This window comes from Marinobacter sp. MBR-105, assembly GCF_053628895.1.
On the sequence record NZ_JBRJHG010000003.1, the window covers coordinates 226,347 to 281,004 of the forward strand.

The 54,658-nt window shown below is 57.4% G+C and carries 50 protein-coding genes and 1 pseudogene (1 of these 51 running past the window's edge); 22 read left to right on the forward strand and 29 right to left on the reverse strand.

What is annotated here, in order from left to right:
* From ACSSVV_RS05755 to ACSSVV_RS05775, 5 genes are all read right to left on the reverse strand, one after another.
* On the reverse strand, positions 1-1,535 hold the 5' portion of the coding sequence (locus tag ACSSVV_RS05755; RefSeq protein ID WP_370257062.1) for an FGGY-family carbohydrate kinase. Its footprint begins 25 nt before the window's first position; 1,535 of the gene's 1,560 nt are visible here — the first part of the coding sequence; its start codon is at positions 1,533-1,535; its stop codon lies beyond the left edge, outside the window.
* Positions 1,528-3,126 carry a glycerol-3-phosphate dehydrogenase/oxidase gene (locus ACSSVV_RS05760; RefSeq protein ID WP_454105722.1) on the reverse strand — a complete coding sequence of 533 codons (1,599 nt, stop codon included), beginning with the start codon at positions 3,124-3,126 and terminating at the stop codon, positions 1,528-1,530. The genes ACSSVV_RS05755 and ACSSVV_RS05760 overlap by 8 nt, the downstream gene beginning before the upstream one ends.
* A gap of 7 nt (positions 3,127-3,133) precedes the next feature.
* Complete coding sequence (locus tag ACSSVV_RS05765) at positions 3,134-4,738, reverse strand: FAD-binding oxidoreductase (protein WP_022992400.1); 1,605 nt, start codon at positions 4,736-4,738, stop codon at positions 3,134-3,136.
* 123 nt (positions 4,739-4,861) lie between these two features.
* Entirely contained in the window at positions 4,862-5,521 is a 660-nt protein-coding gene (locus ACSSVV_RS05770; RefSeq protein WP_454105723.1) for a transglutaminase-like cysteine peptidase, read from the reverse strand.
* Between the two features lie 8 nt (positions 5,522-5,529).
* Positions 5,530-6,186 (reverse strand): type II secretion system protein N, encoded by a 657-nt coding sequence (locus ACSSVV_RS05775; protein WP_023010222.1) that lies wholly within the window; start codon positions 6,184-6,186, stop codon positions 5,530-5,532.
* A 206-nt stretch (positions 6,187-6,392) separates the two neighbouring features.
* Between ACSSVV_RS05775 and gspE the strand changes: the two genes are divergently transcribed.
* From gspE to gorA, 11 genes are all read left to right on the forward strand, one after another.
* Positions 6,393-7,901 (forward strand): type II secretion system ATPase GspE, encoded by a 1,509-nt coding sequence (gspE, locus tag ACSSVV_RS05780; RefSeq protein WP_023010223.1) that lies wholly within the window; start codon positions 6,393-6,395, stop codon positions 7,899-7,901.
* Positions 7,902-7,904: 3 nt separating this feature from the next.
* Positions 7,905-9,116 carry a type II secretion system inner membrane protein GspF gene (gspF, locus tag ACSSVV_RS05785; protein ID WP_014421648.1) on the forward strand — a complete coding sequence of 404 codons (1,212 nt, stop codon included), beginning with the start codon at positions 7,905-7,907 and terminating at the stop codon, positions 9,114-9,116.
* 88 nt (positions 9,117-9,204) lie between these two features.
* Entirely contained in the window at positions 9,205-9,651 is a 447-nt protein-coding gene (gene gspG, locus ACSSVV_RS05790) for a type II secretion system major pseudopilin GspG (protein ID WP_031210904.1), read from the forward strand.
* Positions 9,652-9,657: 6 nt separating this feature from the next.
* Complete coding sequence (gspH, locus tag ACSSVV_RS05795; RefSeq protein WP_014421646.1) at positions 9,658-10,185, forward strand: type II secretion system minor pseudopilin GspH; 528 nt, start codon at positions 9,658-9,660, stop codon at positions 10,183-10,185.
* Entirely contained in the window at positions 10,182-10,559 is a 378-nt protein-coding gene (gene gspI, locus ACSSVV_RS05800) for a type II secretion system minor pseudopilin GspI (protein WP_011784845.1), read from the forward strand. Before gspH ends, gspI begins: the two co-directional genes overlap by 4 nt.
* Complete coding sequence (gene gspJ, locus ACSSVV_RS05805; RefSeq protein ID WP_014421645.1) at positions 10,559-11,323, forward strand: type II secretion system minor pseudopilin GspJ; 765 nt, start codon at positions 10,559-10,561, stop codon at positions 11,321-11,323. Before gspI ends, gspJ begins: the two co-directional genes overlap by 1 nt.
* Positions 11,316-12,314, forward strand: coding sequence for a type II secretion system minor pseudopilin GspK (gene gspK, locus ACSSVV_RS05810; protein WP_014421644.1), 999 nt, complete (start codon positions 11,316-11,318; stop codon positions 12,312-12,314). Before gspJ ends, gspK begins: the two co-directional genes overlap by 8 nt.
* A gap of 2 nt (positions 12,315-12,316) precedes the next feature.
* Entirely contained in the window at positions 12,317-13,624 is a 1,308-nt protein-coding gene (gspL, locus tag ACSSVV_RS05815) for a type II secretion system protein GspL (protein WP_014421643.1), read from the forward strand.
* Positions 13,625-13,628: 4 nt separating this feature from the next.
* The gene (gspM, locus tag ACSSVV_RS05820; protein WP_011784849.1) at positions 13,629-14,162 is read left to right on the forward strand and encodes a type II secretion system protein GspM; all 534 of its coding nucleotides are present in this window, start codon (positions 13,629-13,631) and stop codon (positions 14,160-14,162) included.
* Between the two features lie 39 nt (positions 14,163-14,201).
* The gene (locus tag ACSSVV_RS05825) at positions 14,202-14,873 is read left to right on the forward strand and encodes a GNAT family N-acetyltransferase (RefSeq protein WP_023010224.1); all 672 of its coding nucleotides are present in this window, start codon (positions 14,202-14,204) and stop codon (positions 14,871-14,873) included.
* A gap of 17 nt (positions 14,874-14,890) precedes the next feature.
* Positions 14,891-16,252, forward strand: a complete 1,362-nt coding sequence (gorA, locus tag ACSSVV_RS05830) for a glutathione-disulfide reductase (RefSeq protein ID WP_023010225.1) — start codon at positions 14,891-14,893, stop codon at positions 16,250-16,252.
* Positions 16,253-16,302: 50 nt separating this feature from the next.
* On the opposite strand, the gene ACSSVV_RS05835 is transcribed toward gorA, so the two are convergent.
* The 3 genes from ACSSVV_RS05835 to ACSSVV_RS05845 form a co-directional block, all read right to left on the reverse strand.
* Complete coding sequence (locus ACSSVV_RS05835; RefSeq protein WP_023010226.1) at positions 16,303-18,237, reverse strand: ATP-binding protein; 1,935 nt, start codon at positions 18,235-18,237, stop codon at positions 16,303-16,305.
* Complete coding sequence (locus ACSSVV_RS05840; protein ID WP_228224704.1) at positions 18,234-19,148, reverse strand: ABC transporter substrate-binding protein; 915 nt, start codon at positions 19,146-19,148, stop codon at positions 18,234-18,236. The genes ACSSVV_RS05835 and ACSSVV_RS05840 overlap by 4 nt, the downstream gene beginning before the upstream one ends.
* A gap of 117 nt (positions 19,149-19,265) precedes the next feature.
* The gene (locus ACSSVV_RS05845; protein WP_023010228.1) at positions 19,266-21,479 is read right to left on the reverse strand and encodes a TonB-dependent receptor plug domain-containing protein; all 2,214 of its coding nucleotides are present in this window, start codon (positions 21,477-21,479) and stop codon (positions 19,266-19,268) included.
* A 123-nt stretch (positions 21,480-21,602) separates the two neighbouring features.
* On the opposite strand from ACSSVV_RS05845, the gene ACSSVV_RS05850 reads away from it, so the two are divergent.
* Entirely contained in the window at positions 21,603-22,295 is a 693-nt protein-coding gene (locus ACSSVV_RS05850) for a J domain-containing protein (RefSeq protein WP_023010229.1), read from the forward strand.
* Here ACSSVV_RS05850 and ACSSVV_RS05855 read toward each other — a convergent pair.
* The 4 genes from ACSSVV_RS05855 to ACSSVV_RS05870 all read right to left on the reverse strand — a co-directional run bounded on the left by ACSSVV_RS05855 (position 22,251) and on the right by ACSSVV_RS05870 (position 26,522).
* Positions 22,251-23,273: a bile acid:sodium symporter family protein gene (locus ACSSVV_RS05855; RefSeq protein WP_023010230.1), complete on the reverse strand. Its 1,023-nt coding sequence runs from the start codon at positions 23,271-23,273 to the stop codon at positions 22,251-22,253. The two genes, ACSSVV_RS05850 and ACSSVV_RS05855, sit on opposite strands and share 45 nt — an antisense overlap.
* A 3-nt stretch (positions 23,274-23,276) precedes the next feature.
* Positions 23,277-23,951 (reverse strand): FadR/GntR family transcriptional regulator, encoded by a 675-nt coding sequence (locus tag ACSSVV_RS05860; protein WP_023010231.1) that lies wholly within the window; start codon positions 23,949-23,951, stop codon positions 23,277-23,279.
* 113 nt (positions 23,952-24,064) lie between these two features.
* The gene (locus tag ACSSVV_RS05865; RefSeq protein ID WP_023010232.1) at positions 24,065-25,546 is read right to left on the reverse strand and encodes a flavin-containing monooxygenase; all 1,482 of its coding nucleotides are present in this window, start codon (positions 25,544-25,546) and stop codon (positions 24,065-24,067) included.
* Between the two features lie 67 nt (positions 25,547-25,613).
* A complete protein-coding gene (locus ACSSVV_RS05870) occupies positions 25,614-26,522 on the reverse strand; it encodes a LysR family transcriptional regulator (RefSeq protein ID WP_011784859.1) in 909 nt (302 codons plus the stop codon).
* Positions 26,523-26,629: 107 nt separating this feature from the next.
* Here ACSSVV_RS05870 and ACSSVV_RS05875 point away from each other — a divergent pair, with 107 nt between their 5' ends.
* Both ACSSVV_RS05875 and ACSSVV_RS05880 read left to right on the forward strand, forming a co-directional pair.
* Positions 26,630-28,243, forward strand: coding sequence for an NADH-quinone oxidoreductase subunit L (locus ACSSVV_RS05875; RefSeq protein WP_023010233.1), 1,614 nt, complete (start codon positions 26,630-26,632; stop codon positions 28,241-28,243).
* On the forward strand, positions 28,240-30,645 hold the full coding sequence (locus tag ACSSVV_RS05880; protein ID WP_023010234.1) for a YbcC family protein: 2,406 nt from the start codon (positions 28,240-28,242) through the stop codon (positions 30,643-30,645). The genes ACSSVV_RS05875 and ACSSVV_RS05880 overlap by 4 nt, the downstream gene beginning before the upstream one ends.
* A gap of 7 nt (positions 30,646-30,652) precedes the next feature.
* Here ACSSVV_RS05880 and ACSSVV_RS05885 read toward each other — a convergent pair whose 3' ends face one another.
* The 6 genes from ACSSVV_RS05885 to ACSSVV_RS05910 all read right to left on the reverse strand — a co-directional run bounded on the left by ACSSVV_RS05885 (position 30,653) and on the right by ACSSVV_RS05910 (position 36,790).
* Positions 30,653-31,774: a sulfate/molybdate ABC transporter ATP-binding protein gene (locus tag ACSSVV_RS05885; RefSeq protein ID WP_023010235.1), complete on the reverse strand. Its 1,122-nt coding sequence runs from the start codon at positions 31,772-31,774 to the stop codon at positions 30,653-30,655.
* 1 nt (position 31,775) lies between these two features.
* Positions 31,776-32,633, reverse strand: a complete 858-nt coding sequence (gene cysW / locus ACSSVV_RS05890) for a sulfate ABC transporter permease subunit CysW (protein ID WP_023010236.1) — start codon at positions 32,631-32,633, stop codon at positions 31,776-31,778.
* Complete coding sequence (gene cysT, locus ACSSVV_RS05895; protein WP_011784864.1) at positions 32,634-33,506, reverse strand: sulfate/thiosulfate ABC transporter permease CysT; 873 nt, start codon at positions 33,504-33,506, stop codon at positions 32,634-32,636. It abuts the gene before it with no gap.
* Between the two features lie 9 nt (positions 33,507-33,515).
* Complete coding sequence (gene cysP, locus ACSSVV_RS05900; protein WP_454105724.1) at positions 33,516-34,520, reverse strand: thiosulfate ABC transporter substrate-binding protein CysP; 1,005 nt, start codon at positions 34,518-34,520, stop codon at positions 33,516-33,518.
* A 117-nt stretch (positions 34,521-34,637) separates the two neighbouring features.
* Positions 34,638-35,606, reverse strand: a complete 969-nt coding sequence (locus ACSSVV_RS05905) for a beta-ketoacyl-ACP synthase III (protein ID WP_454105725.1) — start codon at positions 35,604-35,606, stop codon at positions 34,638-34,640.
* A 128-nt stretch (positions 35,607-35,734) separates the two neighbouring features.
* Entirely contained in the window at positions 35,735-36,790 is a 1,056-nt protein-coding gene (locus tag ACSSVV_RS05910; RefSeq protein ID WP_011784867.1) for an NAD(P)-dependent alcohol dehydrogenase, read from the reverse strand.
* 123 nt (positions 36,791-36,913) lie between these two features.
* Between ACSSVV_RS05910 and ACSSVV_RS05915 the strand changes: the two genes are divergently transcribed.
* Entirely contained in the window at positions 36,914-37,495 is a 582-nt protein-coding gene (locus tag ACSSVV_RS05915; protein WP_454105726.1) for a hypothetical protein, read from the forward strand.
* Positions 37,496-37,517: 22 nt separating this feature from the next.
* Here ACSSVV_RS05915 and ACSSVV_RS05920 read toward each other — a convergent pair whose 3' ends face one another.
* A complete protein-coding gene (locus ACSSVV_RS05920) occupies positions 37,518-38,474 on the reverse strand; it encodes a peptidoglycan-binding protein (protein ID WP_454105727.1) in 957 nt (318 codons plus the stop codon).
* A gap of 208 nt (positions 38,475-38,682) precedes the next feature.
* Between ACSSVV_RS05920 and ACSSVV_RS05925 the strand changes: the two genes are divergently transcribed.
* Positions 38,683-39,672: an XdhC family protein gene (locus ACSSVV_RS05925; protein ID WP_454105728.1), complete on the forward strand. Its 990-nt coding sequence runs from the start codon at positions 38,683-38,685 to the stop codon at positions 39,670-39,672.
* Here ACSSVV_RS05925 and ACSSVV_RS05930 read toward each other — a convergent pair.
* From ACSSVV_RS05930 to ACSSVV_RS05945, 4 genes are read right to left on the reverse strand one after another with little or no spacing between them, the layout of a single operon-like run.
* On the reverse strand, positions 39,665-41,506 hold the full coding sequence (locus ACSSVV_RS05930) for a protein kinase domain-containing protein (protein WP_454105732.1): 1,842 nt from the start codon (positions 41,504-41,506) through the stop codon (positions 39,665-39,667). The two genes, ACSSVV_RS05925 and ACSSVV_RS05930, sit on opposite strands and share 8 nt — an antisense overlap.
* 9 nt (positions 41,507-41,515) lie before the next feature.
* Positions 41,516-43,102 (reverse strand): dihydrolipoyllysine-residue acetyltransferase, encoded by a 1,587-nt coding sequence (locus ACSSVV_RS05935; RefSeq protein ID WP_454105729.1) that lies wholly within the window; start codon positions 43,100-43,102, stop codon positions 41,516-41,518.
* A gap of 26 nt (positions 43,103-43,128) precedes the next feature.
* On the reverse strand, positions 43,129-44,106 hold the full coding sequence (locus ACSSVV_RS05940) for an alpha-ketoacid dehydrogenase subunit beta (RefSeq protein ID WP_022992373.1): 978 nt from the start codon (positions 44,104-44,106) through the stop codon (positions 43,129-43,131).
* A 1-nt stretch (position 44,107) separates the two neighbouring features.
* Positions 44,108-45,292, reverse strand: coding sequence for a thiamine pyrophosphate-dependent dehydrogenase E1 component subunit alpha (locus ACSSVV_RS05945; RefSeq protein WP_454105730.1), 1,185 nt, complete (start codon positions 45,290-45,292; stop codon positions 44,108-44,110).
* A gap of 275 nt (positions 45,293-45,567) precedes the next feature.
* On the opposite strand from ACSSVV_RS05945, the gene ACSSVV_RS05950 reads away from it, so the two are divergent.
* Together ACSSVV_RS05950 and ACSSVV_RS05955 are read left to right on the forward strand one after the other, a co-directional pair.
* The gene (locus tag ACSSVV_RS05950) at positions 45,568-47,034 is read left to right on the forward strand and encodes a malate:quinone oxidoreductase (RefSeq protein ID WP_454105733.1); all 1,467 of its coding nucleotides are present in this window, start codon (positions 45,568-45,570) and stop codon (positions 47,032-47,034) included.
* Between the two features lie 29 nt (positions 47,035-47,063).
* Positions 47,064-47,525: a methyltransferase family protein gene (locus tag ACSSVV_RS05955; RefSeq protein WP_023010243.1), complete on the forward strand. Its 462-nt coding sequence runs from the start codon at positions 47,064-47,066 to the stop codon at positions 47,523-47,525.
* On the opposite strand, the gene ACSSVV_RS05960 is transcribed toward ACSSVV_RS05955, so the two are convergent.
* Complete coding sequence (locus ACSSVV_RS05960; protein ID WP_023010244.1) at positions 47,522-48,436, reverse strand: pirin family protein; 915 nt, start codon at positions 48,434-48,436, stop codon at positions 47,522-47,524. The genes ACSSVV_RS05955 and ACSSVV_RS05960 overlap by 4 nt on opposite strands.
* 126 nt (positions 48,437-48,562) lie before the next feature.
* Complete coding sequence (ycaC, locus tag ACSSVV_RS05965; protein WP_023010245.1) at positions 48,563-49,183, reverse strand: isochorismate family cysteine hydrolase YcaC; 621 nt, start codon at positions 49,181-49,183, stop codon at positions 48,563-48,565.
* Positions 49,184-49,349: 166 nt separating this feature from the next.
* Between ycaC and ACSSVV_RS05970 the strand changes: the two genes are divergently transcribed.
* Together ACSSVV_RS05970 and ACSSVV_RS05975 are read left to right on the forward strand one after the other, a co-directional pair.
* Positions 49,350-50,267, forward strand: coding sequence for a LysR substrate-binding domain-containing protein (locus ACSSVV_RS05970; RefSeq protein WP_023010246.1), 918 nt, complete (start codon positions 49,350-49,352; stop codon positions 50,265-50,267).
* Between the two features lie 178 nt (positions 50,268-50,445).
* Positions 50,446-50,751 carry a hypothetical protein gene (locus ACSSVV_RS05975; protein WP_023010247.1) on the forward strand — a complete coding sequence of 102 codons (306 nt, stop codon included), beginning with the start codon at positions 50,446-50,448 and terminating at the stop codon, positions 50,749-50,751.
* A 27-nt stretch (positions 50,752-50,778) separates the two neighbouring features.
* On the opposite strand, the gene ACSSVV_RS05980 is transcribed toward ACSSVV_RS05975, so the two are convergent.
* A complete protein-coding gene (locus tag ACSSVV_RS05980; RefSeq protein ID WP_264673076.1) occupies positions 50,779-50,910 on the reverse strand; it encodes a hypothetical protein in 132 nt (43 codons plus the stop codon).
* Between the two features lie 432 nt (positions 50,911-51,342).
* Positions 51,343-51,825 (reverse strand): Lrp/AsnC family transcriptional regulator, encoded by a 483-nt coding sequence (locus ACSSVV_RS05985; protein WP_023010248.1) that lies wholly within the window; start codon positions 51,823-51,825, stop codon positions 51,343-51,345.
* Positions 51,826-51,961: 136 nt separating this feature from the next.
* Between ACSSVV_RS05985 and ACSSVV_RS05990 the strand changes: the two genes are divergently transcribed.
* Both ACSSVV_RS05990 and ACSSVV_RS05995 read left to right on the forward strand, forming a co-directional pair.
* Positions 51,962-52,588 carry a LysE family translocator gene (locus ACSSVV_RS05990; protein ID WP_023010249.1) on the forward strand — a complete coding sequence of 209 codons (627 nt, stop codon included), beginning with the start codon at positions 51,962-51,964 and terminating at the stop codon, positions 52,586-52,588.
* A 147-nt stretch (positions 52,589-52,735) separates the two neighbouring features.
* Positions 52,736-53,230: an NUDIX hydrolase gene (locus tag ACSSVV_RS05995; RefSeq protein WP_051995569.1), complete on the forward strand. Its 495-nt coding sequence runs from the start codon at positions 52,736-52,738 to the stop codon at positions 53,228-53,230.
* A gap of 95 nt (positions 53,231-53,325) precedes the next feature.
* Here the strand turns inward: ACSSVV_RS05995 and ACSSVV_RS06000 are convergent, their stop codons facing one another.
* Together ACSSVV_RS06000 and ACSSVV_RS06005 are read right to left on the reverse strand one after the other, a co-directional pair.
* The gene (locus ACSSVV_RS06000; RefSeq protein ID WP_023010251.1) at positions 53,326-54,078 is read right to left on the reverse strand and encodes a VIT1/CCC1 transporter family protein; all 753 of its coding nucleotides are present in this window, start codon (positions 54,076-54,078) and stop codon (positions 53,326-53,328) included.
* Positions 54,079-54,153: 75 nt separating this feature from the next.
* Positions 54,154-54,658 (reverse strand): annotated as a pseudogene (locus ACSSVV_RS06005) (PepSY domain-containing protein); the annotation flags it as partial.

Consider the following 54,658-nt stretch of genomic DNA (forward strand, 5'->3'; position numbering starts at 1 on the left):
CGGATCTTTTTGTACAGCGGTTGCAGGCGGGGGTACATATCCTGATAAACCTCCCGGTAGAGACGTTGATAAAGCGCGGACGCTTCCGGGTTGGGCTCGAATACCCGGCCGGTTCTGGTCATAGCCGTGACCGCCGTGTCGAAATCCGGGTGTAATCCCAGCCCCACGGCGGCATCAATGGCTGCTCCCAGCCCGGAGGTTTCATAGGTATGCGGGCGTTCCGCCGGCAGGCCAAATATATCCGCCGTCAACTGCATGGCAGCATCACTCTGGGAGCCGCCGCCTGCTACTCGCAGCCGCTTGATAGCCTGGCCGCTGCGTTTCTCGATGCGTTCCTTGCCTTCCTTCAAGGCGTAGGCCAGCCCCTCAAGTATGGCCCGATAGACGTGAGCTCGTGTGTGCACGTCGCCAAAGCCGATAATGGAACCCTTGGCCTCCGGGCCTGGCTGTCGCACGCCGGGGCTCCAGTAGGGCTGCAGCATCAAACCCATGGAACCTGGCGGTACGGCGTTCACCAGTTCGTCAAACAGGGCTTCGGGTTCAATACCTTTCTGTTCTGCCAGCTTCTGCTCCCGCAGCCCGAATTCCCGTTTGAACCAGCTCACCATCCAGAAACCCCTATATATCATGACTTCGGTGGAATAGTGGCCGGGCAGGGCAGACGGATACGGCGGCATGAACCGGGTGGGTTCCACATAGCGGGCATTGGTGGTGTTGATGGTGGCCGTGGTGCCATAGCTCATGCAGCCGGTCTCCGGAGACAGACCGCCGGAGCCGAGAATTTCGCAGGCTTTGTCCGATGCCGCGGCGATGACGGGCAGTCCACCCGGCAGGCCAAGGTGCGCCGCCGCCTCAGGCAGCAGGGTTCCGATCTGTTCACCAGGTGGTATCAGTTCAGGCAGCATTCCCGGGGTCACCGGCATCACTTGCCATTTGAAATCCCGGTGGCCGGCCCAGCACTGACGTTTATAGTCAAAGGGCAGGTAGCCCACCTGACTGCCAGTGGAATCCCGGTATTCACCGGTCAGTCGGTAATTCAGGTAGCCTGATAGCAGCAGGTACTTGTGGGTTTTCGCCCAGATATCCGGCTGATTCTGCGCAATCCAGTTCGCCTGGGTTTTTTCCCGGAATCGGCTGATGGTGTCTTCCAGGCGGGCAAGCTTGAACAGCCAGCCCCAGGGGCCTTTCACTGGCCCATCCACCTGCGCATGGCGCTGATCCAGCCAAATGATGGCGGGCCGCAGGGGCTTGCCCTCACGATCGAGGTTGACCACCGTGCCGCGTTGCGTGGTAACGGTCACGCCCACCACCTGCTGCGGGCGGGCGCTGGTGGTTTGCCAGAGTTGCTGGCAAGCAATGCCAAGGTTGTCCCAGAAGTACTCCGGGTGCTGTTCTGCCCAGCCGGGTTGCTCGGAAAAGTAAGGCTCGATTTCCTGCTTGCCCTTGCCCAACAAGTTACCCCGGGTGTCAAACAGCAGGGCGCGGATGCTCTGGGTGCCGTTGTCGATCGCCAGTATCAGTGGGGTCTCACGCATCCAGGGCATCCTCGCCCATCGGCAATTGATAGGCCTTACGGTAGGTTGCCAGATATCGCTCTTGCTCCTGATGCCAGCGGGCATCATCCCAGCCTAGCAGGCTCTGGCATCGGTTACGGATTTCAGGAAGCAAACTGGCCGCCCCGTCAGGCAGGACCAGCCCCAGGCGGGTACGTCGCAGCATCAGATCATCCAGATGCTGAACCTGTTCATGGCGACAGGCCCATTCCAGTTCGGCCCAGAGCACACCGGTGTCCGGGATTTCGGTGGCGTCACCGTTGGTCACGATTGACCGGCGGTGCGGGCCGTAATAGCCGCCCAGTCGATGCCAGGTCAGCGCCGGAATATCATCGGGTTTACGGTCTTTTGGCGTGGCTGTGAATACCCGTTGCTCGTCGCTACGAAGCCGATCTTCATGCTGATCACCCAGGGCCATGGCCAACGCCTGTCGCGCCATCTGGCGGAAGGTGGTGAGCTTCCCGCCGGCGATGCTGATCAGGCCATTGTCGTGCCGGATGGCGTGTTCCCGATTCTCCCGGGACGGAGCTTTACCTCCGCCGTCGGTAACCACAGGTCGAACGCCCGCCCAGGTGGACAGCACGTCGGCCCGTTCAATGGTCGCACCGGGGAATAAACGGGTGGCAATTTGCAGCAGATAATTTACTTCCCCACCGGTGATGGCCGGCTCCTCGTTCAGATCTTTGACGTGTTCGAGATCGGTTGTTCCCAGAACCGTGGCACCTGCCCAGGGGAAGGCAAATACTGGCCTTCGGTCATCCGGGTGCATCAGAGAAACCGCGCAGGTCACCGGCAGCTTGTGCCACGGAATGACCAGGTGACTGCCTCTCAGCGGTCGGATGGTGAGCGGGTGATCCGTCGCTGATTGTTTCTGCAACCGATCGGCCCAGGCGCCGGTAGCGTTAATAACGCATCGGGTATTGACCGTGATGGCGCTCTGCTTTGCATTTTCTTCGGCAGTCAGTCTTAATCCGCAGACAGTTCCGTTATCATCCCGGTCGACGGCGGTCGCGGCGACGTAGTTCAGGCACATGGCGCCGTCGTGGGAGGCTTCGGCAATCAGCCTTTGGACCAGGCGGGCATCGTCTGTCACCGCATCGGTAAAACGACTAGTGGCGCGCAGGTTGGCAGTATCGAGCCCCGGGGCCCAGTTCAGGGTTTCCGCTGGCGTATATTTCTGATGGCTGCGGGTGCCGGCCAGGCGGTCGTACATGGCCAGCAGCATCTGTAACAGCCCGGGGCCCGGGAAACTGCCTTTGTAGTGGGGCATCAGGAAAGGCAGTGGATCGACCAGTCCGGGCGCTTCCTGCAACATGCGTTCTCGTTCCCGGACGGCATCGCGGGTTAACCCGATGTGTCCGCTGGCCAGATAGCGAAGTCCGCCATGGACCATCTTGGAAGAGCGGCTGGAGGTACCCCAGGCGAAATCTTTCTGCTCCACCAGCAAGGTCTTCAAGCCGCTGCCCGCGGCTTCCCGGGCAACGCCGGCGCCGGTAATGCCGCCGCCCACCACTACCACATCGAAGGTCTGCGTTTCGCCCTTCAGGTTTTCCAGTATCTGTTGTCGATCCATGATCACTTCAATCCAGCAGAGTTTTGGGGTTCAGGCGCTGGTCCGGATCAAAGCTCTGGGTCAGCGAACGAATGGCACGCATACCCAGCTCTCCCTTTTCGACAGGGAGGAAGGGGGCGTGGTCCTTGCCTACGCCATGCTGATGGCTGATGGTGCCCCGGTTCCGCACGATCAGGTCTGAGGTGGTGTTCTTCAGATGTTGCCAGCGGCTCAGGGTCTCGTCATAGCTATCCGCAACCCGGAAAACATAGGTTGTGTAGATGGAACAACCCTGGCCGTAAAAGTGGGACAGGTGGGTAAATACGTGGGTTCGCTCGTTCCTGTCTGCCAGACCTTCCCTGAGATTGGTTTCAATCCGGTTCATCAGGGTATCAACGTTGTCCCAGTCGGTGGCGGTTTCCAGGGTGTCCACGGCGTAGCCCATTTGCCACAGGGCTTCGCGCAGGTAGGGCATGGTGAAGCGTTTCTCCGCCCACTTGGCGCCAAGTTTTGTGCCGGTATAGACCCCTTTGTAGTCACTGCAGAGTTTGCGGGCCTCCGCAAGTGCTCCCCGGCACTGGGCTTTGCTGCCGGTTACGCCAAAGGTCATCATGCATTTGCCGTCTTCCGCACCGCGGAAAGCCAGAAAACGTTCCAGTAGCCCGATCAGTTTCGGATGCCCGGCCAGTGCCAGCTGGGTTTCGGTTTCAATGGCGTTGCTCAGTCGTAGCATGGAAAGCTGAACCCGGTTCTGAACCAGCTTGCGAGCGGCGGTTCGGGCCTTGTCCCAGTCCGGGAAGAACACCACATGAAAGCTTTCCTGTTCAGGCAGACGGCTGATCCGGGCTTTGACCTCGGTAATCAGGCCCAGCCGGCCCTCGGAACCGAGGATCATTTCCCTGACATCCGGGCCGGCGCTGGAGGCCGGAATGGTGGGGATTGTCAGGGTGCCTTGCAGGGTTTCAATCCGGCCGCCGGCAAACAGCTGTTCTATGCGGCCGTACCGCAGTGACTGCTGGCCACTGGAGCGGGATGCCACCCAGCCGCCAATCGTGGAGAGCTCGAACGACTGAGGGAAGTGTCCCAGGGTATAGCCATGGGCTCTTAACTGGGATTCCACCAGCGGGCCGGGGGTGCCTGCTCCGAAGGTGGCGATCTGGCTCTCCCGATCCAGATCCATCAGGCGGTTAAGGTTCGCAAGGCTGACGGTCAGAACCGGTTTGCCCTGGTCTACCGGGTTGATGTGCCCAGCTACGCTGGTGCCACCCCCGTAGGGGATCAGTTGGATATCCTTGTCGTTGGCGTAATGGAGCAGGGCGCGTACATCGGTACTGGTGTTCGGGAAGGCCACGCCGTCCGGGAACTCGCCAATATCACCGCTGCGCATGGCCAGCCAGTCTGGCAGGCTTTGGCCCCGGGCGTGTCGGACCCGGGTTTCCGGGCTTCGGTCGATCAGGTCATCAACCTGTGGGTCTGAGGGCAACCGGGATTCCGGAACCTGCTCACAGGCTGCATGCAGGGTGATATCCGCCAGCGGGGAGCCGCCTCCCACACGATCTGTGAGAAAGGCCTGACCTTGCTCCGGTAATTCCAGTGAGAACTGTTCGTCACCCCATCCATTCCAGCGTCGCATTCTGTGCTGCTCCATCGTTTATCGAATTGCGGGCATTCTAACGGCTGGCCGGCCGTTACCAGTGTCAGAGAGCGACAAGCTCGCTGTCATTTACCGACAATCGGTATTCACAGCGCGCTTTTTTTAAGGGCGGAGGGCTTCGGTCAGCCTGTCGTTAAGATCCCGCCAATGCTCCAGCTTCCGGGCATCGCCAATTCTGGCATTGTCGCCGGATGTGCGGTTCAGCCACAGGCCTTCACCGTTGAAGCTGTAAACCGGTTCCAGATCGTTTCTCTGGGACGCCGGTTTGATGTCATTGATCAGGTTGTCGAGAATCAACGGGTCGGAGCCCGGCGTTTTATACCAGGCCAGGACCATATGGGCCTGGTTCAACTCCAGTGCCTTGACGTAGATAATCCGGAGTTGGTCATCCGGGACGCCCAAGGCCCTCAAGGTGAGGTACTTGGCGATGGAGAAGTCTTCACAGTCACCGCCGTTGGTGGTGAGCAACTCCACCGGCGTGGCCCAGTAGTCTTCCTGGCCCCAGTGGCGGATGTCGCTGACAAACGTCACCCGGTTGAAGAAGGAATTAACCAGCCGAAGCTGGCGATCTGTCGGAGCGTTGGCAGCCAGCGCGTGCAGGCGTTGCCAGTTCTCAAGCCGCTGGTGCGCGGCCTCGCCGAACTCCTCCAGCACATAGGTCATCAGGCGGCTGCTTAATTCAAGTGCGCTGACAACAGACACGGTAAGGATGAGGGGAAGCAACAGGGACTGGCGACGTGTGAGTCTGCTTGCCGCTTCCATGGCGGACCTCAGTTGTTGTTCTGAAGCCGCTGGCGTAACTGTTCCAGCCGTTGACGGATTTCCTCTCGCCGCTGTTGCTGGTCGGCCGACGAGGCGCTGGTTTGGGGGCGTGCTCTTTGCACCTGAACCTCTTGCTGTGGGGGAGCTTCGTAGGCAGGCTCGTCATTGCTTGCGAAATCGACCCCGGAGCGATCTTCGGTCTCCGGGAAGTAGAGGTTTTCCAGTTTGCCGGATCTTTCAATGATGACCCGATTGGCAAACACAGTACGAAGCCTGGCATTTCCGGGCAGTTCATCACCCACCAGAAAGGCCTCGGTTTTGCCTTTGTCGTCTTCGATCAGGGCGCTGCCGGGGAAGTCACCGTCTGCTGCCAGCACACCGCGCAAGGACAGGCGAAGGTTGGTTTCCGGCAGGTTCTCTGTGTTGGTGTCTTCATTTTGCGGGGTGGCAGTCGCCGAGCCGAACACTTCCAGATCCGACAACTGAACATCAGGCACGGTTCTGGCCTGATCTGCACCTGTTGAAGCTTCCCGGGTCAGTTGCGGCAGGGTACGTTGGGTTTCATTCTGCCAGAACTGATAGCCTTGCCAGCCGGTCAGCGCCAGCATGGCCGTTGCTGCTGCTATGGCCAGAAGCAGCGGAGTCCTTCGATCAATTGCAAGCATTGTCGTTCCTGAATGCATTGGGAAATCGTAAAAAGCTCACAGGTTATCAGACTGCAATGAATTAGTGGCAGTATAGTGTATAGAGTTGTTCAGTGGTTCCCATTCCTGTGGTAGCCTTTTTGCTTACGCTGACAACATGGAGGGCCGTCGCAACGGGTGGCCCCATAAGAACAATCAGTGACCAGACGGATTTAACGAGGACGAGCTTGACCACCCAAACCGACATTCAGCCGCAGGATGCGCCGCTGGGCAGACTTCCCTTTACCTTCGCCAAGCGTAATGGAGTCATCCTTACCCGCAACGAAGAGGGCGAGCCGGTCATTCTCGTGCGCCCGGGGGCTTCCCACACCGCACTGGCCGAGGCAAACCGCGTGAGCGGTGGCCGGGCGAAGTTCTCTACCGTCGAGCCGGACCGCTTCGACCAGGCCCTGAATGCCGCCTATCAGAACGATTCGGCGGAAGCCATGCAAATGGTGGAGGGGATCGGTGACGACATGGATCTGGCCTCTCTGGCCGATTCGGTTCCGGAAACGGAGGATCTGCTGGAGCAGGAGGACGACGCTCCCATTATCCGCCTCATTAACGCCATTCTTACCGAGGCGGTCAAAACCAACGCCTCGGACGTTCACATCGAAACCTATGAGAAACAGCTGATTGTCCGGTTCCGGATTGACGGCGTGTTGCGGGAAGTGGTCCAGCCCAAACGGGCGCTGGCACCATTATTGGTCTCGCGGATCAAGGTTATGGCAAAACTCGATATTGCAGAAAAACGGGTACCCCAGGACGGCCGCATTTCTTTGAGGGTGGCCGGCCGGGAAGTCGATATCCGGGTGTCGACCATGCCCTCGTCCAGTGGTGAACGGGTGGTGTTGCGCCTGCTCGACAAACAGGCGGGCACCATTCGGCTGGAATCCCTTGGCATGGCCGGGCAGGATCTGAAAACCCTGCGCAAGCTGATCTATCGTCCGTACGGTATTCTGCTGGTGACAGGCCCCACAGGTTCCGGTAAATCCACCACGCTTTACGCCTCGCTGCAGGAAATCAATGATCGCAGCCGCAATATACTGACGGTCGAGGATCCGATCGAGTACAACCTGCCGGGCATTGGTCAGACCCAGGTGAACCCGAAAGTGGATATGACCTTTGCTCGGGGCCTGCGAGCCATTCTGCGCCAGGATCCGGATGTGGTGATGATCGGGGAAATCCGGGATCTGGAAACCGCGGAGATTGCCGTTCAGGCGAGTCTGACCGGGCACCTGGTGTTGTCTACCCTGCACACAAATACCGCCGTGGGTGCCATTACCCGTTTGATGGACATGGGTATCGAGCCTTTCCTGATCTCCTCCAGTCTTGTCGGTATCGTTGCGCAACGGCTGGTGCGGGTGCTCTGTACCCACTGCCGCGAGCCCTATATGCCTACCGAAGAGCATTGTGAGTTCCTCCAGCAGGACCCGGCCAACCCGCCCACCATCTTCCGCGCCAAAGGCTGTGAGCATTGTAACCAGTTGGGCTATCGAGGCCGGATTGGTATCTACGAGGTGGTCGAGATCACGGAAGAAATCAGCACCCTTATTCATAAACGCGCAGGGGAGCTGGATCTGGAACGGGAGGCCCGCCTGCACAGCCCGAGTATTCATGCCGATGGCGTTCAGAAGATTCTGGATGGCGTAACCACGGTGGAAGAAGTACTGCGTGTGACCCACCGGAGCCAGTAATCCATGCCGGCCTACGAATACAAAGCTCTGGATGCCAGAGGCAAGCAGAAACAGGGCGTGCTGGAAGCCGACGCGCCCAGAGCGGTGCGCCAGCAACTCAGGGAAAAGGGGCTGACCCCGCTGGCAGTGGAAGCGGCCGTAGAAAAACAGGCCCGTAGCAACCCACTGAGCAGCCGCGGTTCTCTGAGCGCAGCCGATCTCGCCCTGGTCACCCGGCAGCTGGCCACGCTCATCCAGTCCGGGATTCCGGTCGAGCAGGCACTGAGTGCGGCCGCCCAGCAATCCACCAAGCCGCGGATTCGCAGCATGCTGATTGCTATCCGCGCCAAGGTGATGGAAGGCTACACACTGGCGGACAGCTTCGGTGAATTCCCCAAGGCCTTTCCCCGGCTCTACCGCTCCACGGTCGCGGCCGGTGAACATGCCGGGCATCTGGACCTGGTGCTGAACCGGCTGGCGGACTACACGGAAAGCCGCCAGGAAGCCCGCCAGAAGATTCAGTTGGCTGCGATTTACCCGATTATCCTGAGTGTCGTAGCTATTGCCATTGTGGTGTTCCTGCTCACCTATGTGGTGCCCGACATTATCGAAGTCTTTCTCAAGCAGGGGCAGGAGCTGCCCGCGCTGACGGTAGCTATGCTCTCGGTGTCGGAATTTCTCGGCAGTTTCGGAGTCTACCTTCTAGTGTTGCTGGTGGTGGCGATCATCGGGTTCCGTTTCGCGTTGACCAAGCCGGCGGTGCGTCTGAAGTTTCACAAGCGGCTACTTCACCTGCCGCTGTTTGCAGGCATGGTACGAGGCGTGAATACGGCTCGCTACGCCAGTACCCTGAGCATTCTGACCACCAGTGGTGTACCACTGGTTGAAGCCATGCGCATTGCCGGGGAGGTGCTTTCCAACGATTACCTCCGGCAGGAACTGCGGGAGGCTGCCCGGAAGGTCAGTGAAGGGGGATCGTTGCACCGTTCACTGGACCAGACCGGTTACTTCCCGCCAATGATGCTGCATATGATTGCCAGTGGCGAGGCCAGTGGCGAGCTGGACAGTATGCTTGAACGCACGGCCCGCATGCAGGAAAACACCCTGCAATCCAAGATCGCCGCTATTGTGGGATTGTTTGAACCCATGATGCTGCTGTTCATGGGGGCGGTGGTGCTGATTATTGTTCTGGCGATCATGCTGCCGATTCTGAACATGAGCAACCTGGTGGGATGATGGCCCGCCGTCGGGCCAGCAAGGAAGCCAGAAAACTTTTCTGAAAGCGACGAGAAACAACGGACCCAAGATGAGTGAAACTATGAGCATGAACCAACCGAAAGCGCTGGCCCGGACCAAGGGCTTCACCCTGATCGAAATCATGGTAGTGATGGTCATTCTCGGCCTGTTGGTGGCAATTGTGGCGCCCAACATCATGGGGCGCAGTGATCAGGCCAAAGTAACGGTGGCCGAAACCCAGATCAGTAACATCGCCAACGCACTGGACCTGTATCGCCTGGACAACAGCCATTATCCCTCTACCCAGCAGGGCCTTGAAGCACTGGTCAACAAGCCCAGCGGCAGCCCTGAGCCGAAGAACTGGAACCCGGATGGCTACCTGAAAAATGTTCCCGAAGACCCCTGGGGTAACAACTACCAGTATGTCAGCCCTGGTGTAGACGGGCCGTACGATCTGTATTCCTATGGTTCTGACGGCCAGGAAGGCGGGGATGGCGATGCCGCTGATATCAGTGTCTGGGACAGCGGGAACTGATTGATTGTGGGCCGCAGGGCTGACCAAAACGGCTTTACGCTGATCGAGATTCTGGTAGTCCTGATCATCGTCGGACTGCTGGCGGCACTGGCGGTGTTCAATATGGCCGGCAGCTCCCAGCAGCGCGAGCTGGAAAGCCAGGTTCGGGAGCTCTACCTCCTGATGCAAACGGCACAGGAACAGGCGGTTCTCAATAACCTGGAAATGGGCTTGCTGCTGGAAGAAGACGGTTATCGGTTCGTGGCGTTTCAGGATAAGACAGGCGAGTGGAAATCCTCAGGTGAGCGCATATTCCACAAGAGAACCCTCCCGGAATGGTTGACCGTTACCCAGTATATCGAAAGTGACGCTCCGCGACTGGCCTCGGCCGAGGATCGGCTCAGGCCAGACGTGGTGTTCTTCTCCAGTGGTGAAACCACACCGTTTGAAATCGAATTCACCCTGGGCCGGGACACTGACCTGATGCACGTGGTTGCTTCAGATGGCGTCTCGCCGTTGGAATGGCGCAAACCTGGTTCCGGGGATGAGTCATGAGTCGGCCTCAGCGTGGTTTCACCCTGATTGAAGTCCTCGTCGCATTGCTTGTGTTCGGTCTGATTGCAACGGCCGCCGCCGAAGTGGGCGGGAATTACATCACCAGTTTTGAGCGCATACGTGACAAGACGCTGGCAGGCTGGGTGGCGGAAAACCGGATTAACGAACTACGGCTTCAGGATGAGCTGCCAGGGATTTCGGAGAATTCGGAAGATACCGACTTCGGAAATTTCCGCTGGCGGGTCACCACCGTTGTTGAGGCTACGGCAGAGCCCACGATGCGGCGGATTGAGGTAACCGTAGCCAAATACTCCGGGGCGCAATCAGAACCGTTTGCCGTTCATACCCTGGCTGCCTTCCTGGGAGAAACCTGATGGGCATGCCCGCGCGCAAGGTCAGGTTAGCCGGGGAGTCCGGTTTTACGCTGATGGAGGTACTGATTGCCGTCACTATCACAGCCGTGATCGGGCTGGGTGTTTGGCAGGTGGTGAGCAGTGTAATGAACTCCCGGGACCGGGTGGATGAGGTTGCCCAGGCGTTCGACGGCTTGCAGAAAACCATGTTGCTGCTGGAACGTGACATCACCCAGATCATCAACCGGCCCGCCCGGGATGTTTATGGTGATTATTCACCGTCCTTAACCTCAAGGGATGATGCGTTTGCGTTGATGCTGACCCGCCAGGGTTGGCGCAATCCGCTTGGTCTCCGGCGTAGCGGTCTGCAGCGCGTCGGCTGGGAATATACCGGAACTGAACTGCGCCGTCGGTATTGGCCTGTGGTGGATCAGGGGCAGGAAGACGAAAGCCTGGACATTCTGATGCTGGACGAGGTTCTGGAGTTTGAAATCCGGTTTCTGGATGAGAACGGTAACTGGCAGGAGCAATGGCCGGAAGATGACGCTTTGGCGCAGATGACGCCGGGTACCCGACCCGACATCTCCTTGCCTCGTGGGATTGAGATTACACTGGAACATGAACGCTTTGGTGAGTTAGTCCGCACATTCAGCTTGCCGGATTTTGAACCGTCGCAGGCCCAGGCGGTGATCAATCAGCAACAGGAGACTCAGACCGAGTCGGAAGATGACGCGGCTGAAGACGGATCTGGCCAGGCCGCGGGCGGGGTGACCGGCAATGATTAAGTTTGCCGGGAGCAGGCAGCAGGGCGTCGCCCTGATCATGGTGCTGTTGGCGATGGCCCTGGTGGTGTTGATGGCATCGGGCATGACCCGCCAGCAAAGCCTGCGGGTGTTCAAGGCTGGCCATTACCTGGCCCAGCAACAAGGCCAGAGTATTGCTCTGGGTGCCGAGGAATTTGCCAAGCGTATTCTGGTTCGGGACTACGAAGAGGATAAGGAAAACAGTGTGATGGTCGACAGTCCGGATGAGTTCTGGGCCATGCACGCTGCCATTCTGCCTCTGGACGACAGTGGTGTTGCCGAGGTCCAGATCGATGATCTTGGAGGCAGAATCAACCTGAACGATCTGGTTACCGCGAGCGGAGAAGTGGACCCCATCACCAAAGACCGGCTCACCCGGTTATTTCGTGCTCTGGGTATCACTGGCCTCACCGTAGACCCGCTCATTGACTGGATGGACGCCGACGACCAGGCCATCAGCGCTTATGGTGCCGAAGACGGCCAGTATCTGATGGCAGACCCTCCGTATCGCACTGGCAACCAGCCCTTTGTTTCCATTACCGAGTTGCGTCTGATTGAGGGCATGACCGAGGAAATCTATGCTGCGCTGCGGCCTCATCTGGTGGCGCTGCCAGTCTCCGGCGTCGGCATTAACGTGAATACCGCGACGGCCCAGGTTCTGATGAGTCTGCACGAGGATATGAATGAGGCTCAGGCGGAATCGATTATTGCCAAGCGCGAAGAAGAACGATTCGAAAACCTTCAGGATTTCCTGGCACTGCCGGAGTTCTCGGGGATGGGGCTGAAAGCCAACGGGTTAACGCTTCAGACCCGTTTTTTTGAAGTTGTCTCACGGATTACCTACGATAATCGTGTCGTCAATATGGTCAGCACCGTGTATAGAAACCCGGAGGGCGAAGTCCGGACGGTTCACAGGGATACCGGGCAGAAGAATCGCATTACCAAGGAACCTTACACTTTCTCAGAAGGATAACCATGTCTTACCGCCTTTTTGTCCGGCCGGTGCCTCCGTATGCGGACCCGGACCAGAGCCCCGATGCCCAGCTGTTCAGCTGGGTGCTCCAGGATGCCAGTGGCGATGCTCAGGCCAGAGGCACGGCTGATACACGGGAGCATATCGAGCAAACGCTGGCACAGAATGCGCTGGAGAAAGTGCTGCTGATCGGACTGATTCCCGGTGATGAGGCGGTTTTCTGTCTGGCGGATATACCGGCGAAACAGACCCGTTTTATTCAGCAGGCCTTGCCGTATGCCGTTGAGGAGCAGATAGCCCAGGACATTGACTCGGTTCATCTCGCGCTGGGGCCGCACACGCCTGAGGGCTACCGGGTTGCTGCCATCGATCGCGAGCAGATGGCTCGCTGGCGCCAACTGTTTTCTGGCTGGTACCACGCCCGTCTGGAGGCCGTCTATCCAGACGCTTCACTGTTGCCAGCGGCGGAATCCGGATGGGTCATCTGCCTGGATGCAGAGTCGGCACTTCTGCAGAGCCAGCGGGGAGAGTGGCTGCGCATGCAGGCAGATAATCTTCCGCTGCTTGCAGTGACACTTGCTGCGCCTTCGTCTGACGAAGTGGTGGCCGAAATTCCGGTGCAGCTATATGGCACCGAGGCAGATCTGGACGCGAGCCAGGCCCTGGTGAGTGAGCTTTCGGGAACCACCGGTCTTCTTCGTATCGAAAAGAAGCCGTTGGAATTTTCGGTAACCGAGTTCCTGGCCTGGTCGTACCACCATCACTTGAGCCAGCCCATTAATCTGTGCCAGGGGGCGTTCGCGTTCAAGGCGGAGGGCAGCAGCCCCCTGAAACCCTGGAAGCCGCTTATCGCCGTGGCATCACTCTGGTTCGTGATCCAGATGGGGCTGGAGATCGGTATGGGAATCTACCAGCAGCAGCAGGCGGAGCAGCTTGAAAGCCAGGCTATGGCGGTTTACCGGAATGCCTTTCCCTCGGACCGCCGAACCCATGCCGGAAACGTACGACGTGTTATCGAAGGCCAGTTACGGGTTGCTGGCTCCCAGGGCCCTGACGTGGATTTTATCACCCTGATGAAATACACCGGCGATCAGTACGGCCGCCTGCAGAATCCCGGAGCTGTTACCTTTAACTCGATTAACTACAGCCGGAGCCGGGGCGAACTCGTGGTGGATATCCGGGCCGACAGTTATGATCGGTTAAGCCGTCTGCGTAACGGACTCGCCAGCGAAGGGCTGCAGGCCCAGATCGGTTCCGTGGTCAACGAATCCAGCGGCGCCCGAGGCCGCCTCACGGTTTCAGGAGGATAAGCCCATGTGGTCACGCATCAAGGATCAACCGGCCGTGGGCAAACTGATTGCTCGCTATGATCAGTTACCCACCCGCGACCGTCAGGCATTGACTGCTCTGGGTATAGCCCTGTTGCTGGCATTGATTTATCTGCTGATCTGGCAGCCGGTGACTCAGTTTCATGACCGGGCTGCCTCGAGTCGTGAGAATGCCGCAGAACTCCTGGCCTGGATGCGGGCCAACGAGACGACCATTCAGCGCCTGGGCTCGGCTGGTGGCGCAGCGACAACTGCGGCAGGGGCTGACAAGCCTGAAGACGGGCGGGCATTGATGGCCCTGGTGACTCGTTCAGCCGGAGAGGCGGGGCTTTCTTTGCAACGCTTCGAGCCCAGCGGTGAGGGTGCCATCCGGGTCTGGCTTGAAAACGCCGCCTACGCTGATGTGGCAGCCTGGCTTGAGCGTTTGCACAGTAATCATGGCGTGGTGATTGACCAGGCCGCACTTGATCGGGGCAATGGGCCCGGGCAGGTATCCGTGAGGCTTACGCTGGCGATCTGACCGGCAAGCGTGACCCCACACTAGCGAGGGAGCAACACGATGGCAGACAACAACAATAATGCTGAAGCTGTTCTGGTTCGCCTGGACGAGACGGCACGAAACGAGGCCCAGTCGGTGCTTTTTCATGCCTATCGGGAGGAGCCGACATTCCAGTACCTGTTCGATCACCGGAAACCCGGTTACAGCCAGAGGGTGAGGGCGACCATCCGGGAATTGATCGACCTTTATCTGGAGCTGAATCAGGATGCCATCGGTGTGATGGTGGACGAAACACTGGTTGCTGTTGCGTTTGTGGGTGAGCCGGAACTCAGGCTGAATCTGGCAGACCAGCTTGGCTGGCGGGTGCGTATGGTTCTGACGGCGGGCTTTTCATCTACGCGCCGGTATCTGGAGTATCATCGCAGGATTCGCGACCTTTTGCCGCAGAGGCAGGCGCATCAGTTGCCGTTGATGGGAGTCAACCCAAAATACCAGCACAAGGGGTATGGTCGGATGTTGCTGCAGGCAGTGGAGCGCCTGTGTGAGGAAAACCCCCGGGGCAGTGGATTGGTGCTCGATACCGGGAACAGCCGTTACCTGCCGTTTTATGAATCCGAGGGGTTCCGAAGCCTGGGCAAGATCCGGCTTGGTGATTTTGAAGACCACGTGTTGTTCCGGGAAGTGCTCGCAGACGATGATCAGTCGAGTGAGCCCCGGCAACAGCAATCTTGAAGTAAACAGGAGAAACAGTGTCTGAGAGCCATGATTTTGATCTGATCGTTATCGGGGCCGGTTCCGGCGGTGTCCGGCTCGCCCGCATGTCGGCCCAGCGCGGTGCCCGGGTGGCGGTGGTGGAATCCCGTTACCTGGGAGGAACCTGCGTTAACGTGGGTTGTGTTCCGAAAAAACTCTTTGTCTATGGAGCGCACGTCAGGGAAGAGCTCGAAGATGCACACGGATATGGCTGGTCTGTGCCAACAGACGATGTCTCGTTTGACTGGCCAACGCTGGTCGCCAACAAGAATGCCGAGATAGAGCGCTTGAATGGCATTTATGGCCGATTGCTCGAGAATGCCGGCGTCACCATCATTGAGGGTACGGCCAGTCTCCGCGACCCTCACACGGTGATCGTTGGTGATAGAGCTTTTTCGGCAGCGCACATCACAGTTGCCACGGGCAGCTGGCCAGTGGTTCCGGATGTTCCCGGCAAGGAATTTCTGCTCACCTCCAATGAGATGTTTTACCTGCCACAGTTACCGCGCCACGCCGTTGTCTGGGGCGGTGGTTACATTGCCGTCGAGTTCGCCGGCATTCTCGCGGGTCTTGGTGTGGAGACCACGCTGCTGTACCGGGGCGAGCTGTTCCTGCGAGGGTTTGACGAGGATATCCGCAAGTTCACGGAACAGGAGATGCGCAAGAAAGGCGTGGATCTCCGGTTCAATGTCACGATTGAATCTGTCGAGCAGTTGAATGCTCACTACCAGGTGAATCTGAGCGATGGCAGCAGCATGGAGACCGGGCTGGTTATGGCTGCGACAGGTCGCCGCGCGCTCGTAGACGGACTCGGGCTGACCGATCTGGGAGTGGAACTCAATGCTTCGGGTCATGTTGAGGTGAACGATCATTTCCAGACGGCGGTACCGTCCATCTCCGCCCTTGGTGATGTCATCGGAACGCCGCAGCTAACGCCGGTTGCGCTGGCGCAGGCCATGGTGCTGTCCCGGCGGCTGTTTGGTGATGGCCAGGGTGATATGGACTACAGCGCAATACCGACCGCTGTCTTCTGTCAGCCTAATATCGGAACGGTCGGGTTGACCGAGAAAGAAGCGCGGGACGCGGGGCATTCGCTGCGGATTTACCGTTCCGAGTTTCGCCCCATGAAGTACACCCTGAGCGGCCGTGATGAGCGCTGTCTGATGAAGCTGATTGTGGATGATAGTTCAGACAAGGTTCTGGGCGCCCATATGGTTGGGCCCGATGCCGGTGAAATCATCCAGGGACTGGCGGTGGCTATTAAAGCCGGTGCCACCAAGGCCCAGTTTGACGCTACGATGGGCATTCACCCGACATCCGCTGAAGAGTTTGTCACCATGCGAGAGCCGGTGGCCTGACAGGGTGGATAGCGCCGGAGTGAAAAACCTGCCAACTCCGGCGCTCGTTGTTACACGCGAATCCAGCGAGAGAGTACCTCCCGGAGCGTATCCCTGCGCACGGGCTTGGTTAGATAGTCGTTCATACCTGCTTCTTTGCAGGCTTTCTCAGTATCCTCAGACACATCTGCGGTCAGTGCGATAATGGGTACGCCGCTCTGACCATTTCCCTGTTCCCAGTCGCGGATCATGCGGGTGGCATCATAGCCATCCATCACTGGCATCTGGCAGTCCATCAGAATGACATCATAACCTTCGTGGTCATTTTTGATCCGTCTAACAGCATCGGTGCCATTGGTCACGCATTCGGTCTGGAACCCGAACTTCCGCAACAGCGCTTCCGTTACTTTCTGGTTCACCAGATTATCCTCGACCACGAGGGCCCGGGCGGTACCGGTGACCTGTTCCCGTGGCTCATCGGTTGGAGGGTTCTGATAGGCTAGTTCGAATGGCAGCTCGAACCGGAATGAGGACCCCTGGCCGATGTCGGACTCCACCTGCACATGCCCGCCCATCAATTCGACCAGGCGCTGAACCAGCGACAGCCCGAGCCCTGTGCCACCGTGAGCCCGGTTATCGCCGGTGTCGAGCTGCTCAAAGCTGTTGAAGACACTTTGCAGTCGTTCCGCAGGAATACCAGAGCCTGAATCCTTAACCGAGCATTGGACGAGTACGCAGTGGTTTTCAAGCTCAAGCCAGTTCACCCGGATACCGACGAACCCTTCGCTGGTGAACTTCAGTGAGTTGTCGATCAGCCCGGCAAGGATCTGTCTCACTCGCGGCGCATCCCCCAGCACGGCAGGATGCCGTGGCCATTCACCGAGGAATTGGAGATCCAGGCTCAGCCCCTGCTTTTCTGCGGCGTGACGGTATGAGGCGACGCAATTGGTGAACAGGCTCTGAAGATCGAAGGCCCGTTGGTCCAATACCAGATTGCCATTGTCCATTCTGGCGTAGTCCAGGATATCGGAGATCACGGTCAGCAGGTCTTCCGTGGATTGCCGCGCCGTGGTCAGGTAGTCGCTCTGACGCTTGGTCAACGGCTCTTCATGAATCAGGTCAACCATGCCGAGCACGCCGTTCAGAGGAGTCCGAAGTTCGTGACTCATGGTAGCGAGAAACTCTGACTTGGCCTGGCTGGCGTGTTCCGCTTTCTCCCGGGCACTTTCAGAAATCGCCAGTGTCTGGTCTCGGGCAGATCGAAGTTGTTCCAGGTGAACTGCGAGTTCGTTCAATTGTTGCTGTATCTCCGCAATTTCCCGGGCACTGCCCTTGCTCGAGACCGGTTGCGTGGTGTAGTCACCAACAATCAGCTTGCCAACGCGGCTGGATAGTTGTCGCATGGGCTGAAGGATATTGTTCAGGAAATGGTTTGCCAGCAGCAGGCTGAACACCAGCAAGGCAAAGCCCACGGTCAGTGAGCTCCAGAGAATATCCTGCCTTCGGGTTTCCAGAACGTCGGGGTTCACCCCGACTTGCACCAGTCCTACCCGAAGCGATCCGGAATTGAAGTTCCAGCCGCCGGTAAACCAGTCACCCGCTCCTCCGGAACCGATCTCCAGCGGTTCCTGAAGAATCTCGGCCTCATAGATGTCGAAGATCCTGGTTGCTGTGTGTTCCGATTCAACACCTCGGCTGACAAAACCGAGCTCTTCACCAACAACGTCGGTCACGCGAATCCAGTCTGCTTTGCTGCGTTTCAGGGACTGCCCGAGGACCTGCTCCAGAGCCGTTGAGTTACCGGAGACCACGGCATACTCAAGTGCTGGGGCGAGGCTGTCAGCAAGCATCTGACTGCTCTGGGCCAGGTCCAGACGGGCATCTTCGAGACGGGCTGAGGTAAAGAAAACCATCAATGCCACAAAAATCACAACCGCGGGCAGGGCGCCAAGCAGGAGAAGACGCCGCGAGAGCGACATGCCGGGAGTGTTGGCTGTGGTGTTCATTGGCCTGCCTCCTGGTTGTTCTCGCTAATCATGTTTTGTACCGCCTGGGCAATCCACTCCCGTTCTGGCAGCGGGATGTTCAGGGATCGCGCAACCTGCTGGTTTACTTCAACCCGATATTCGTCAGGGTAGGTTGGCGCCGGGAAGGTGCCTGAGTCGAAATAGGTTGTCAGGTGACTGGCTGCAAGCTCAGCCATCTCAATGAATGGCGCATAACTGGAGGCGAGGGCGCCGGCCTTGACATAGGCCTGGCTCGGGCCGATCAGGATCTTGTTCCTGCGATAGGCGGTCAGCAGAATGTGTTTGATATTGCGTGGGTTGTAAATGGCATCATCCTGCCCGGCAAGCAGAAAATCACCGAAGCTGAGGGCTCGAATCAGGCTTGGGATAAGTTGATCCTCGGTATCGGCAATAAAGACCTTGGCTTCCAGGCCGTAGGGTGCCAGTTGATCGATGAGGGGTTCGTAAAGTTCTACGCTTTCGGTCGTGGCAAGTAAGGCGACGCGGGTTGCCTGGGGCAGGATGACCTTGCCCGTCAAGGCTTGCCGTAATAAGGGCGCATCGTAATAGACGGCAGACACCTGGCCGGAAAAGCGTGTGGTATAACCCTCGATGAAATCCTTATCAACCAGTAATGCCAAAACCGGAAGATCCCTGTTGGCCTGGCGCACCCGTGAGAATGCGGCAGGCCCTATTGCGATCACAGGTTCATTCTCGAGAACAGCGAGCTGGCTTTCGATCAGTGGCTCCAGTGTGACCTGGTCGCCAAGCTGTTCTGTCAGCAGGCGGGCAACATGGTCATCCAGAGCGGCATTTCCAGATCCGGCGATATAGGCTGATCTGGTCCCCGATTCCTGGCCCAGGGCGAGACCAGAATCAACGAACAACAAAGCCATCAGCCAGACCAACATAGAGGTGACTCTGGCAAGTCTGGATGTACGGCCCGTTGTAACGTTACCGTTTGCGTTGAGCATCGTCTGACAGTTGGTCCATTCCATTGACTGTTTAGTTTCCTGCCCTGCACACCGTCAAAAGCGAATACCGGCTTCAACAAAAAACTGATTATGATCTTCGATGTTGTTGTCTGAGCTTAGCTCAGGTTCCCGGTTCAGGTAATGTTGCATGGATAGCGCGATTTCAGCCGTATAACGGGGCTGGAATATCTGTTTCACCAACCGGGTATCAAAGCGCTCAAACCGGGTGTTGAATTCGTCGGCCCAGTAAAATGCACCAGACCACTTAAAGCCTGCGGGAAGATCCTGAATAACCGCCAGGCTGCCCGAGTGCCGGACAGACATCCGCTCCAGCAGTTCGGTCATGTAGCGCTGCTCGTTTTCGTTTACCGTGCCGTCAGATTCCAGAATCGGCGCGCCGGTATACCAGGTCTCCTGATCAAGATAGCCGTAGCTTGCTCGAAGCAGGGTGCCGGGAAAATCGAGGCTGGCCTCTATCTCAAAACCCTTCTGGTCAACGGCCACGTTGTTTTCCAGCGTCCATTCCTTGAGCTGGATAACGCCACTGATCATGTCTCTGAGCTCATCGCGAAAGCCTCTGACTTCCAGCGAGAACAGCGCTTGATCCAGAGGAAACTGCCCGAAGTAGCTGATTTCGTGCGAGGTAATGGTCTCCTCCTCAAGATCGTTACCCAGTGTGAGGATACCTGTTTCCTGGGCGGCGTCCTCAATGGTGACGCGGCGACCTTCAAGGTCAGAATAGATTGCCGGTCTGACATTACGTAGGGTGTATCCCCAGTCAGGGCTTTGTTCAAATCCATCAGGCGTTCTGACAGCCTGGGAGAACACAAACCTCAGGGCATGGTTATTGTTTACCACGAAGTTTGCGGCTGCGCGGGGAGAGAAATAGCTGTCGCCTGTGGTGCTGGTTCGCTCCCAGTTGCCGCCGGCATTAAAGGTGACCCATTGCCAGGGACTGTATTCCAGGTTGCCGAACAAGCGGGACTGATAGTTGTTTCCGCGCCCGTTGAAGTAGGTTTCTGAACGGAAGATATCTTTACGGAAACCCGCGCCGGAAACCAGTTTCAGGCGGTCGCTGACAATCAGCGTATCCTGAGCTTCCAGTTCAATCCGGGTATCTTCGGAATCTGCATCCACTACTGCAAAAGCGTCGGGACCGCCCTGGGATATGAAACAGCGCCGTTCCCGCCCGCCGGCCGTGTACGTGTACTCGTACAATGGAGTGTTGTTTCGGAGGCATTCCACCGTGCTGTCCGGGAAACTGATGGCATATTCCTGGCGCCGGTCAAAGTTCTCAACGCTGGCCTGCAAGTGGATGAAATGCTCGCTTGAGAAACTATGGTTGAGCTTGCTTTGCAGATAGTAGTCCCGCACGTCGATGTCCGGATGGTCCAGCGGATTGAGTTCGCCGCTTTTGTCCTTGTCCTGGTATTTGGTGCCATCGACCACGCCGCCCTGAAGTTCCAGGTTAGTCCCCGGCGTAAATGTCAGTCGAGAATCGTAGATAAAAGAGTTGATGTCGTGGCCATCATTGAACGGGAAACGTTCATCGTCATCGATCTGATAATCAAATCCGTCGAACTTGCGTTTCTCGAAACTCAGGCGCCAGTCGTAGCTCGAATCCGCATTTCCGGTGGAGGCAAAAGTGCGCAGGTAGCCCCTGGAGCCACTGGTGACCGTCGTTTCCAGGTTGGCGCTGTCCGCAGGATCCCGAGTAATGATGTTGATAGTGCCCAGAAATGCATTGATACCATAGGCGGCCGAATTCGGTCCTCTGGCTACCTCAATGCGCTCGATCAGCTCGAGGGGCACAGGCATGGTTTCCCAGTCCATGTCGGACAGAGTGGCCCGGTGAGCCGTCCGGCCGTCTACCAGAACCTGCATTCTCCGCTGTTCGTAGTGGACTGTGCCGTGGTAGGTAACTACGGGTTGATGGCTGCCAACAAAGTTCACCACCATGCCTGGCACCAGGCGGAAGACTTCATACAGGCTTCTGATACCCAGATCCCGAATCAGGTCTCCGGCAATCACCGTCGTACTGCCGGGTACTCGGGTTTTGGGCTGCCGCAGTCTGGTGGTGGTCAGCACTTCCGGTATCGTGGCGTTCAAGCCGGGAATACTGTCCTCGAAACCGGAATCGAGAGTTTGTGCGGTGCCGGGTAATGCCGTCCCGCTCAGCGCTGCAGAGAGGGAAACCGACAGCCATATGCGTCCTTGCAAGCGATGAAGAGAGCGTTGCTTTGCAAACCGGTAATTCGTAATGGCCATGTGTGTCGTTCTATAATTTGCCGAGATGAAAATATTGTTATGGTTCTCAACTAATCCTAAGTGAGAGAGCCCCGTTTGTCTCCATAAAGAATACAGATTTTCCATTATCGGAGTTGCTGTTGTATGAACTGTTGGGATCTTCTCGGAATCGAGCCGACTGGCGACCAGGATCGGATACGCCAGGCCTACGAGCGTCAGTTGAAGTTTGCGTCAGGCGATGAGGCCCAGGCCCTGGAGCGGGCCTACCGTGAAGCGACCGGTGGCGCGGAGCCCCAATCGACGGCCAATGCGCCGGACGGAGTCCCGTCATCAAGCCCGACAGACAATGATTCCGGACAACTCCGCTATGAAGACGCTGATTCCCGGGCGTTTACGTCCGAAGAGGCCCAGGTTACCCGGGAAGTCATTATCCAGATCAGGGCGTTGATGAACGATAATTACCGCCAGCAGGACGTTGCTATCTGGAAGGCCATCCTGTGTGAACCCCCGGCAGATCGTGTTGATATTCGCCGGGAGATTGGTCGCCAGTTGGAGCCCCAGGTTCGCCCGCTGGCAGAAAACGGCGCGCTTCCGGCTCCGGTCGCGCGCTTTCTGGGGGACTGGTTCGAGTGGTTCAGCCTGAAAGATGTTGTTGAAGAGTCGGATCCACGGACTTACCCGGAGTCGGATATGCTATCTGGCCGAGGCATGGGGGAGGGGGAAAGCGATTCCGCCGACCAGCCTCCACAGATGGTCAATTTCTGGCCGGCGGTTATTGGCTGGATTGTGGGTTTAGCGATTCTGGCAACCATTTTCGGAGGCATGGGCGGGGGCTGATTTTGCCTGTTGAATTTTCTCACGATACTTCTGCGCAAGAATGGCCCCGACAATCACCTGGATCTGGTTGTAGCACATAATCGGCAACACGATCATGCCAAACCCCGGATGGCCAGAGAACAGCACTTTGGCCATCGGCAATCCAGATGCCAGGCTCTTCTTCGAACCACAGAAAACCACCGCGGCTTCATCCTCCAGACTGAACCCCAGCTTTCTCACCATCAATCGAGCGATCAGCATAAACAGCCCCAACAAGCCGAAGCAGATCAGAATCGCCAGGACGATGGCCTGTACCGGAAGGTTCTGCCACAACCCGCTAACCACGGAGTGAGAGAAGGCGGAGTATACGATGATCCAGATCACACACTGGTCATAGCGCGCCATCAGTGACTCATTGCGTGACAGGTAGCCGCCGAGCCAGGGGCGCAGGGCATGGCCAACCGCAAATGGCAGCAGTAGCTGAAGCACGATGTCTTTCAGTGCCTCGGCAACCGAGAACTCTCCGGCGCCCGAGGTGGATACCAGGAGCAGCAACAGAAACGGTGTCAGCATCATGCCGAACACATTGGATGCGGCCGCACTGCAGATGGCAGCCGGTACGTTGCCCCGGGCCATGGCGGTGTAGGCAATCGAAGAAGATACAGCGGATGGAAGTACGCCCAGATACAGAAAACCCAGCCCCAGGTCTTTGGGCATCCACTCGGGCGCAATAGTGCTCAGCTCATTGACCGGCAGTACGGCAAGGGGGAAAAACACGAAGGTGAGGGCGGTAATCAGGATGTGCAGCCGCCAATGGGTGGCGCCGTCGATGATCTGCTGTCTGGACAGGGCTGCGCCATGAAAGAAAAACAGTAAGGCCACTGCGATGGTGCCTGCGGTGCCGAGCGCTTCTGCCGCCTGTCCCGTCACCGGCAGGAACGAGGCGAGAACAATGGCGCCAAGTAACAGCAGGGTAAAGGTGTCTATCCGGAATTTCACAGCTTACTCCTTACCACTGAGGGCATTGAGGCTTGGTGTCAGAAGCGCCCTCGACAGTGCCTCCGCTTTATCGGCATCTTTCCGGCGAATGGCTGCCAACAGCAGTTCGTGGGCTTCCTGGCTGGGTTCCGGGAGGTCTGAATCCATTTCGGTTCGCTCGATGGTCTGGCTGACCGCGTGAGAGAAATAGTCGTAGAGCTCAATCAGGGCAGAATTGTGAGATGCACGCACCAATGAGTGATGAAACCGCTCGTCGTGCTGTATACGGTCCGTAATGACTTCTCCGGCCGCCGCTCGCGCATCCAGGGCCTCGGTCATGGCTTTAAGATCCGCTTCGTTGCGGCGCCTTGCTGCCAGGCGCGCCGCTTCCGTCTCCAGCGTAATCCGGACCTCAATCTGCTCTGCCAGTCGGCTCCGGGCAATTCTCCTAAGTGTTTCTCCGGCGTCCCTGTTTGCGCGCACGTAGGTCCCGTCTCCCTGTCGGGTTTCCAGCATGCCAACGTGCACCAGAACCCTTACGGCTTCGCGGATTGTATTGCGACTGATCCCTAAAGCCTCCGAGAGCTCTGCCTCGACGGGTAAGCGAGTACCTACCGGCCATTCCCCGCTCTCAATCGTTTTCCGGAGACTGTCGATGGCGGTTTCGACCAGCGAACCTTTGCGGATTGGTGTCAGCATAATGGATCATCCCTCTATATGGTGATCCAATCATCCTATGTTTAAGAGCGCGGTTCAACCCTGGCGTTGAAATTCATGAGAGACCTCGGCGGGGCGGTTCCGTGCTGCCGGGCTCAGGCGTTCACCGGGTCAAGAAACTGGTAGTCGGCGGTATCCACTGACCGGGTCGCAAACCGGTAACTGAAGGTGAAGCCGGGCCAGTTCACGGTGTTTCGCCCATGCTCGTCCAGATACCAGGAGCTGCAGCCAGCATCCCATACACTGCCTTCCAGGCCGCGCTGAACCACCTGGCAGTATCGACTCTGGCGATCCTCCCGTACATCCATGGCCGCGCCGGGATAGCGGGAGAGGGCGTCCAGGGCACTTAACACGTACCGGTACTGAGATTCGAGCATGAACAGAATCGAATTGTGTGCCAGGTTGGTATTCGGGCCATAGAGCATGAAGAGATTGGGGAATCCGCTGACTGAGATGCCTTTGAAAGCTTTGCTGCCGTTGGACCATGCGTCATTCAGCGCCAGACCCTCACGGCCGGCAATGTGGATGGGCGAGAGAAACTCGCTGGCCCGGAAGCCAGTACCGAAGATGATGATGTCGGCAGGCCGGTGCTCGCCTGTTTCAGGCACGATCCCGGTCTCATCTATTCGGGCGATGCCGTCTGTGAGCAGGTTGACGTGGGGCTGATTGACCGCTCGGTACCAGTCGTTGGAGATCAGGATTCGCTTGCAGCCAATGCGGTAATCGGGGATCAAATGGTGGAGTTTATCCGGGTCTGTTACCCAGCGGCGGGCTTCTTTTCGGGCCTGATGGGCGAACAGATCCAGAATCCACGAGAAACGGGTAAATGCCAGAGCCCGGGATTCGTTCTTCCAGTAAATGAGGCCCCGGTAGAGGCGGTCCCACAGTGGCAGCTTTTTAAACAGTGTTTGCTCAAACTGGTGAAACGGCCGGTCCGGCTTGGGCAATACCCAGGCGGCTGAACGCTGGTAAAGGTCCAGTTGCCCGACCAGTGGCGTAATTTCCGGCACAAACTGAATCGCGCTGGCGCCGGTTCCTATCACCGCAACGCGCTTGTTGTGAAGCTCGGTATGGTGCTGCCATTGGGCGGAATGAAAGCAGGTGCCCCGGAAGGTCTCGAGCCCCGGAATATTCGGCATGGCTGGCCGGTTCAACTGGCCAGTGGCGGTGATTAACACGTCGGCGCTGAAAGTGTCGCCGGTTTCGGTCAAGACGTGCCACTGGTTGCCGTGATCGTCAAATGTTGCGGATGTTACCACCTGATTGAACTGGATGTGAGGCTCCAGTTGGTATTTGTGAACACAGGATTCCATGTATTCGAGGATTTCAGGCTGAGCTCCGAATTTCCGGCTCCAGTCGTGTTTGGGCTCGAACGAGTAGGAGTAGAGGTGGGACTGAACATCGCAGGCTGCGCCGGGGTAGGTGTTGTCACGCCAGGTTCCGCCCACACCGCCGGCCTTTTCCAGCAGAGTCAGGTCCGTAAATCCTGCCTGTTTGAGTTTGATGGCCATACCGATTCCGCCGAATCCGGTACCGATAATGAGAACAGAGGGTTTTCGGGTGCGAGCGTGGGCCATGGATAATCCTTGTTATTGTTGTACACCAGCGACTATAACGGCCTGTTTGTTTAATACATAGGCCGAATTAACCGGATTGATTGTCCGAAAAGGTCAGTAACTCCTCGGCTTTCTGAGCCATCAACTCCCGCAATACCGGCGACTCAAACTGGCGCCGGATACGAATGGCGTAAAACTCCTCGAATACGCCGGGCAGGGCGCCGTAGTCTTTCAACTCGCCGTTTCTCAACTCATCCCGGACCACCACCGGCGGCAGTATGGCGTAGTGCCCGCTGTCCCGGGTCAGCAAACGCATCATGGCCATGTCGTCAACTTCAGCGATGATTACAGGGTGAATGTGGTGGTGATCACAGAGCTGATCGAAGGCCTGCCGGATGTTGTTGTCAGGCCCGGGCAGAATCAGAGGTCGGTCGCGCAGAATATCGGGAAACCCGGGGGCATCCTGGCTGCCCGGTGGCCCGATTACGCTGACCGACTGGCGGGCTATACGACGTGAGCGCCAGGGCGTTTCTTCGTCACCTTGTACTGGCTGATTCGACAGAATCAGATCGAGTCGGTGCGCTGATAAACGGCGAAGAAGGTCGTCAAGGCTCCCGCTTTGCAGCTTGAGCTCCAGATCTTTTCGTCCCAGCAGGGGCCGCAGGAAGCCTTCCTGAAAGTTTCTGGAGAGGGTTGCGACCGCACCGACTTTCAGAGTTTCCCGGTTGGCCTGACGCCCGGTACGAAACAGCGCCTCCAGTTCCTCCCCCTGGCGGAAAATCTCCTCAGCGTAGGTAAAGGCTACCCGCCCGGCCTCCGATAGTCGCAGTCGCCGCCCCTCCCGGACAAAAAGATCGTAGCCAAGGCTTTCCTCCAGCTTTCGTATCTGGCCGGACAATGCGGACTGTGAGATATGCAGTGATTCGGCTGCCCGGGTGAGGTGTCCGGTTCGAGCCACAGTCCAGAAATAGTAGAGGTGATGGTAGTTCAGACGCATGGTGGTCTCTTGTCTGTTCTTTAAAAGTGAACGATTTAATCTTTATAAACCATTTTATGTATGAGTGCATTAACGGCAAAGTAGGCGTGAACCTGAAGGAGCCCAACATGACAACACTTACCACGACTGCTTCGCTCGTGCTGTTGATGGCCTGGCTGGCCCTGCCTGTTGCCCTGCTGGCGCTGGCTGGATTCGCCAACTGGACGAAAAACCCTCTCAAACTGGCTCATTGCTGGCGCCTGGCGGAAAGCGGTTTCAGGCTGTTGCTGCTGGCAACTGCCACCATTGGTGCAGTCCTGTTGTTTGACCGGCTGGTGTTTGATACCGGTCTGCCGGAGCTCGGCATTCGACTGGGGTTGTACCCGGACGGTCTGGCGGTATGGATGGCTCTGATGGTCTGTTTCATTGCCTGGGTCATTCTTCGTTATACCCGGGACTACCTGCGTGGCGACCCGGCTTATAATGCGTTTTTGCCCTGGTTCCTCACTACAGTGGTCAGTGTACTGGTGCTGGTGTTTACCGATCACCTGCTGGTGCTGGCTGGCGCCTGGGTGGGTGTAAGCCTCTCATTGCACCAGCTCCTGACGCTGTACGCGGAACGGCCACAGGCTCGCCTTGCGGCAGCTCAGAAGTTTATTGCCAGCCGGCTTGGTGATGCCGCCATTCTGGCAGCGGTACTGTTAATCTGGAATCACTACGGCAGCTTCCGCATCCCTGAAATCTATGCTTTGGGCGAACACCTGGGCCGTGAATCGCAGTCGCTGACCATCGCTTCTGTGTTGCTGGCGGTGGCTGCTGCGCTCAAATGTGCCCAGCTACCGTTCCACGGTTGGCTGATCCGGGTGATGGAAGCTCCCACCCCTGTGTCAGCACTTCTGCACGCGGGCGTAGTCAACCTGGGCGGTTTCCTTTGGCTGCGACTGTTCCCGGTGTTTGAAGGCTTCACGGCAGGGCACATGATCCTGCTGGTTGTTGGCGGGGCAACCGCCATCGTCGCCGTGTTCACCATGATGACCCAGAATTCAGCGAAACATGGCCTGGTCTGGTCCACCAATGCCCAGATGGGCTTCATGCTGTTCGAGATTGCGCTGGGCGCCTACACGCTGGCACTACTGCACCTGCTGGCTCACTCCCTGTACAAGGCGCACTCGTTCCTGGCCGTTGGCCGTACCGTCAAAGTCTCCCGGATTGCGTTTTCAGAGCAAATCAGCAAGTCGCAAGCCGGTCTCGCATTGCTGGCCTCTGGCCTGGCCGCCGCCCTGCTGTGGCAGGCCCCGCAACTGGTGGCCCACAAGTCGGTACTGGCGGCCTTGCTGGTGTTCGCGGTTGGCGCTGCCGTTCTGGGTACACCGGGAGCAAGCCAAAAAGGCGCCCGTGTCGTCGTGTTGCTGCTGGCCGTTGCTCTGGTCCCCCTGTACGGGGTGCTTAACTGGCTGCTGAGCACCGCTTTGCCTCAGACCGCGCACACAGCCTTGCCGGTTGGTGCTGAGTGGTTCGCCTGGGTAATTCTGGCCGTGCTGTTTATGTTGTCGCTGGTGCTATTCGCCCGCCCGCAGGGCGTGGTGGCGCAGAAGCTCCACTGGCACTTCAGCCAAGGACTCTATCTCGACAAGCCTTTCGAAAAGCTTACCCGCCGCTGGGCACAAACCTGGCTCAATGCCCACGGTAAACCGGCCGACATCCGATTGCGGCACGGGGCTCTGACTGGAGAAAGATCATGAACGCACCTGTTACGTATTCTGCTTCCTGTGAACAGGTTATTCCGGAGCTTGTTAATGAAGCCTGCGAACGAATTGCGCCCATCTGGCCGTTAGATCGCTGGATCGCAGTTAACCCCTGGTGGGGCAGCAGGACTGGACCTGTCGAAAAGGTTTCCCGAGAACTGGACAACCTGTTCGGGGCAGGGTTGTTGATGCCTCCGGCTTTCTACCGGAAAGCCTGGGATGGCGGCCGTATTCAGCGTCCCCACCTTGAGGAAGCTGCCCGCGAAGCGGGCTTGAAAGATGATAGCCAGGCGCTCCTGGCCCAGCTTTCCGGGGCAGCATCAAATCAGCCAGGGTTTGTGTCGGCTCTTGGTTACACCCGCCGTGGTCAACAGGAACCGTCCCTCGAGGAGGTCCGGGAAGAGATCGGACGCGCCTGTGCGCGCTACTTCGACCTGCGTCAGAATCGCTGGCAGGTTTCTGGTACAAAACAGGATCTGTATCAGTTCTGGCTTAGTCAGTCCGGACGCTCTCTGGCCCGGAAAGCCAGCGTGGAAATGTTGCTGAAGCCTGACTGGCAGGAAGCGGCTGCAACGGTAGCCCGTGAGTTGCCTTACAGCAGCCGCCAACTGCCCCTGGTGATCCACCACCTGCTCGGCCATTTGCTGGGCTGGGCATCCTGGTGCAGAGGTGTGGACTGGCGAGCAGCACTGGGCGATCCTCATGAAAGCGGTACCGAACACTTCTGCGCGCAATTGGCGACCATCTGGCTCATTCATGAGGCCCATGCGCTGATCAATATGACTGAGGCAGAGCGTGAGAGCTGGCAGAATCGTTACGTCAATGCGTTCGATCTGGCGCCGGCCTCCGCTAATGAACAGGCACTCTGGATATGGCATCGGGCCTATGAGCTGGCCTGGCAGTCCCGTTTCCTTGACGATATCCGCTCCAGTGAGCGGAGCTCGCTTGCGGAACCGGATCCTGTGGCGGAAGTGCAGGCCGCCTTCTGCATAGACGTAAGGTCCGAAGTCATTCGTCGACAGCTGGAGAAGGTATACCCTGAAATCAGAACGCTTGGCGTGGCGGGCTTTTTCGGCATGCCCATTGTTCACCACAGGCATGGTCCAACCGATGACGAAGCCCGGCTGCCGGGACTGCTGGCGCCGGTGTATCGGTACTCGGAAACCCTGGGCAGTCCGTCAGAAGACCGGGAGCTGGCCCGGAAACTGGACAGCCGCGAACAGGTTCGGGAGTCCGTACGCCGGGCCAAATACTCCAGCCTGTCTACATTCACACTGGTGGAAACCACTGGCCTTGCCTGGGCCTGGAAGCTGGTTCGCGACAGCCTGAACAGAAACTCTACAAAAGCAGAGGCGGTGGAACCCGGCAGGCTCCACCACTGCGTGGACGGCTATCCTTTGTCAGATCCTGAGCGGGTAAATCTGGCGGAAGGGCTTTTGCGGGCGATGTCCCTGACCAAAGGCTTCGCCAGCGTGTTGTTGCTGGTGGGCCATGGTGCCCATACGGACAACAACCCCAACGAAGCTGGTCTGGCCTGCGGAGCCTGTGGCGGCAAAAATGGAGGGGTAAATGCCAGAGTGGCTGCCGAGCTGCTGAATGACCGGCAGGTGAGGGCGGGCCTGGCAGAGCGTGGCATTGTTATGCCCGAGAGCACCATTGCCCTGGCGGCTGAGCATTGCACGATCACGGACAGAATAACCATTTACGGGCGGGACCAGGTGCCCGACAGCCATCAGCGGGTATTTAATACGCTGGTTGAGAAGCTTGAGGCTGCTGGCCAGGCCTGTCGCAGAGAAAGAGCCACCAGTCTTGGGCTTAATGGCAAGAGCGATGATGACCTGCTTGCCGAACTCAAACGCCGGACTCGCAACTGGGCGGAAGTGCGGCCTGAGTGGGGCCTGGCCAACAATGCCGGGATGGTGATCGGCCCGCGTTCACTTACTCGCTCACTGGATCTCGGAGGGCGCTGCTTCCTGCACGACTATGATCCGTCGCAGGACCCGTCCGGAGAGGTTCTGACCCTGCTGATGTCTGCGCCCATGGTGGTGGCAAACTGGATTAATCTGCAGTATTTCGGTTCCGTTGCGAGGCCGGATATCTTCGGCGCCGGCAACAAACTGCTGCACTCGGTGGTTGGCGGCAACCTGGGTGTCATCGAGGGCAATGGTGTCGATCTCAAGATCGGACTTCCGTTGCAGTCAGTATTCGACGGTGAGCACTGGCGCCACGAGCCAATGCGCCTTGCGGTGGTGATCGATGCACCGGCGGAACGCATTGAAGCGGTGATCCAGGGTAACGCGGATGTCCGGGCTCTGGTGGAAAACCGCTGGCTCTGGCTGCACCGAGTGGAGGGCGACCAAACGCTGCGTTACGAAGACGGCAGGTGGGTAACCACCTGACCGCCGATCACATATTGCTGGCGTTGGCTGCCTCGGTGTATTGCCAGTCGATCGTTCTCGGTTGAACGCTGTCGGCGACAAAGAGGTGGCCAACGTCGGGTACCGCGTACCAGAGTTCACCGCGGGTGGGGTTCTGGCGCGCAAACTCCGCATGGCTCATGCCGATTTCCCAGATTTCATCGCTCTGCCAGCCTTCCGGGGCAAGTTCAATACGCACTTCCGAGCCGATCAGGCTGATGGCTTCAATGCGCAGGGGCAGGCGGGCCTTGGCCGCGGGGGATCGGGACAGCTGAACTTCGTGGGGGCGCAGGTAGAGCTGGGCTTCCTGATCCTGGCGAATCCCCGGCAGGGATACCCAGGCATCGCCCTGAACCAGTTTCTGACCTTTCACCATACCCGACAACACGTTGACGTGGCCCAGGAAGTCGAAGACGAACCGGCTTTCTGGCCGGGCATACAGTCCGGTCGGTGAATTCACCTGTTCCACCTGACCCTGGCTCATAACCACCACCTGGTCTGACAGCTCCAGCGCTTCTTCCTGATCGTGGGTCACGAAAATACTGGTGAAGTGGTACTCGTCATGCAACGCTCGCAGCCAGCGGCGCAAATCCTTTCTTACTTTGGCATCCAGGGCGCCGAAGGGCTCATCCAGCAGCAGAATACGAGGCTGAGTTGCCAGCGCGCGAGCCAGAGCAACACGCTGTTTCTGCCCACCAGACAGCTGTGCCGGATAGCGTTTGGCCAGTTCGGGCAACTGAATCATCTCCAGCAGCTTGGCCACCCGTTGGCGGATTTCCGGCTTTGAGGGGCGCTGCTTTTTGGGGAGCGACTCCAGACCGAACGCGATGTTCTCGGCAACGGTCAGGTGCCGGAACAGGGCGTAATGCTGAAACACAAACCCGATGTTGCGGTCGCGAACGTGTAACTGGCTGACATCGTCACCACCGCACAGGATGCGGCCGGAATCCGAAGACTCCAGTCCGGCAATAATCCGGAGTAAGGTGGTTTTGCCGGAGCCAGAGGGGCCGAGAAGGGCGGTGAGCTGGCCTTCGGGAATATCCAGAGAGACATTCTTCAGCGCCTGAAAGCCGCCGAAGTGCTTGTTGATCTGGTCAATGGTGATACTCATGTCACGCACCTCCTTCTTCGGGCGTCGCGTGTTCAGCGCGGGACTGACGCCATTCGACAAATGCTTTTGCAATCAGTGTCAGGATGGCGATACCGGCCAGCAGTGAAGCACTGGCAAAGGCCCCGACAATGTTGTAATCCTGATAAAGCAGTTCAACATGCAGCGGTAAGGTATTGGTTTCTCCGCGAACATTGCCGGATACCACCGAGACCGCACCGAATTCACCTACGGCCCGGGCGTTGGTCAGCACCACACCGTAGATCAATGCCCACTTGATATTTGGCAGTGTGATCTTGCGAAAAATCCGCCAGCCGGAAGCGCCCAGCACCACGCCGGCTTCTTCCTCCTCGCTGCCTTGTTGCTGCATCAAGGGGATCAGCTCCCTGGCCACAAACGGACAGGTTACGAATACGGTGACCATCAGGATGCCGGGCCAGGAGAACATCAACTGAACGTCGTAGTTGCTCAGCCAACTGCCCAGCCAGCCGTTCCGGCCATAGAGCAGCAGGTACAGCAGACCGGCAACAACCGGTGATACCGCAAATGGAATATCGATCAGGGTGATCAACAGCTTGCGCCCGGGAAAGCGGAACCGAGTAACCGACCAGGCGAGGGCTGTCCCGAAAACCAGGTTAAGCGGCACCGTGAGTGCGGCCACAAACAAAGTCAGGCCGATGGCATCCAGGGTGTATTCATCCAGGACATTGCCGGCAAAAGCGCTCCAGCCTGTGCTCAGCGCCTGCGTAAAGATCACCACTACGGGAATCACCAGCATGATCAGAGTAATTGCGAGGGCCAGCCCGATCAGGCTGCGGCGCACCCAGGGTTGGTCACCAATACGGCGGTTTTGCGCAGCCATCTATCGACCCTCCAGCCTGCGCAGGTAGCGACCCTGCCAGAGGTTGATGGAGAACAGCAGAATCAGCGACGCCAGCAATACCAGCGAGGCAATGGCACTGGCGGCCGCGTAGTCATACTCCTGCAGACGGATGAAGATCATCAGGCTGGTGACTTCGCTGACGTAGGGCGTGTTGCCGGCGATAAAGATAATCGCACCAAATTCGCCCAGGCTGCGGGTGAAAGACAGGGCGATTCCGGTCACCAGGGCTGGCCACAGCGAAGGAAAGATAACTTTGCGGAACACACGCCCGTCAGATGCCCCCAGGCTAACAGCGGCTTCTTCATCGGCTGGCGACAGCTCCTCAAGCACTGGCTGCACCGTACGCACCACAAACGGGATGCTGGTAAATGCCATGGCTACAACGATGCCCAGGGGTGTAAATGCAACCTCCACACCGATTTTGGCCAGCCATTGGCCGTACCAGCCATTCTGGGAAAACAGCGTTGCCAGGGTGATGCCGGCGACAGCAGTTGGCAAGGCAAAGGGCAGGTCGACCACGGCGTCGACAATGCGCTTGCCCGGAAACTCATAGCGAACCAGCACCCAGGCCAACAGCAACCCGAACAGGCCATTGAATAGTGAAGCTGCCAGGGCCGTCCATAACGTAACCTTGTAGGACTCCACCACGCGCGGATCGGTGATGGTGAACCAGAACTGGTCCCAGGTCATGCCGGAGGTTTCAACGACCAGCCCGGTCATCGGCAGCAGCAAAACCAGGCTGACAAAAAACAGCGAAATGCCGAGGCTCAGACCGAATCCCGGCAATACCCGTTTGTTTCGACGACCAAGGCGCCGCACGGGGGCGACGCCTGCTTGAGCGGAGGTGGGCATGGCTTGCTCTTACCGGCGCCGCTGCAACTGGTCCAGCTTGCCGCCACTGCTGAAATGGGTACTCATGGCGTTTTCCCAGCCACCGGCAATCTCTTCGATGGACAGCAGTTTCAGTTCCGGGAAGCGATCGGCATTCTCGGCTTTCACCGCGTCGTTGTGAACACGGTAGTTGAAGCCTGCCAGCAGGCGCTGGGAGTCTTCGGTATAGAGGTGCTCCAGGTACTCCTTGGCCAGCTCGGCGGTGCCATTCTGTTCAACGTAGTCGTCAATCCACGTCACCGGGAATTCAGCCAGGAAGCTTACCTTCGGCGTGACAGCCACGTATTCACCGTTCTCGAAACGGTCTGCAATGTTCAGAACCTCCGACTCGAAGGTCAGCAGGACATCGCCAATGCCGCGCTCAACGAATGTGGTGGTGGCACCACGACCGCCGCTGTCAAAAACGCGTACCTGACCGAGCAGGTCCGCCATGAACTGATCAATTTTTTCCTGATCGCCGCCAAACTGGTCCTGGGCGTAGCCCAGAGCGGCAAGGTAGGTGTAACGGCCGTTTCCAGAGGTCTTAGGGTTCGGCATCACCAGTTGAACGTCTTCGCGAACAAGATCGTCCCAGTTCTCGATATTCTTCGGGTTACCCTCGCGTACCAGGAACGCCATGGTTGAGTAATAAGGCGAGCTGTTGTTCGGCAGGCGATCGGCCCAGTCTTCAGGAATCAGACGACCCCGCTGGTGCAGGATGTCGATGTCGGTCACCTGGTTAAACGTTGCAACATCGGCTTTCAGGCCCTGGATAATGGCCTGCGCCTGCTTGGATGAACCTGCGTGGGACTGTTTGATTTCGACCGTTTCACCGGTCTTTTCCTGCCAGTGCTTTTTAAACTCTTCGTTGTAGGCAGCGAACAGTTCGCGGGCGATGTCGTAAGAGGTGTTGAGCAGCTCCCGGTCTGCAGCCAGTACCGGTTGGGCGGAGAGCAGGGCGGCGCCGAGCGCGATTCCCTTGAACAGTTGCTTCATAACGAGCTCCTCAGAATGATGGTTCTAATCTGAGGAGCAATCTAACAAAAGGTTTTAAGAACGAAAAATATTAAAAATAAATATTGAAAGGCTTGTTTGGCATATAAGCGTCAGCAATTAATAGCGTAGCAGTGCCGAGCCCCAGGTGAAGCCGCCGCCAAAGGCCTCCAGCAGAACAACCTGCCCACGCTGGATTCGCCCATCGCGGACGGCCTCATCAAGCGCCAACGGGATGGATGCCGCCGACGTGTTGCCGTGGCGGTTGACGGTTACCACCACCTGATCCATCTGCATGTCCAGTTTGCGGGCCGTGGCTGCGATAATCCGCAGGTTGGCCTGATGCGGAACCAGCCAGTCGATATCGGATTTCTGCATCTGGTTGGCTTCCAGGGTTTCATCGACAATCCGGCCGAGGGTATTCACCGCCACCTTGAAGACTTCGTTGCCTTTCATTTCCACAAACGCCTGGCCGGCTTTTACCGCATCAAAATCGTTGGCGATGCCACAGGGGACGTGCAGCAACTCTTCATACCGTCCATCGGCGTGCAGGTGTGTAGACAGAATACCGGTCTCCTCACTGGCCTGCAGCACAACAGCGCCGGCGCCGTCGCCAAAAAGCACGCAGGTGGTACGGTCTTCCCAGTTAAGGATGCGGGAGAATACCTCCGCGCCGATCACCAGCGCTTTTTTGCTTGAACCGGTACGGATGAACTTCTCGGCAGTGGCCAGCGCATAGACGAAACCGCTGCAGACGGCCTGAATATCAAAGGCGGGGCAGCCCTGAATGCCGAGCCGGGCCTGCAGGATACAGGCGCAACTGGGGAACACCTTGTCCGGCGTGGTGGTGGCAAAAACAATCAGATCAATATCCGTGGCTTCAATGCCGGCGGCCTCAATGGCGTTCAGGGCCGCCTGTTCAGCAAGATCTACCGTGCTTTGTCCGGGCAGGGCAATATGCCGCTGTTCGATACCAGTGCGTTCGCGGATCCACTGATCAGAGGTCTCCACCTTCTGTTCCAGGTCGCGATTGGTAACGATGTTATCCGGCAGATAGGAACCGGTTCCGGCAATGCGTGCAAAGGTCATGGACAATTTCCAGGGGTTTATAGGGTAACGATAGACCCATGCTAAACCTTTGCAACCGGATTGGTTATTAGCGGATTGTCAAAGACTGCCCGGGCGACACATTGGGCGCCCGGGCAAGGGGTGGGAGATTAGCCTTCTTTCAACGTTTTCATATCAATGACGAAGCGGTACTTCACATCGCCTTTCTTCATGCGGACGTAGGCTTCGTTGATGTTCCGGATATCCAGCATCTCGATATCACAGGTGATGTCGTGCTCCGCACAGAAATCCAGAACCTCCTGCGTTTCCGGCATTCCGCCAATGAGAGAGCCGGCTACCACGCGGCGCTTGGTCACCAGCAGGCCAGCCTGAAGGGCGGGTTCAATTGGGGTGAGCAAACCCACGAGAATATGTGTGCCGTCGTACTTCAGACACTTCAGGTACGGGTTGAGGTCGTGGGCTACAGGAATGGTGTCGAGCAGAAAATCGAAGGAATCTGCGGCGGCTTTCATCTGCTCCTTGTCGGTGGAGATGATAACGTGGTCCGCACCCTGCTTCTTCGCTTCCGCCACCTTGGCTTCAGAACGGGTAAAGATAGTGACTTCGGCACCCAGCGCCTTGGCGAATTTCACGCCCATGTGGCCGAGACCGCCCATCCCCAGCACGCCTACCTTGTGGCCTTTGCCGACCTTGAAGTGCTTGAGGGGGGAATAGGTGGTGATGCCTGCGCACAGAATGGGAGCCGCACTGGCCGGGTCGAGCTTTTCCGGCACCCGAACGACAAAACGTTCGCTGACAACAATCCGCTCGGAATAGCCGCCGTGGGTGACCGAGCCATCGTGACGATCCAGGCTGCCGTAGGTCATGGTGGAGCCTTCAATGCAGTACTGCTCCAGGCCGGAGTCGCAGGCGGAACAACTGCGACAGCTGTCTACCATGCAGCCCACGCCCACCAGGTCGCCGGCTTTGAAGTGACTGACCTCCGGCCCAACGGCGGTGACCCGGCCAACAATTTCGTGGCCCGGAATGACCGGATATTTTGAGCCGCCCCAGTCATTTTCAACGGTGTGGAGGTCACTGTGGCAGACACCGCAGTAGTCGATCTCGATCGCTACATCGTCAGCACGGAGTTCCCGGCGATCAATGGCGTAGGGGGCCAGGCCGGAGTCCGGGGCAGTGGCGGCGTATGCTTTGGTATTGGCCATTCGTTCACTCCTTTTCAGTTTTAGAACAAGGATCACGGTTCTGTTGCAGCAGGACAGTTACCTTGTGTTACTCAGCACATATCAATTGTAACCTACGTATTCCACTCCATCAGGGATGACCAGATGACAAACACGCAATCTCTTAAAGCTGTGTGGCTGGCGAGCACAATCGCGCTGGGCGCGGGCCTGGTCGGCGGTTGTATGCCGGGAACCATTGCCACCGGCGTTGGCACCGGTTTTGTGTATGAGCAGAAACAGGACCACAAGCACCGCCATGAAGTGGAGCGGGCGGTGGATCAGTACGTCGAAGACCACGCCAACTCTCCGTGCAGGCACGGGGAAGACCGGGTAATGGAGTCTGCGGCGGAGATTCTCAAGGAATACCGGTTAACCGGTTTGAAGGAAGTGCTGGGCCGACTGGATAAGATCTATCAGGATGAAAGTCAGCCGGATCATATCCGGGCCGGTGCCCTGTACAACATGGCGGTGTTGCAGTCGCGCCGCAAGGAACCCAACAAGGTGCTCGCGCGGGAGTACTTCAAGCGCCTGTATGTAGAATTTCCCAACGAGTATCGTTGCATCTTTGAAGAATCAGACTGGCGGGATTCAATGATTGAACAGCAGTTGCTGCTGCCCGGCGAGACGGTTGAATCCTTCCTGAGAGATGCGAAAGCCGATGTGGAGCGCATGAAGCGGCAGGACTGAGCCTGCCGCCTTCAAGATCAGATCAGGCTATCCAGCCGAAAAAGAAATCAAACAGCCAGGAGAAGAAACCGCCGCTGCTCTGGGGGCGCGGTTCTGCCTGGGCTTCCTGATTGGCAACCGGCTCGCTGGCGTTTGCCGCTGGCGCATCAACAATCACGGGTTCCGGTTCAGTCGTTTTTGCGGCAACAACCTCTTGTGCTGGCTCCGTTTGCGAAAGCTCGGACTCTTCCTCAACGGCGAGCGGCTCATCCGGGCCCGCTGCGGTGGGCTCGGTGGGCAATTGGGCGATCAGCTCTTCGTTATCACCAGTGACCACCTCGACAACTTCTGCCGAGTCCTGATCTGCGGTGACTGGCGCTTGACTGCTTTCGGCAACGGATGAAGAAAGCTCTGTAACACGCTGTTCTGTTTGGCTTTCATCCGGACCGGTTTCAGATTCTTCTGCTGGGACCGATTGCGCTGCTGTCTCCAGGGCCGCAACCTGAATCTCTCGCGGTTCTGCGGCATCCACGATCTCTGGCTCGACAGTTTCCGGTTCAGGTTCCTGAGCTTCGGGAATTGGCTCCGGCTTGGGCTCTGGTGCGACAGCGGCAACGGAACGGGCGGGTGACGGGACTTTTGCGGTAATTCCAAGTTGACCACGTGCCGCAGACCGGGAAGCCACAGAATTGCTCTGGATCGTTAGGGCCGGAGCCGCCTCAACACCAAGGGATTTGAGCGTGGCTGAATCCAGATTTCCGCTTGCCGAGAGCTCTGGGCGATCGGACTGATACTGACGAATGGCAGTTCGCAGCTTGGCGTCTATCCAGCCGTCGGCCGTGCCGATATCGTAACCGGACCCATAAAGCGCATTTTCCGCAGCAAAGACGGTATGAGTGGGAGAGGCTGCCTGGGCCCAGCCACAGATGGCAATGCTTGAGACAACGGCCAGACTTTGCGCGGCGGTTTTGCGGCGTCCCTGCAACGGTGAGCGTTTCATGGCGAATCCCTCCAGAGGCTCTTTGGTATTGTTGTTTACATATTGTTACCGAGTGTCTTCACGGTATCAGGGATTAATAGTTGCGCCTATGAAGTGGTTAACAAGTTGGCGCAAGGTGCCCGTAGGATGTTGCGGAGGTTGCTGGTATTGTCACAACCCATCAGGCACAGAACGGGCAGAGCGCCCCGGTAGTTTTGGCAGGCCAAGCATGCAAAATCTCGATTATCGCGTTATACAGCAGGCCATTGACTGGCTGGAGCAGGGGCACACGATCTGGCTGTGCACCGTGTTATCCACGTTCGGCTCTTCCCCCCGGGAACCTGGAGCGATGATGGTAGCGAAAGCCGACGGAGCGCATGTTGGGTCATTGTCCGGCGGCTGTGTTGAAGAGGATTTCCTGGATCGACTGGTGCAGGGGGAATATACCTTGCCATCCGTTGTTATTAGATATGGTGGCGACAGCGAGGAAAACCGCAATCCAAAGGTGAAGCTGCCCTGTGGGGGCGCATTGGAAGTACTGGTGGAAAAGCGATCTCCGGAGTCACATTTTGTCGATCAGCTGCGGACGCTGCTGCAACGGCTTTCAAGTGGTGAAGCTTTGGAGCGGGAAGTAGGCCTGGCTGGTGGCAACGTCAGTCTCCACCCTGTCGATGATCACGGTAGCCGGGTCATTTGGGAGCAGGGTAGCGAGACCATAAAGATTGTCGTCGCACCCGTCGCGCGATTGATTCTGGCCGGATATTCAACCGTAGCGGACGCCTGCGCCCGGTTTGCTCTGGGTCTGGGTTATGAGGTGGTGCTTTGCGACCCACGGGAAGACATCGCCGGCACCCACAATTTGCCCGAAGGTGTCGAGTTTATTCCCCAACTGCCCTCCGTATACCTTGGCAAAGACGGTGCCTGCGCCCCCTCGACGGCCGTAGTGGCCACCACGCACGATCCAAGGATCGATGATCTGGCGATGATGGCCGCGGTCAAAACGCCAGCGGGCTATATCGGTGTCATGGGCTCAATGCGCACTTCAAAAGCCCGGGCGGAACGGTTGAAACGCAGTGGCGGGCTCACTGAGGCCGAGATTCAGCGTATTCATATGCCCGTGGGGGTGGATATCGGCAGCAAGACACCGGCCGAGATTGCCCTGTCGATTATGGCGGATGTGGTTCGCGCCCGGCGCCAGCTTTTCCGGGCGGTCAATTAACGCTCTCGGCTCGCGGGTTTCGAGGGTAGTACCGGTCGGGCAGCCGCTCGATGTGCGGAAAGAACCGGGTGTCTTTGTAGGGCATCTTCATATATCCGGACACGCCAAGCCCGGTGATTTGCTCCACCGCAGACAGGATCTCGTCCAGCAGCGTCCGGAATTCCGGTTCCCGCTCGGGGTCCAGCAGCCGGTAATGGCTGTGGATCTTCAGGTGCCGGGGCAGGGCTTCGAAGATGATCATACCGGTGTGGTGAATGTCGTTCAGACGTTCCAGAGCCCGGATAATCGTCTCGGGCAATACCAGGAATTCTTCCGGGTCGGGCCCATCCTCAAAATAGGAATGCACGCGGCTTTCATCTTCCACTTCCGGTGCTGCGCTCACTTCGTAGTGTAGATTCATGCCGGGGGAGACCAGAAACGGCTGGCCCGGGTCTTCACGATCAATGTGCAGGGTGTTACGGGCGTTGAACAGGCAGCTTTTGAATATTCCTTTGCGGTAGATGGCCTGGGCCAGGTACACCATGTTATTGACGGCCTGGACAAAGGCCGATTTCAACGTCGGATCATGCAGGTTCAGAGAGGTATCGATATAGATGCCGTCGGTTTCCCAGCGTACCGCCAGGCCACCTTCTACGGGGTAGCGTCCGAGCCGACTAACCGCCGCCAGAAACGCTTTCTCGGTTTCCCCCATGCCTTGCATGAAGTTCTTGTAGTAGCGGTCGAGTTGGACGTCGTTCACATCACTCAGGGTCTCCGGGGCACCTTCCTCCCGCAAAAACGACTTCCGGGAACTGTATACCACGGTATCAATTTCCTGCCCGGACGCCCGCACCCATACCGGCACCTGCGGAGTGGTCGGCCGTGCCGGCAGGTCAATCATCACCGTGCGGGCCATTCGGGGCATTTCCCGCAAGTAGTAATCACCAGCCTTGCGGCGAGTCTCCGGGTCGGGCGACAGCATGCCATCAAGCATTCGGGCAAATTCCATGGGAAGCCCCAGAGACGCAGCTGGAATCGCCCGGTGCCCAAACCGACAGGATTGGGCAGAGGCGAGGGCATACAGGGTTCCGGCAGCCCCCTGTTCATCAAAGCGGGGCGAGGAGAGCCCGCCGTTCAGCTGCTCCTCGCCGATAAAATAGACATCGCCCAGTCTGGCATTGGTTTGCTGCAGGTTATCCGACATCAGTTCCATCACATTGGCGGTGACGAACTGTTGATTGGCATCCAACTGGGCGAACACCGAGGACCCCCAGTCAATCAGCGCGATGTTCTCGGTACGGGCATCAAACACCAGGTTGGACGGTTTGATGTCACCATGAACAATCGGACGGCCGGCGGGCCCGGTTTCCCGGCGCAGGCAGCGCAGAATATCCGCCAGTTGGTCCGCAATTCGAATAACAAGTCGGGGCTTCAGGCGGCCTTCCTGCAGGGAGACTTCTTCCAGATTGAGCCCCGCAGCTCGCTCCATGACCAGGATAGGTTGGTTGTTGGCGCGCTGGAAGGCGATCAGTCGCGGTACTCTGGGGTGATGCACCTGCTCCAGAATGAAGGCTTCGTCTTCCAGGCGATCCTGTAGGTGCTGGGGCAGGTTGATGCGGGTGAACTTGAACACATGTTCCGGCCCCGGCGTATCCAGGCCGGGAAACCGGCCGGCAAACACAAAGCCATAGGCGCCCTTGCCAATCAGTTCAACGTCCCTGTAACCCAGTTGCCGGAGCTGGGCAACGCAAAGCGCCACCCAGTCCTTGAGCTTCTTGGCATCATCGTGGCTGAGCAGGTAGATCGACTGCTCTTCCGGTATATAGAATTGCTGAAGATGCTTTTCCTGCTCCATCACTGCCCGTTAGCCCATATGTAACAGCATGGTCTGGGGCGACTCCAGGTAGCTCTTCCAGAGGTTGCAGAACCGCGCGATGGTACCGCCGTCAATAATGCGGTGATCGCCGGCCCAGCTGATCGTCATGATCGCCCGCTCAACCACCTGACCATTGGCATCGAAACGCGGTAGCTTCTGGGTGCGGCCCAGCGCCACAATCGCCACTTCCGGTGCGTTGATGATGGGCGCAGCGTAGGTGCCGCCCAATGCGCCGATATTGGAAATGGTGATGGTGCCGCCTTTGAGATCATCCTGGCTGACACGCCCGGAACGGGCGGCCTCAGTCAACCGGGCGATTTCCTCGGCGATCCCCAGCAGCGTGAGCTGTTCAACGTGCTTGACGTTGGGCACCACCAGGCCAGCTTTGCCATCTACCGCCATGCCAATGTTGCAGTGGGGCAGGTAGTGGATTTCGGTCACGTCCTCGTTTAACTGACTGTTCAATACCGGGTATTCCTGAACAGCCAGGGCCATGGCCTTCATGAAGAATGGCATGAGCGTTAGCCGGGTGCCTTTGGCTTCAGCCTCCGGCTTCAGCTGTTCCCGCAGCATGAGCAAGTCGGTTACATCAATATCCTCACTGTAGATAAAGTGAGGGATGGTGGTTGCCGACTGAACCATCGCCTTGGCCATGGCCGCTTTCATGCCTTTGATCGGTTCCACGCGGGCTTGCTGATCACCTTCGGCGTGGCGGCGAGGCGCCGTGCCGGGGTCAACCTGACGTTCGGTGGCGCTGGGCTCTGATTTGGGCTGTTCCAAATGCGCCAGAACATCTGCCTTAAGCACCCGGCCATCCTTGCCGGAACCGGCAATGTCGCCCAGGTTCAGCTCGTGCTCGCGCACCAACCGACGGACCGCCGGGCTTGCTGGAATCCGGGCCCGGGTGCCGGTTGCCACCGGTGTCGCTTTTGTGGGCGCGGCGTCCGCCGACGGCCTGGATTCACTCTTTGGCTGAGGAGCCTCTTCACGATCCCGCGGGATGAAGGCAAACAGCGGTGAATGCACCCGCGCCATGGATTGCTGCTCGTGGTAGAGCTTGGTGATTCGGCCGGCCTTGGGGGCGGTGATCTCAACCATGGCCTTATCGGTCATCACGTCCACCACCGGCTGATCTTCTTCGATTTCGTCGCCCTCGGCGACGCGCCATTCAACCACCTCGCACTCGACAATCCCTTCACCGATGTCGGGCAAAATAAAGTCTTCAGTCGCGTTATCGTCCCCGCTTTGTAGGGGTTCCGCTTTGGCTACAGCTTCCGGGGCAGCATCTACCTGCGGCGACTCTTCAGCGCTTGCTGGTGCCGGCGCCCCGGCCTCGCCACTCTCATCCACCAACTCGAACAGTGGCGCATGCACCTTCGCGATATCGCCTTCCTTGTAATAGAGACGGGTAACCCGGCCCTTGTAGGGGGCAGGAATTTCCACCAGCGCCTTGTCAGTCATCACTTCGGCCACCGGCTGGTCTTCCTCGATGACGTCGCCTTCGGCTACCAGCCATTTGACCAGTTCGCATTCCACGATACCTTCGCCGATATCGGGCAGAATAAAATCACTCATGCTTGTTCTCCTGTCCTGATATCCGCCTAGAATTCCACGCTTTCCCTGATGGCCTCGTAGACCTTCAGGTGATTCGGCAAGTGCTCCTTCTCAAGCACCAGCGGGAAGGGGGTGTCCATCCCGGTTACCCGCGCAATGGGAGATTCCAGGTACAGGAAGCAGCGCTCCTGAATGGTCGCTGCAATTTCGCCGGCAAAGCCGCCAGTGAGAGGAGCTTCGTGGGTAATCACAAGGCGCCCGGTTTTGAGCACGGAATTGGCCACGGTTTCCACATCCCAGGGCAGGATCGACCGGAGGTCAATCACCTCGCAGGAAATGCCTTCCTTCTCAGCGCGCTCAACCGCCTGGTCTATCACGTCCATCTGGGCGCCCCAGCCAAGAATGGTCACGTCAGTGCCTTCCTTGGTGATCTCGGCTTCACCCAGAGGCAGGCGGTAATCTTCATCTGGCACCTCGCCCACGGAGGCCCGGTACAGGCGCTTGGGTTCAAAGAACAGTACCGGGTTGGGGTCGTGGATGGCAGCCAACAGCAAGCCCTTGGCCTGATGGGGGTTGCGGGGCACCACGATTTTGAGGCCCGGGGTATGGGCAAAATAAGCTTCCGGAGATTGCGAATGGTAAAGGCCGCCGGCAATGCCACCACCGTAGGGTGCACGAATGGTCAGACCACCAACGTTAAAGAGGTTGCCGGAGCGATAGCGGTATTTCGCCGATTCGTTCACGATCTGATCGAAGGCCGGGAAGATGTAGTCGGCAAACTGGATTTCCGCCACCGGCACAGAGCCCTGGGCGGCCAGACCGTTGGCAAAACCGATGATGCCCTGTTCCACCAGCGGTGTGTTGAAACAGCGGGACTTGCCGTATTTCTGTTGAAGATTACTGGTAGCGCGGAACACGCCGCCAAAAACGCCCACGTCCTCGCCGAAACACAACACTTTGTCATCGGCCGCCATGGCGGTATCCAGGGCATTGTTGATGGCCTGGAGCATATTCATCTTGGTCATCTCACGCTCCTCCCTTAACGTGTTCGGCGCTCTTTGGGTACTCATCCGGATATCGACGTATGTGAGCCTTCAGTTTCTCAAACTGCTCGGCCAGCATGGGAGGTACTTCGTTGTAGACATCGGTAACCAGAGTTCCGAGGGCTGGTGGCGGACGCTTCTGCGCCCGCTTCATGGTTTCCAGCACTTCCCGGCGCATGTTTTCCTGGAACTGTTTTTCGTCGTCCTCACTCCACCATTTCTTGCTTTCCAGCCACAGGCGCATGCGCAGGATCGGGTCTTTCTCGCGCCATACCGCTTCCTCGTCTTTGCTGCGATAACCGGACGGGTCGTCGGAGGAGGAGTGGGCCGCAAGGCGGTAGCTCATGGCCTCGATCAATACCGGGCGATTGTGTTTGACGGCCAGCTCCCGGGCTGCTCTGGTGGCTTCATACATGGCCAGTACGTCGTTACCGTCTACCCGGATAACGTCCATCTTGTAGCCATAGGCTCTGGGTGCTACGCCGTCGGCTGCGAACTGTTCGGCTGCGGGGGTGGAAATGGCATAACCGTTGTTCCGGCACAGGAAGATGACGGGTACGCGATGGACTGCAGCCATGTTCAGGGCCGCGTGAAAGTCACCCTCGGACGCGGCGCCTTCGCCAAAATAGGTGATGGTGCAGTGGCCGTCTCCCGCCAGCTTCTGGCCATAGGCATAGCCGGTGGCCTGGGGAATCTGGGTGGCCAGGGGCGAAGAGATGGTCATGTAATTCAGCTTTTTCGAGCCGTAGTGCACGGGCATTTGCCGGCCCTTACCGTAATCAAGCTCATTGCCGAAAAGCTGGTTCATGAATTCGTCGATGGAAAAACCGCGGTAGGCGAGGGCGCCTTGCTCCCGGTACTGCGCCATGATCATGTCGTTATCATCCAGCGCGGCGGCGCTGCCGATCACGGCGGCTTCTTCACCGGTACACTGCATGTAGAAGCTCAGACGCCCCTGGCGCTGGGCAGCAAGCATACGCTCATCGAGAATCCGGGTGGTGACCATGGCCCGGTAGATGCGAAGGGCTTTCTCTTTTTCAAGATCCGGCGCTTTGGCGCTCTTATAGAGCTTGCCATCCTGCTTAAGGAGCTTGAACGTGGGAATACTGAATTCCGCACCATCGGTGAACGAGGGGGAATACACAACTTTCGATTTTGTTGTTGTCATAGTCCTCTTCCTGGGGTATTGGCCTGAGGAAACAAAACACGCCTTGTGGGCGTGTCGTTAATGTCATTGTAGACAACCTGGGGAAATCTGGTGTGGATCATTCCAGGCTTGCCTTTACCTTAACGTAAACTGCATCCGTCGGGTAGACCCAGAATGCGGATTTTTATTTAACTGTGCCACACCGATGAATTTCCCGTGTTGGCCGCAAGCATGCTAACGTCAATACAGGTACTCTATTGAATAGCTTCATTAAACGGACTCTGGTGGGCAGGCATATGAATGTGATCGTGATCGGCGCAGGAATAATGGGAACCACTTTTGCCACCCTGGCGAAGGAACTGGCGCCCGAACTGGATATCACCATTCTGGAGCGACTGGACAGCCCGGGCGCAGGCAACTCCTGGTCTTTCAACAATGCCGGCACGGGCCACGAGGCCAACTGCGAGCTTAACTATACGCCGGTGGATGGCGAGGTAATCTCGGTGGAGAAAGCCTTGAAAATCCATGCCCAGTTCAACGTTGCCAAGCAGTTTTGGGCCTACCTTGTTCGAAAAGGTGCGATAAAAGAGCCCACTAGCTTCATCAACCAGACCCGCCATTGCACCCTGGTCTCCGAGCCGTCCATCGAGGAGCTCAAGCTACGCTTCAGGGAAATGTCCGCCCACCACTTTTTTGAGCGCATGCGCTTTTCCGAGGAATTTGACGAGATCAAGAGCTGGATTCCCTACACCATGGACGGCCGCCCCCATCACGAGAAAATGGCAGCGACTGTTGTGGAAACGGGAACCGATGTGAATTTTGGTGCCCTGACTGAACAGATGGCGGAATACGCGACGAAGGAGCTGGGCGTAAACATTGAGTATGGCGTCCATGTAAAGCGGGTGCACCGAAACCCCGCGGGGAGCTGGCTGGTAGAAACGCAAACCCGGGGTGCTGCTGCCGTTCAACACCGGGCCGACATACTGTTTGTTGGCGCGGGCGGGGGTGCGTTCCCCATTCTGAAGAAAAGTCATTTACCGTTTGCCCGGCGGTTCACCGGTTTTCCGGTGGGCGGGCGTTTTCTGCAGGCGGAAATTACGGAAGAGCAGGCCCGCCAATATCGCGCAAAAACCTACGGCAAGGCGGAAGTTGGTGCACCTCCAATGTCTGTGCCGCATCTGGACCTGCGGGTGGCTGATGGCAGGCATTATTTGCTGTTCGGCCCATTTGCCTCATTCAAGCCCGTTCTGGAAAAAGGGCGCGGATTCATTGATTATCTGAAGGCCATGCGCCTGCACGATATCCCCGGCTTGCTGAGCGTCGCGATAGAGCATTTCGCTCTCGTGAAATATCTGGTTTCTGAGACCTTCAAAGGCGAGAAAAGCATGCTGGAGTCGCTGGAGAAATTTGCTCCGGGCCTGAGCTCCAGGTTTGACTGGAAGCCTATTGAGGCTGGCCAGCGGGTACAGATCATCAAGGATGGGGATCTGCAGATGGGTACAGAGATTATCGTTTCGAAGGATAAAACCTACGGCACAATACTTGGGGCGTCGCCTGGCGCCTCGGTGTCACCTGAGGTGATGCTGCGTGCCCTGGAGCAATTGTTCCCGGCGGTATTTGCTGGAGAATCCGCCAGATCCAAGCTGAAAGAGATGTTCCCTGAGGACAATCTGGATACACTGATCAGCAATCCGGAGCGGTATCGCGAGATTCGGGACGCCGTAAACTCAGCCTTGGGCATCCAGTCAGACATACCAGCGTAGCCAGGCGTTCTCAGGGACGAATACAAATAGTGAAAGCACTTGAACTCAAGGTTCCACCCGTTGTTCTGGTTATCCTTTTCGGGGCGGCCATGTGGGCTATTTCGAGGCTGTTGCCGTCTGGCTATTTTACCGTTCCGGGCAGGCTGATTCTGTGCACCCTCATGGTCCTGGCTGGCGCAGGTATTGCCCTGGCCGGCGTTCTGGCATTTCGTGCAGGAGGCACCACCGTGGATCCTCGTACGCCCCATCAGTCTGCCAGCCTGGTGGTTGACGGGGTTTACCGTTACACCAGAAACCCCATGTACCTCGGCTTTCTGCTGATGCTGATTGCCTGGAGCCTGTACCTGGGCAGTGTATTTGCCGCTCTGTTACTGCCACTGTTCATGCTGTACATGAATCGCTTCCAGATCAAACCCGAGGAACGACACATGCGGGCGTTATTCGGTGACGACTACACCCGGTACGCCTCACGGGTTGGGCGATGGTTCTAGCCAGGTAACGGGATATAGTCTTCTTTATCGCCAGGCACGATGGGAAAACGCCGGTTCTGCCAGTCATCCTTGGCCTGTTCGATACGCTCCTTACGGCTGGACACAAAATTCCATTCAATAAACCGTCGCCCCAGTGGTTCGCCGCCAACAAGGGCGAGCCGGGTATCTTCAATCGCCTCAACCGTAACGCCCTCGTGAGCCGCCAAAACGGCCATGGAATATTCAGGCACCTCCGTTCCGCCTGCCCGCAGCTTTCCTTTGGCAACGTACAACCCTCGTTCCTCGGCATCAGGCAGAGTAAGCTTTTGCCCCTGTTTCAGCCATGCCTCAATGTATAGGGTATCGGCAAAGGTCTTGACCGGCGACGCGGCACCGAAAGCGGTTCCCATCATTACCCGTACCTGAACGCCATCCACGGAAACTGATGGCACTGTGTCGCCGGGATAGTGATAGAACGCCGGTTCTGTTTCTTCGTCTGCCTCGGGCAGCGCCAGCCACAATTGCAATCCGTGGAGCGTGTGGTCGGAGGCTGTGATTTCCGGGCGCTCCCGCTCCGAATGAACAATCCCGCGCCCGGCCACCATCAGGTTGATATCCCCGGGGCGGATCGGTTGCTGGCTGCCCAGCGAATCACGGTGCAGGATTTCACCTTGAAACAGGTAGGTAACGGTCGCAATGCCAATATGGGGGTGAGGGCGCACGTTAATGCCATCCCCGGCCGCAAAATGGGCCGGCCCCATATGGTCAAAAAAGATCCACGGCCCGATCATTTTCTGGCCAACCACCGGCAGAACCCGCCTTACCGAAAAGCCCCCGAGGTCACGGTTTCTGGGCTGAAGGAGCTGAACTATGGCGCCACATTCTTCGGTGATGGGGCAATCCATTTCAGTGTCGGGCGCGAGATTGCTCATTGTCAGCTCCGGGTGCGGGTGCGAGTGAGAGGATCTGGTGTGTTTGAAGCTTGGTGCCAGTCTGAATGGGTGTCAAATGAGACGTCCCGCACCGGACCAGCTCCGGGTTGCGGGACGCCTTGGCTGTCAACCTTGCTGCGCACCGAAGCTCTGCATCAGATTGGCATAGTGAGGCAAGTGCTTGGCCAGAATACCACCGAAACCCTCAATGTCGTTGCGCCAGTCACGATGCAGCTCACAACCAACGCTGAACCAGTTCATCAACTGGGCGCCGGCTTGCTCCATACGGCTCCAGGCTGCATCTCGAGTGGTCTGATTGAACGTGCCGGAGGCATCCGTAACCACGAACACCTCAAACCCTTCTTCCAGCGCAGACAATGTTGGGAACGCGACGCACACATCGGTCACCACGCTCGCGATCAACAACTGTTTCTTCCCGGTGGCCTTCACGGCCTTTACGAAGTCTTCGTTGTCCCAGGCATTGATCTGACCAGGACGGGCGAAGTAGGGCGCATCCGGGAACATGTCTTTGAGCTCAGGAACCAGGGGTCCGTTAGGCCCATTTTCAAAGCTGGTGGTAAGAATGGTCGGGATGTTAAAGAACTTCGCGATGTCAGCCAGGGCAAGGACGTTGTTTTTGAAATCGTCCGGCGAGAAATCACGGACCAAGGACAGCAGCCCGGACTGATGGTCGACCATCAGCAGGGCCACATCATCTTTATTCAGCCGATTGTATTTAAATGCCATAGCTTTTTACTCCTTCTGATTAGCGGCTTAAATCACTGGAGGTGATGACCGGTTCACGCAATTCGATGCTTTTGTGAAACGATAGCTAAAGCATAGGTCCCGTTTTCTGGCCTGTGTAGGCCCCAAAATTTATACTCATCGTTCCATAATCAGAACGCTAACCACCATGCAGGACCTCAACGACCTCTATTACTTCGTTAAAGTCGTCGATCACGGCGGCTTCGCCCCCGCGGGCCGGGCGCTCGGCGTGCCAAAATCGAAATTGAGCCGGCGGATTGCCATGCTGGAAGATCGCCTGGATACCCGGCTGATCAATCGCTCCACGCGCCGATTCACCATTACCGAACTGGGCCAGGAATATTATCGCCATTGCGTGGCAATGCTTGTGGAAGCAGAGGCTGCGCAGGAGGTGATTGACCGGTCCAGGGCCGAGCCCCGGGGCGTAATCCGGATGAGCTGCCCGCCAGGGTTAATCTACTTTCACGTGGGACAACTGCTGGTTCGTTTTATGGCGAGGTATCCCGATGTGAAGGTGGAGATTGATGCCACCAGCCGACGGGTTGATGTTCTGAAAGAAGGGCTGGACCTGGCGCTGCGGGTCCGTTTTCCACCGCTGGAGGACAGCGGGCTGACCATGAAAGTGCTGTCAAAGAGCCCTCAGTTCCTGATGGCCTCAAAGGATTTTTTCGAACACCATCAGCAGCCTGAAACCCCGGACGATCTGGCCAACCTGCCCAGTCTGGATTTTGAGCCGTCCGATGGCAAACACATCTGGTGTCTGGATGGGCCGGATAAGGCCTCGGCACAGGTGCGCCACTCGCCCAGACTGGTGACGGATGATGTGTTCACCCTCCGGCAAGCGGCGTTGGAAGGCCTGGGCGTGGTGCGCATGCCGCTGATTGTTGGTGGGCGAGACCTGGTTGAGGGGCGATTGATCGACGTTCTGCCGGGCTGGAAGCCTCGGGGAGGCGTTCTGCATGCGGTTTTTCCCTCAAGGCGTGGCCTGATGCCGGCGGTGAGAGCTTTGCTGGACTTTCTGGGGGAATCCATGGAAGACGTGGATTGGGCAATGGCACAGGAGTAATAAGTATGCCAAAAGTTGGCTCGACTCATTGCTTGTGCCGCAACCTGGCATCGCTATAATTGACCGCCCCGAACCGTCGGGATCTTGTCCGCTAAATCGTCATGGTCTGACTATGTGCCGAAAACTGGCGTGGGGAGTTGCCCGCGCCAGTAACTGGCATACCATCTTTAGAGTAATTATGTACCGCGACTTCAAAACCACACTCGAACTCATTCTTGCTGTCCTTGAAAATGACAATCTCACCTCAGAACAGCTTCGTGAACGATTTGCCGGCATGCCTGACCGCACGTTCAAGCGCCACATGGCCACCGCCCGAAAACATGGAGCCCAAATGGAATGTGTCGCCGACAGTCGGGGACGCTACACGTGGATTTGCCGAAACCGCCGGCAGATTGAAACTCGGGTGAGAACCTGGGTGATATTCGAGCGGGAGCGAACACTCGTTGGTGAATCTCAGTTAGATCTGTTGCATCAGGCTTTGTAACAAGACAGCAGATCTATCTGCGCTATTTCACCTAAGCAGAGTCCAGTACAGCCAGAAGCTGGTCGATTTCATACTGACTGAAGATTTGAATTCCATGCTGGCGAAGTAGGGCGACCGTGCACCCAGCTCCGGCAAGGCACTTACCAGAATCTTTGCCAAAAGGTTTTCTCCCGATACCTGGGGCTAAAGTTGTTCGGAAGTCTGAACAGAAGGTGTGTTGAGTTGAAGCGCTTGTCTTCGGGACTAAATGCGAGCTTACCGAGATTCGATGAGGTAAGGTCAGCCCCCCCAAAAGTGACACGTACCGAAATCGCCACCAATGCTCCGGTTTTGCTAGGCTTTCAGAGAGCAGGGAGAAGATGCAATGGCCTTCCATAACCCGGATCCGAAAATGCGCGAAATAGAGCGTGATAATGCCAGGCTACGTGCCAGGTTCTTTGCTGAACTGTTTGGTGGCGCCTTGCGTGTATTTCGCAGGACTTTGTTGCGCCGTCGAGTTAGGCAACCGTGTGGCCCGTGTATGGAGGCTGATGGGGCATCCCATGATGCTTCTAATCAGCGAAATACAAACATCTGAATCTCGCGCAGGTATCACCTCGGCAAATGAATGAGCGGCAGTGGTGACTGGGGTTTGACGGTCTGGATCGCAAAGTTGCTACGAATGTCCCGGACCCCGGGCAACTTGAGCAAAGTATTGGTCAAGAATTCCTTATAGGCGCGGAGATCGGGCACCACGACGTGTAATAGAAAATCCGACTCCCCGGACACGAGATGGGCCATCACTACTTCTGGCAGAACGCTCACCGCCTCGCAAAAAGCCTCGGCCTCCTTCTCCTGGTGGCGTTCTACTTTTATATCAACGAATACGGTTAGCCCCAAGCCCACTTTTTCCTGATCCAGGATTGCGCGGTAGCCCTTGATCACCCCGGATTCCTCAAGTAAACGTACCCGCCGAGAGCAGGGTGACGGAGACAGGCCGATTCCCTCGGCCAAATCTGTGTTTGGCATACGGCCATCTGTTTGTAGTGTCTCAAGAAGCTTTCTGTCAAACCGGTCAAATCTAAAATCTGGCATAAGTATCACCTGAAGAGAGAAACGTTAGCGGATAACACCAATTTTCCGCTCCATCATAGGTTATAAAGCAATCGTTCACTACCGGGCGGCAGGTATACTCAAGGATTCACTCACTACCACCCGGGAGACGTAGCCAATGGCTGATTTTCTCGTGTTCCTGGCTGCGCTCGCGGCGATCTACCTTGCACCGGGGCCAGACATGATATTGGTGCTCGGCACCTCTGTGAGCGGCGGCACCAGAAAGGCCATGGCCGTCGCTCTCGGCCTTGCCATTGCCAGGGGATGCCATGTTCTGCTCGCCGCGGTGGGGCTTGCAACCTTGCTGGCCACGTATCCCTGGACCTACCATACGATACGAATACTGGGCGCAGCTTATCTGCTTTATCTGGGCTGGCAGTTTTTCCGGACAGCGCACACGCTCCAGAGCAACCCCCATTCAATCGCAGGTACTCAGCCGTCAGCGGGGTATCTGGCCAGTTTCCGGAGAGGGTTGGCAACTAACCTGTTTAATCCCAAATCTCTGATCTTCTGTTCGGTACTGCTTCCGCAGTTTATCCATTCGGAAGACTCTGGCATCGTGGGACAATTTGCCATTTTGGCCTTGATCCTGGTGCTCACAGGACTGGTCTTTGATTTTGCCTACGCTCTTCTGGGGCGATTACTCTGGGCGCTTACCAATAGCAATGCTCGATACCGTAGAGCTCAGAACAACCTATTTGGTTTTCTGCTTACAGGTATCGCGCTGAAGGTTGCTCTTGATTGACTTCGCCATCCGTTCAGTGCCCTAGAGGCTGACGAGTCGGTAAATCCTCCTGTATGCTGGATAACCAGAGGTTGTTTGCGGTTCATTCAAAGGGGTGGTCAAGCACGTTTGGCTATATTTGACGAACAACGGTGAGTTGAGTGTTTTATGGCGACGGCAACCGTAAGCGGGTTTCGAAGTGATAGATACAGGCACCCGGTGGCGGCAACCATTGCGGTGCTCTTCAGAAATGATGAAATCTTGTTGGTACGCCGCGCCAACCCGCCAGACGCAGGTCGCTGGGGGTTTCCGGGAGGGAAGATGGAGTTCGGGGAGACGGTTGAAGCCGCCGCTGTAAGAGAGTTGTACGAAGAGACAGGAGTTCGTGCTACCGCCAGCAAAGTTTTCAATGCCGTGAATGCGTACGACGTTGATGATGAGGGATATCTTCGATCCCATTTTGTCCTGATAGCGGTGCTGTGTTACTGGGATTCTGGTGAGCCAGTAGCTGCCGATGATGCGCTGGATGCGGCGTTCGTTCCGATGGTGGCGCTAGGCTCAAGCGACCTCGCTCTGAGTCTGGATGTTGAAGATATCGTTTGGGAGGCCTATGAGTTGGTGTTGGTGTCGGGGCAGAAGCGGAGCATTAGTAAATCGAGTTAAGGGGCTTTCTGGGTCTGGTGTTAATTCTTTTGTGATGCCATCCGTGACTGCGCATAATGTATATTATGTTAAATACGGTATTCACTGCTGAAGACCTAACCTCCCAATAACCTCTGCGCAAAATGCCCAGCACCAAATGCCAGCCCCGCAGCGGCCGTACCCATGCTCAATGTTCGGAGTCCTGATCGCACTACCGGTAAGCCATATACGATACTCTTAAGCATTCCGATACCGAGGAAGACGACTCCTGCCAATCCAAGACTGATCATGAACTGAATCCGACTCTCCAACCCCGGGATCGCATAAGGAAGCAACGGTAAAGCACCGACCGACAAAAATGCAGCGAACGTTGTCAGCGCAGCTCGACGTGGGCTAATTCCGGCACCCGAAAGTCCGTACTCTTCCCGCAACATGGTTGCCACCCAAACATCGGGATTACGACTAATGACATCTACAACTTGCTCCAGCAATTCACCGTCAAAGCCCTTCGCCTGAAAGAGCTGGCGAATTTCCTCGCGTTCACCTTCTGGCACAGCAGTTATATGTTCCCGTTCTGTGCGCTCAGCAAACTTGATTTGATTCAACTGCACCTGACCCGCTTCATAATTACTCACGGCCATGCTGAACCCGTCTGCAATCAGATTTGCAAAACCAAGCACCAGCGCGACCTGGGGCGAGAAGCCAGCACCGAAGGCCCCCGATACAACCGCAAACGTTGTGACGCAGCCATCGATGCCGCCAAGCACAGCATCTGGTAGCGTCGAGGCCTTAACGGGACCAGCAAGCCGTGCACGAACGGCATTAGGCTGGTGCTCGCTGAGCAGTCTTTCATTTTCTGTGGATGGCATCTTTCAGCTTCCTGTTCAGGACGCGATTTGGTGCTTTGGGATTATAGGCTCAGTTCGACCTTGTCACTTTATCTGTCAATATACATCTTCAAGATAACGTCCCTGGCCTCTCAGAGTTTCAATATCGATGTGCAAGGGTTTGATAATGTCTTCTATAACCTGCCGCACAGCCGCCGCCATATCCCGGCCACCACAGACCAGTATCTGCGCACCGGTGTTAACCATCTGTCGCACGGCTAATTCATCCTGTTTGAGCTTATCCTGCACGTAGGCGCGCTCGTCTGTTCTTGAGAAGGCTGTGTTCAGCCCGCTCAGTCGATGATCCTCAAGATAGCGCCCAAGCTCAGGTTGGTAGAGAAAATCTGACCTGGCATCGCGACCGCCCCAGTACAGATACATAGGGTTGCATCTGGTATTGTTTCTGATGAAACCGGTTAACGGACCAATCCCGGCACCTGCACCGACAAGAATCACTGGTCGGTTATCGGTAGCTGGCCGAAAGCCTGGATTGGGGCGGATGAAGCCATCGATACAATCACCCGGCTTGAGGTCATGCAAATAACCGGAGCAAAGACCGCCG

Coding starts and splice junctions, on each gene's coding strand:
- ACSSVV_RS05760 (WP_454105722.1), bottom strand. CDS start 3,126: ATGGATCGACAACAGATACTGGAAAACCTGAAGGGCGAAACGCAGACC.
- ACSSVV_RS05765 (WP_022992400.1), bottom strand. CDS start 4,738: ATGCGACGCTGGAATGGATGGGGTGACGAACAGTTCTCACTGGAATTA.
- ACSSVV_RS05770 (WP_454105723.1), bottom strand. CDS start 5,521: ATGGAAGCGGCAAGCAGACTCACACGTCGCCAGTCCCTGTTGCTTCCC.
- ACSSVV_RS05775 (WP_023010222.1), bottom strand. CDS start 6,186: ATGCTTGCAATTGATCGAAGGACTCCGCTGCTTCTGGCCATAGCAGCA.
- gspF (WP_014421648.1), top strand. CDS start 7,905: ATGCCGGCCTACGAATACAAAGCTCTGGATGCCAGAGGCAAGCAGAAA.
- gspG (WP_031210904.1), top strand. CDS start 9,205: ATGAACCAACCGAAAGCGCTGGCCCGGACCAAGGGCTTCACCCTGATC.
- gspI (WP_011784845.1), top strand. CDS start 10,182: ATGAGTCGGCCTCAGCGTGGTTTCACCCTGATTGAAGTCCTCGTCGCA.
- gspJ (WP_014421645.1), top strand. CDS start 10,559: ATGGGCATGCCCGCGCGCAAGGTCAGGTTAGCCGGGGAGTCCGGTTTT.
- gspK (WP_014421644.1), top strand. CDS start 11,316: ATGATTAAGTTTGCCGGGAGCAGGCAGCAGGGCGTCGCCCTGATCATG.
- gspL (WP_014421643.1), top strand. CDS start 12,317: ATGTCTTACCGCCTTTTTGTCCGGCCGGTGCCTCCGTATGCGGACCCG.
- gspM (WP_011784849.1), top strand. CDS start 13,629: ATGTGGTCACGCATCAAGGATCAACCGGCCGTGGGCAAACTGATTGCT.
- ACSSVV_RS05825 (WP_023010224.1), top strand. CDS start 14,202: ATGGCAGACAACAACAATAATGCTGAAGCTGTTCTGGTTCGCCTGGAC.
- ACSSVV_RS05835 (WP_023010226.1), bottom strand. CDS start 18,237: ATGAACACCACAGCCAACACTCCCGGCATGTCGCTCTCGCGGCGTCTT.
- ACSSVV_RS05840 (WP_228224704.1), bottom strand. CDS start 19,148: ATGTTGGTCTGGCTGATGGCTTTGTTGTTCGTTGATTCTGGTCTCGCC.
- ACSSVV_RS05845 (WP_023010228.1), bottom strand. CDS start 21,479: ATGGCCATTACGAATTACCGGTTTGCAAAGCAACGCTCTCTTCATCGC.
- ACSSVV_RS05850 (WP_023010229.1), top strand. CDS start 21,603: ATGAACTGTTGGGATCTTCTCGGAATCGAGCCGACTGGCGACCAGGAT.
- ACSSVV_RS05860 (WP_023010231.1), bottom strand. CDS start 23,951: ATGCTGACACCAATCCGCAAAGGTTCGCTGGTCGAAACCGCCATCGAC.
- ACSSVV_RS05865 (WP_023010232.1), bottom strand. CDS start 25,546: ATGGCCCACGCTCGCACCCGAAAACCCTCTGTTCTCATTATCGGTACC.
- ACSSVV_RS05870 (WP_011784859.1), bottom strand. CDS start 26,522: ATGCGTCTGAACTACCATCACCTCTACTATTTCTGGACTGTGGCTCGA.
- ACSSVV_RS05875 (WP_023010233.1), top strand. CDS start 26,630: ATGACAACACTTACCACGACTGCTTCGCTCGTGCTGTTGATGGCCTGG.
- ACSSVV_RS05880 (WP_023010234.1), top strand. CDS start 28,240: ATGAACGCACCTGTTACGTATTCTGCTTCCTGTGAACAGGTTATTCCG.
- ACSSVV_RS05885 (WP_023010235.1), bottom strand. CDS start 31,774: ATGAGTATCACCATTGACCAGATCAACAAGCACTTCGGCGGCTTTCAG.
- cysW (WP_023010236.1), bottom strand. CDS start 32,633: ATGGCTGCGCAAAACCGCCGTATTGGTGACCAACCCTGGGTGCGCCGC.
- cysT (WP_011784864.1), bottom strand. CDS start 33,506: ATGCCCACCTCCGCTCAAGCAGGCGTCGCCCCCGTGCGGCGCCTTGGT.
- cysP (WP_454105724.1), bottom strand. CDS start 34,520: ATGAAGCAACTGTTCAAGGGAATCGCGCTCGGCGCCGCCCTGCTCTCC.
- ACSSVV_RS05905 (WP_454105725.1), bottom strand. CDS start 35,606: ATGACCTTTGCACGCATTGCCGGAACCGGTTCCTATCTGCCGGATAAC.
- ACSSVV_RS05910 (WP_011784867.1), bottom strand. CDS start 36,790: ATGGCCAATACCAAAGCATACGCCGCCACTGCCCCGGACTCCGGCCTG.
- ACSSVV_RS05915 (WP_454105726.1), top strand. CDS start 36,914: ATGACAAACACGCAATCTCTTAAAGCTGTGTGGCTGGCGAGCACAATC.
- ACSSVV_RS05920 (WP_454105727.1), bottom strand. CDS start 38,474: ATGAAACGCTCACCGTTGCAGGGACGCCGCAAAACCGCCGCGCAAAGT.
- ACSSVV_RS05925 (WP_454105728.1), top strand. CDS start 38,683: ATGCAAAATCTCGATTATCGCGTTATACAGCAGGCCATTGACTGGCTG.
- ACSSVV_RS05930 (WP_454105732.1), bottom strand. CDS start 41,506: ATGGAGCAGGAAAAGCATCTTCAGCAATTCTATATACCGGAAGAGCAG.
- ACSSVV_RS05935 (WP_454105729.1), bottom strand. CDS start 43,102: ATGAGTGATTTTATTCTGCCCGATATCGGCGAAGGTATCGTGGAATGC.
- ACSSVV_RS05940 (WP_022992373.1), bottom strand. CDS start 44,106: ATGACCAAGATGAATATGCTCCAGGCCATCAACAATGCCCTGGATACC.
- ACSSVV_RS05945 (WP_454105730.1), bottom strand. CDS start 45,292: ATGACAACAACAAAATCGAAAGTTGTGTATTCCCCCTCGTTCACCGAT.
- ACSSVV_RS05950 (WP_454105733.1), top strand. CDS start 45,568: ATGAATGTGATCGTGATCGGCGCAGGAATAATGGGAACCACTTTTGCC.
- ACSSVV_RS05960 (WP_023010244.1), bottom strand. CDS start 48,436: ATGAGCAATCTCGCGCCCGACACTGAAATGGATTGCCCCATCACCGAA.
- ycaC (WP_023010245.1), bottom strand. CDS start 49,183: ATGGCATTTAAATACAATCGGCTGAATAAAGATGATGTGGCCCTGCTG.
- ACSSVV_RS05970 (WP_023010246.1), top strand. CDS start 49,350: ATGCAGGACCTCAACGACCTCTATTACTTCGTTAAAGTCGTCGATCAC.
- ACSSVV_RS05975 (WP_023010247.1), top strand. CDS start 50,446: ATGTACCGCGACTTCAAAACCACACTCGAACTCATTCTTGCTGTCCTT.
- ACSSVV_RS05985 (WP_023010248.1), bottom strand. CDS start 51,825: ATGCCAGATTTTAGATTTGACCGGTTTGACAGAAAGCTTCTTGAGACA.
- ACSSVV_RS05990 (WP_023010249.1), top strand. CDS start 51,962: ATGGCTGATTTTCTCGTGTTCCTGGCTGCGCTCGCGGCGATCTACCTT.
- ACSSVV_RS05995 (WP_051995569.1), top strand. CDS start 52,736: ATGGCGACGGCAACCGTAAGCGGGTTTCGAAGTGATAGATACAGGCAC.
- ACSSVV_RS06000 (WP_023010251.1), bottom strand. CDS start 54,078: ATGCCATCCACAGAAAATGAAAGACTGCTCAGCGAGCACCAGCCTAAT.